Raw genomic sequence first — 57,671 nt, 5'->3', positions numbered from 1 at the left:
GCGGGCACCGACGGCAGAACGCAGAGGCTGTCGGGGCGTGTGCTCTTCGGGGGCGGCTCAGAAGAGAAAGAGGGAGCTGCAAAGGAAAGCGTGAACACGGCGCCCAGAGACATCAGCCTCTTCTTCATCAGGTACCCTCTGTAAACCCTCGTTCAGCAACACAGCTCACGCTATCATCATGACATGAGCACAGGTCGTGTCATGGGATTGGCGGCGCGTGTCGCCCTGCTGGCAGTGTGGGGCTGTGTCCTCGGCGTGTCGTGTGTGAAGCGACCCGTGGACTACGCACGGGAACAGGCGCGAACCCTCGCTCCAGCGAAGTTGGAGTCCTCGTCGCAGCCCTCGACGGGGCCGGTCCGGAAGATTCGGGTCCGGGTCTACGCGGACTCGGACTATCGGGAGCAGGTGGTGCGCTGGCGAAGCAGCGTCGTGTCCCAGTTGCAGCGCGCGAGCTCGGTGATGCAGGGGCAGCTGGGCGTTGTCTTCGAGCTTGAGTCGACGCGCGAGTGGGCGCATCGAGGTGTCGAGGGCGAGTTGGAGGGTTCACTGACCGCGCTGGAGCTGAGGGATCCGGGCGAGGACGTGGACCTGGTGGTCGGCTTCGTCTCCGCGCTCAAGCTCTTCTCCTCCGCGCAGCATGAGTTGGGCATGGCCCGGCTGTTCGGGCGCCACTGCGTGCTGCGTGAGATGGGAAACGCGGAGGAGGTCCGCGCCATCATGGAGGGGCTGATCCACCTGCCCCAGGACGAGCGGCAGACGCTCTACGAGGAGCGGAAGATGCATAAGGAGACGTCCATCTTCCTCCACGAGTGGGCGCACACGCTGGGGGCATTCCACGTGCGCAACTCGCACTGGATGATGTTCCCGAGCTACGCACCGAGTCAGTCGGCCTTCACACCGCAGACCCTGGCGTTGCTCAAAACCAGCCTTCGCCATGCCTCGGCGGGTCGTCGCGATGACGCTGCCGCACGGGCCTGGGCGACCGAGCTGGGTGCACTGCTGGCCTCGACGTCCTCGCCGGACTGGGAGGGCCCGGAGAAGGAGGCTGTCGTCGAATGGCTCGCGAAGGTCCGCGAGGGCAAGGCGCCGCTGGTCGTTCACCAGCCCCAGGCCCCCCTGCCTCCGGAGGACCGGCGCCGGCTCGACGAAATCCTCGCGCTCGAGAAGGCGGGACGCGTGGAGGTCGCCGCCCAGCAGATGGAGCCCCTCGCGCGACGCTACCCGGAGGACTTCTTCGTCCAAAGGGTGGCCTGCTACCTGGACACGCGGGTCGCCCCCAAGCTGCCGGCGACCCGGGAGAAGTGCGAGGCCGTCGCCGAGAAGTTCCCCTCCGAGCCCGCCCCCTTGTTCTTCCTTGCGTCCCTGGCCCTCCAACAGGGGCAGCACCTGGAGGCGCAAGGCCAGCTCGTGCGGGCGCGGCAACGGATGGAAGCGAACCCTGGAACACCGCCGGAAGTCTGGGGAGATCTCGCGGCCTTCTTCAAGGAGACCTCCTCGGTCACGTGGGCGGAGCAGGCCACCCAGAAGGCGGGCAATGACTCTCGGACCGAGCAACTGCGGACCTGGGCTCGGCAGGCTCGACGCTGGAAGGCGCTGCCAGTGGATGCCTCCGTGAGCGGTGTCGCGGTGGAGCGGGAGGGCGAGTTCATCCGCGCGGCGAAGGACGTCGAGGACTCCCTCGATAAGGGGACGGCGACGAAGGTGCAGGCACGACTCACCTGGCTGAGGCGGGAGTTCCCGCGCGCGGCGGTGCTGCACGTGTTGGACTGCGAAGGCCACCTGCGCGCTGGCAGGACGGGGCCTGCGAAAGCGGCGTGTCGGCAGGCCGTGGCCGCGTACGAGGATGCGGTGCAGGCGCACTTCATCCTGGGATGGTTGGCCTCCGAGTCGGGTCCCCGAGAGGAGGCGCGTACCCACCTGGAGCGTGTCGTGGCGCTGGAGCCCTTGCACAAGCAAGCGTGGCAACTCCTGGCGGAGCAGTACCGCGCCGTGGGGATGGCGGAGGCGCTGAAGACGCTCCAGGGGCGCTATCGTGAGCAGTTCGCCCAGGAACTGCGCTGAGGCGCGGCGCGCCTGGGCGTGGGGCAGCGACCGCCATCCGCAGGCCGGGGGGCTCTTCACTGTCCGCTACGCCCGTCACGGGCGTGTAGAGGCTCACCTTGGCCGCCTGCCGGAGCGCTCTCCCTGCTGATGTGGTTGAGCGCATCCGAAATTGCCGTCTTGGCCAGGCGGTATCCACGATCCTTCGCGACCAGGAGCGCGGTGACGAACTGCGCCCCAGAGGGGAGTGCGGCCTGAGCGGGCGTGTGTCCCATGAGGGCTGCACGGCTTCTCCACCGGCCTGGCGCACAGCTCGCGGCACCCGCCAGCGTCCCTCCTCGGCACCTCTGCTCCAGCCCCCACCCTCAACAGGCCTTCTCTTCGCCCGATGCGTAATTTTGCACCTGCCGACAATGGATGAATTGTGTATTGCCTGGGCAGGTTGGAAGGGAAGCTCGAAAAGATCGTCGATGCGTTTGCCCCTCGCTCCACCGCTTCACCCACTCGAGCATGGATGTCCGAGTCAAAGCCGCAGCCCTTCTCCTCCGTCACCGAACGGAGGAGGCCAAGGCCGTCTTACGTATGGCCACGAGTGGGCAGGACATGGCCTCCTTCGCTGCTACTGAAGCCCTGAAGCGCTGGGAAGAGGGGACCTGGGCTTTGGACACATGAAGCGCGTACCCTGGACGCACCTGGGCCCATGGATTGACGCCTATCCGAGCGCGGCGGGCTCCAGCCTTCGGGGGCCTACAGTCGCCAGATGGCTTTCAGGCGCTGGGAGAGGTCCGTTTGGCGGGCCTGGAAGTGGGTGGAAGTCCAACTGTCTTCCTTCAGGACCATGTTGGTCAGGGCGAAGTTCGTGACGCCTTCCGCCGTCGAGAAGTACTTGGCCTTCTTGATGGCGAAGTCGTAGTTCGACGCTTGGCTGTTCTTCCTCCGGGTGAGGAGGACCAGGTTCCCCAGCCGGTGGAGCATCTGCTGTCGGGCCTCCGAGTCCGGGAAGTGCTTTTCCCACTCACTCCCGGGCTTGACCGTCTGGGGGACCACGTGCTCGACGGAGAGCCGGTCGAGCTCGTAGGTGGCGCCACCCGCCGAGATCTCGCTGTCGAGCCGCAGCAGGATGAGGCGCCGGACGGTGGGATAGGCATTGTAGACGTCACCCTCGATGACCTGCATGGCCTCCTCCCGTTCTTCCTGCGTGAGCTGGAGGGGGCTGCCGTCCTCTCGGAGGTTCGCGTTCAGGTCGATGGCTTCCAGCACCTGGGCGTAGCGCTCCAGGCGGACATTGATCGTCGGCCGGACGAACATGAAGAACGCCGAGAGTCTCTCCAGGTCCTGGAAGAACTCCACGAGCAGCGCCGGGCTGTTGGAGTGTTTCTTCAAATAGAGGATGGCGGGCGGTAGCCAGTCCGTGTTGTCGATGTAGGAGAACCACTTGAGCGCGGCATTGACCTTCCGTGCCGCGACCTCATCCATCCCCTGGTAGTTCTCCTGGAGGATCGTTTCGAACGCCTGTCCATACGGAAAGAATGACTGATCCAGGAACGCGCCCACGTCCGTCTTGCCCTTGAGGACGAACTCACGGAACTCCGCGAGCACGGTGCCCTTGAGCTTCTTCCGGGAATGGATCATCCGGATGTGGTTGAAGAGCGTCTGGAAGCGATCCCGCCCCAGGTCGTTCTCGAGCGCTTCCCAACGGTGCTGATACTCGCCCGTGTGGCTTGAGTCGCTGGAGTGCAACCGCCCCAGGAGTTCCGCCTTGATGATGTCCGACACTGCGAGGTCGAGTCCCCGGTCGTTGAGCACGGAGAAGATGCGGAACGCCGAGTCGAGATTCGACGTGGAGACGATGACAAGGAAGCAGCGCTGGGCGATGTACGCGACGAGCCGCTGGCAGTCCTGCTCTGTGCGCTTGGACAGCGCGTCGGCAAGGTGCTGGGCATTGGCCCTGATGTTTTCCTGTGCTTCGGTCGCGGGCTTGGTCTGGAGCTTCAGCAGCTCGGCGAAACCGCCCTTGTCCTGGATGTACTTCTTGAAGAAGGGGGCGTCCTGCTGCCGGAGCTTGAGTCTGGGCCGGTCCAACGTGCTGAGCACCTCGTCGCCTTCCTGCATCAGGAAGCGAGAGATGGATGCCTGGATCTTTGGTGCGGTGATGATGTGCCGAAGCGCGGAGAGAAGGATCGTGAGGGTGGTCAGTCGCTGCTGACCATCGACGACCTCGAACTTGGCCTTCTCCTTTTCAATCAGAACGATGCTGCCCAGGAAATAAGGGGTGGCTTGTCCGATCTCCGAGGTTTCCGTGGTCCCGAGCGCTCCGATGAGGTCCAGGAGCAGTTCGTCCGCCTGCTGTTGCTTCCAGGCGTACGGTCGCTGGTACTCCGGGATTTCAAACGCGAAGTCGTCGCTGAAGACCTTGTGCAGTAGGGCTTCGGTGCCTTTGATGGTTTCAGTCGTCATAGTGTTTGTAGGGGGATCGGGTCCTGGATCTTCCACGGATGCTTGCGCAGGTCCGTGACCAGCGTCCGCAGTTCATCATAGAGCGCCGGGGGTTGCGCAGGGCGACCCCGGTTCCTTCGCCTGAGTCCAACCGGCCCAGGACCCGGTTCCCTCAAGTGAGGGCCGCACGGCTCGCGGCACCCGTCAGCGTCCCGCCTCGGCACCTCTGGACCAGCCCCCACCCTCAACAGGCCTTCTATTCGTCTGATGCGTCGCCGGACCTGACAGCGACGGGGAGACGCGGCAGGCTCCCGTTTCTCCCACGGTGGGTCGAGCCATGGCGCCGCGCAAGAAGGGCAAGCACTGGTACGGAACGGGGCTGAAGGACGCGCGGCTGGAGATGGGACGGTTCAGCCAGCTCAACGGCTACCCGGCGACCCGGTTCCACGAAGCGCGCTGCCCTTGTGGGACACCCACCTTCACTCTGGAGCAGGACGACGACGAGGGCGTCGCGAGGAGGACCTGCACGCGCTGTGGCGCGGTCCAGTGGGTAGGGGACAGCGCCGAGTACGCCGACACCGCGGACCTCCAACGCAGCGAATGCCGCTGTGGCGCGGTGGCATTCCAGGTCGTGTCGGGCGTGGCGTTGTACGAAGGGACGAAGGATGTCCGCTGGCTCTATATCGCGTGCTTCTGTACCGCCTGCGGGCTCATCGGGGTGTACTCCGATTGGAAGTGCGAAGGCGGTGACGCGGACGCCTTCCTCGCCAGGACCTGAAGTTCGCGTCAGGGCTGGAGGACGTGCGCCTCTTCAATGAAGAGGCGCAGCGGGGTGGAGCGCCGCGAGCGGCTGCTCAGCTCCGGGCGGCCGGCGGCGGCATGGGGGGCGCGGTGCGCTGCCACGCCTCCAACTGCTGCACGCGCCCCAGCCAGGCCCGGAGGTTCGCGTAGCCTTCGAGGGGCAGGCGCGCCGGGCCCGCGAGGGCGAACGACGCGGCGAGCGAGAGGTCCGCGAGCGTCAGGCGCTCCTGAGTCACCCATGTCCTGCCCGCCAGGTGCGAGTCCAGCACGGGAGCGGTCTGCGCGAAGAGGGCCTCGCCGCGCGCGACCTCGGCGGGGTCCGGCGGCCCGCGGCCGGTGCGCTGCTTCACGAAGTTCTCCTGGACGAGCACGGTGTTCGCCGGGGCCATGTGGGCCGAGCACCAGAACAGCCAGCGGTTCACGTCGGCGCGGCCCTGCGCGTCCGTCGGGAGCAGGGTCTGCCCCGGGGTCTTCTCGGCGAGGTACACCATGATGGCGCGCGACTCCCAGAGCACGAAGCCGCCGTCGTCCAGGACGGGGACGCGCCCGTTGGGGTTGATGCCCAGGTACGACGTCTCGCGCTGCTTGCCGGTGGTGAGGTCCACCACGATGCGCTCGAGGGGAATGTCGAGGTGGGCGGCCACGAGCAGCACGCGGCGCGAGTTTCCGGACAGGGGGTGGAAGTAGAGCTTCAAGACGAACCTCTGGGATGGCACGGGTGGAGGGGGAGGACCTATCCACCCGGAGTGACAAGGGTCTGTCAGGTATCCCTGGCAGGAACCGCTCCCGTCCCGAACTACAGCTCCTCGTCCTTGCAGAGGTCGTCCTGGAGCTCGCTCAGCGCCTTCCGGGCGCGCATGGGCTGGCAGGTGTTCGCCAGGAAGTACGACGAAGCGCCCACGGTCGCCGCCTTGAGCTTCGGGCCCAGCGCGGACCAGCAGCCCTCGAAGGCCACCTTCGTCGCCTGGACCGCGCGAGGGTCCTCCTTGGGAAGGCCGAGCGCCGCGATGACCGTCTCGGCGAGCGCCGCGTCCTTGCAGGCGCTGACGTCCTTGCCGCCTCCCACCGCCAACGCGAAGAGCGGCATCGCCACGTAGGCGAAGTGCCCCTGCTTCACGAGGTGCGCGGCCTGGAGCGCCGCTTCGGGCCCCAGGTCCGGCGTGAGCTCCAGGAAGGTGTCGATGCAACCGCGCCGGTCGCGTTCGAGGCATCGCTGGAGGTCCTTGCTCGCGCCCTGATCGCGGGCGGTGGCGAAGCGCGGTGCCTTGGGGAGGAAGGCATACCGCCGGCCCAGCGCGCGCGCCCGCTGTGTGGCGGCGAACGGCTCCTTGTCGCTGGGGGCGAGGGTCTCCACGTCGGCCGCTGCCGCGTCGGTGACCAGGGCCCGCCACGCGTCGGTGCGCTTGGGAGCGGGGAGGTCCTCCGCGCGCTCCAGCAGTTCCGCCCAGGCCTTCTGCGAGGCCAGGGTCTGGAGGTCCTCCAGCGTCACCGGCTCCCGGGCCACCGCGTCCGCCGCGAAGAGACAGGCGGCCACCACGAGTCGACGGATCATCGGGAGAGGTTCCTGTCCAGGACCGCGGGCCCTTCGGCCGCGCCCTTCGGGGTGGTGGTGAAGGTGAGCGTGTCTTTGCCGCGCTCCAGCCCGAGCGTCGGACCGAAGCGGCAGACCAGCGACGTGACGGTCTTCACCGAGGCGCAGTGGGCCTGGGCGCGGCTTGCGAGCGGAGCACAGGCGGCCCACACGTCCAACTCCGCCATCACCTCGTCGCTGAAGCTCTTCCATTCGAAGGTGAAGGTGGAGGAAGTGCCGCAGGCCTTGTTCAACGCGGCGACGGCTTCACCCGCGCGGGCCGTGTATTTCTTCTCCAGGTGGGGCCAGGCCTTCTTCTGGAAGGCGGCGATCCTCCCCGACTCCAGTTGCTGCTGGTGCGCGGTGAGCACCTCCGCGGTGGAGGCCTTGTCCGTCGCGTCCTGGTTGAACTTGACGGGGAACGCCTGCACTCCGGGCAGGACTGCCTCATAGCGCCCGTCGCGCTGGAGGAGGATGACGTAGTCGCCTCCCCGGTGGCGGGTCACATAGTCGGCGCCGCGCGAGTGTTTCTTCAGGGTGGCGCGCAGCGCGATGCCGTCCTCTTCGGAGTCGGTGCCGCGCACGCGGATCAAGACTTCGGATGCCGTGCGCGGCTCCAACGTGACGACCTCCACGCTCTGGCCGTCGGTGCCCCGGTAGACCTTGCCCGCCACCGCTTCCAGGGAGTGCGCCGCCGTCGTCGCGAGGATCGCCGCCAGCATGAGCGCGGGAGCAAGGGTCCGGGGCATGCTCAGTTGAACGCCTTCTCGAGCGTGGCCTTGGTGTTGTCGCCGAGGTTCGCGTGGCCCTTGGCGGACATGTGGTACGTGAACACGCCCTTGTCGAGCGACATGTTGCGCAGCGTCGCGTCGTTGGAGCCGTCCTTCTTCTCCACGGGCTTCACGCCGCCGAACAGGCACGCCACGCCGGTCACCTTCTTGGCGATGACCTTCTTGTACGCGGGGCGGTTTTCACACATGGCCCCGATCTCCTGGATGACCGCCTCACAGTACGAGCTGAAGCTCGTGCCCGACCAATCGTCGGTCTTGAAGTTCTGGAAGTCGGTCTTCACCTCGAGCTTGGTGCCGCACTTGTCGTTGGTCGCCTTCAGGTCGTCCTCGATCTCTTCCTCCAACTTGGCCTTGGCTTCTTCCTGGGCGGGCTTGAGGTCTTCTTCGGCGAAGGCGGACGTCGACAGCAGGGTCACGACCGCGAACACATGCTTCAGGGACATGGAGGACTTTCTCGTGGGATGGACGGCAATCCCGGAGTCTCCCGGTGGACAGGTCTTGAAGCAAGCAGCAGGGACGTGCCTTCCTGCGTCAATCCAGCCTTTGAAATCACCCTGGAGGTGGGACGGTTCAGCCAGCTCAACGGCTACCCGGCGACCCGGTTCCACGAAGCGCGCTGCCCCTGTGGGGCACCCACCTTCACCCTGGAGCAGGACGACGACGAGGGCGTCGCGAGGAGGACCTGCACGCGCTGTGGCGCGGTCCAGTGGGTAGGGGACAGCGCCGAGTACGCCGACACCGCGGACCGCCTACGCAGCGAGTGCCTCTGTGGCGCGGGGCCGGGCTCTGCCAGTCCGAACTTGCTGGGATGGATCTTGGGGTGGTGTAAGCGTCAGGCCGGAAACAGTTCTGACGTAGGGCGTCTGTCATTGTCTCCCGGTACGCGCTTCTGCTGCGAGGCGTGCCTGTCCTTCGCGCAGGCACATTCCCACACCCAGGAGTGCCGATGAACGCGCTGAAGAAGTCCCTTCTCGCCGTCGCCGCTGTCCTCGCCGTGGCCCCCGCGTCCGCCTTTGCCCTTCCGCTGCAGTGCTATGATACCTGCGAGGGTATTTGCGACGACCCCTGTTTCCTGGGGACCCGCCTCACCACCTGTGGCGCGGCGGGCTACTGCTTCCAGCCCGCGCAGCCTTCGCAGGAGAGCGCTTCGGTCTCCTCCGAGCAGAGCCAGCGCTCCGATGACACCGCGCCGGTCTGCGACGCCGAGCATCCGGGCACGGAGCAGGCTGAGAGCTGAGCGGTCTTGAACGTCCACGAGGCCCGGCATCGCGTCCGGGCCTCGTGGTTTCAAGGCCGGAGTGCCTCAGCCCATCTGAACTCCGCGGTCAGTCCAGACGGCCCCGGAGCGATGGCTCGAGCTGTTGCAGCATCTCTCGGGCCTGCTCTTCCTCCGTCAGGTGCCGCTCGTAGCGCAGCCGACCCGCCGCGAGTTCCCAGCAGTCGAGTATATCCTCGCACTGCGTCAGGATTGCGTACCAGCGCGCATCCTCGAGCAGCGGCGCGGCACTCTCGAGGATGCGATGCGCCAGTTCGTACTGCGCGTACACCATGTCAGCGCCGGCCGGCATGAACTCGATGTAGAGCGCAGCAGGCAGCCGCGGTGGGGCGCTGTCACTCGGGTGGAAGCGCAGCCCACGACGGCCGGCCCCCGGCTCGAACAACCCGATTGCGTTGCGCGGCGGTCCCCCTCCCATGTCCGGGTTCCGCGCCAGCGCCTCGGTCACCCATCGCCGCGCCTCCTCCTCGCGTCCTGCCCGGACGGGGAGCACGGCGGTCCATCGGGTATGGACCGGAGCGACCTGCCAGACGCGGACGGTATGCATCAGCGAGGACCCAAGCCCCTCCGGGTGCGCCGAGGTCGCCTTGCGGCCGGGCTGATTTCGCCTCGATGCGTTCAATCCCTCTCCTGTCGCCGCCCCGGATGTCCCCCGGGGCGGCGTGCGTGGATTACGGAGTGTAGACGACGGTGAGCGTGGCGTTCGCACCGTCCTTCACGAAGAGGTAGGCCGTCGCCGCGGGATTCTGGGCGAAGCGCAGGCGCAGCTGCGTCCGGCCCCGCGTGTTGACGGCGGACGTCCCCGCCCCCGCGAAGTCCGTGGAGCGGATGGTGCCCGAGGTGAACTTCGCGACGCCCGCCACGGCGCTCGCGGTCGCGGAGGCGCCCCAGTCGCCCGTCTCCGTCGCGGCCGCGTTGAAGGTGCCCGTGGCCACGTCGATGACGAGCGTGTTGCCCGCGGGGCTGGCCCAGGGGTCTCCGGAGCCGGACGAATAGGAGAGCGTCAGGAACGCCTGGGTGATGCTGGCGGTGTCCGGCAGGCCGGACGTGTCGAACGACAGCAGGGAGCGGTTGTGCTTGCCGTCCACCCCCCGTCCAAGCGCCAGGCCCGTGAGCGTCCCGAGCTCCGCCGCGCTCCCGTCCGCGTTCGCCTTCACGTAGCCATCCTCCGCCGCGACGCTGGTGAAGCTGACCGTCGTCGGCGTCGTCCCGCTGTTGCTCACCGTGACGGACGTGTCCGCGTCCAGCGCGGAGTTCCCCGCCGCATCGAACGCCCGGGCCCCCAGCACATGCGAGCCGTTGGCGACCGTCGTGGTGTTCCAGCTGAACGCATGGGGCGCCGTGCTGGCCGTGCCCACGAGGTTCCCATCCACGTAGAAGTCCACCCTCGTGACGCCGACATTGTCGGAAGCGCTCGCGGTCACCGTCACGGTGCCACTCACCGTGGCGCCGGAGACGGGCGCCGTCACGTTCACCGTGGGCGCGGTGGTGTCATCCGGCGGAGTGCTGGCTTCCGTGAGCCCGAAGAAGAGCGCCTGGTGATACACGCCGCAGAGGTTCACGTCTGACTGGTACGCGCCCGTCGCGCCACAGGCGGTGCTGCTCCCAGGAAAGCTGTACTGCGGATCCACCGGGACGGCGTGACCCATGCCGGTGAGCTCATAGGTCTCCACCAGCGCCGTGCCCGCGCTGTCCCGGTACACCTTGTGCGGGAAGCCCCCCACGGTGTCCGTCGTGTCCGGCGTCTGGTCGATGCCGTGCACCTGGGTCCACTGCTTCATGGACTCGGTGAGGTTGGCGGGCCTCACCGTGAAGTCATTCGTGCCATGCCAGATGGAGACGCGCGGCCGGGGACCCGTGTAGCCCGGGTATGCGTTGCGCACGAGGTCCGCCCACGCCGCGGGCGTCTTGCTGACGCCGGGGCTCATGCAGCTGAAGCCCTCGGTCATGGAGTTGGCGCACCGGTACGGACCGCCCGAGTTGATGGCGCCCGCCGCGAAGACGTCCGGGTAGGTGGCCAACATGGCGGGAACCATGAAGGCTCCCGCGGAGAAGCCCGTGACGAACACCCGCGCCGGGTCGATGGAGTAGGCGGCCTTCATGGCGTCCACCATCTGCTTGATGGACAGCGCCTCACCCGCGCCGCGCGCGATGTCCCCCGGCTCGAACCAGTTGAAGCAGCTGGTGGGGTTGTTGCTGCTCGGCTGCTGCGCGTAGACGACGTAGAACTTGTAGACGTTCGACGCCGCGGTCCACCCACCGGGCTCCATGCCCGCGGCGTTCTGCGTGCACCCGTGCAACACCACCACCAGCGGTGCATTGGCCGGCACACCCGCGGGCACCTGCCGGAACATCTGGAGGTTGCCAGGGTTGGACCCGAAGCCCGTCACCTGCGTCAGCCCCTGCTCCACCTGCTCGACCTGGGGGACGCCGGTGTCCGGTGCTTCGGCTCCCAGCGGGCCACAGCCCGCGGTCGCCGCGACGGCCAACGCCGCGACGCGAAACCAGGGGACGTGCGTGAACCACCCAAGACGACGAATGCCTCGACCGTGCATGGTGCCTCCCTGGCCGCCACGGGGGAGGAGGGTGGGCGGCCGAGCTCTTCTAGGGTTCGGGTGCCTCGGCCACCGGCAAGCTCTTGAGGAACGCCTCCAGCGCCGCGTTGAACGGCACCGGGCAGTCGAGCTGCACCGTGTGGCCACACCCTTCCAGTCCCACCAGCTTCGAGCCCGGGATGCGCGCGTGGCCGTATTCGAAGATGTCCCGCGGGAAGCCACCGTGCAGGAACGGGTTGGGAATCAGGCGGTCCGCTTCCCCGAAGATGATGATGCTGGGGGCGGTGATGCGGTGGAGGTTGTCGCGCACGAAGTCGTCGTTGGCGAGCCCCCGCACCGAGCGAACGTTGGCATAGGCATACGCGTCGAACTCGGGCGACTTCGCCAGCCGCACGCGCTCCTCGATGAGCCACTCCAGCTCCGGCCGCCAGTTCTGGAAGTTGGCCTGCCGCACGCTGCCCCGGATGCCGTACTCGGGTGCGGACTTGATGAACTCCGTGCTCATCACCCGCGCGAACCAGTCCTTCTCCTTCTGGGAGAACTTCTCGAAGCCCGCGGGCGACACCAGCACCACCCCCGAGGGCTCGTCCGGGTAGCGGATGGCGTACGACAGCGCCGTCTGCCCTCCCATGGAGTGGCCCACCAGGATGGGATGCTCGACGCCCAGGCTCCGCGTCAGCTCACGCACCGCGTCCGCCATGGCCTCCATGGTGTACGGAAAGGAGCCGGGCTTGTCGGACTTGCCATACCCAGGCAGGTCCACCGCGACGACGTGGTAGCCCGCACGCTGGAGCGCGTCGAGCTGCGCGCTCCAGAACTTCAGGTAGCTGCCCAGGCCATGGATGAGCACCACGGTGCGCGCGCCGGGCGCGGCGGGCAGCTCCACGTAGGCCATCTGTGGCACGCGCGCCATGCCGTAGGTGGCCGCCGTCTCCGGCAGGGCCACCCGCTTCAGCGGCCAGGGCTCCTTCGCCCCGGGCGACGCGTAGTCCAGGTCCTGGAACGCCAGCGGCGGCGCGCTGGCGTACGAGCGCACGCAGCCGGTGGAGGAACCCAGCCCCGCCACGAGCAGCAGGGCCTTGAGGGCGCGGAAAGGGCTCATGGTCAGAACGCGTACCAGGTGAAGGTGGTGAAGGCGGCGAAGGGGTTGTTCTTCACCGTCGTGGAGCCGTCATAGAAGGCGCCGCGGAACAGGTAGCCGGCGTGCAGGCCCACCGTCATGAGGTAGCGGATGGTGTAGCGCACCTCCGCGTTCACCTCGGCGCCAATGAACCGCCCCCGCCGCACGGCCGGATCCCAGCGCGGCGGGCTCGCCCCCGCGTTGGCCAGGCCCGTGGCCAGCTTGAGGTTGAGCGTGTTGGGGATGATGTCCCACGCCGCGCTCGCGATGCCGGTGCGCAGGCCGTAGCCCTGGTTGGAGATGTCCGTCACCGCGCCCGTGTAGTTGTTCACGGTGCTGGTGAAGGGGAACAGCAGCAGCATCTTGTGGTTGAACCACACCGAGCCGGGCAGGCCGTACTGGTTGAGCGTGAAGGCGCCCGTGTAGCGGTCGTCATCCAGGTTGCTGTCGCCGGTGGTGAACATGCCCTCCAGCGTGACCAGGTCCGCCGGGCCGCGGCCCCACTGGTAGAGCACCTCCAGGTTCGCGGACAGGCCGGAGATGTCCACCTTCTTGTTGAACGTGGTGTCCGCGCGGTCGCTCGTGTAGCTGCCACCGTTGTACATGACGAATCCGGAAGCGGCGAGGCGCCCCGCGCGGAAGTCGATGTTGTGGTGGAAGTTCGCGCCCAGCCAGAAGACGTTGCCCGTGGGCCGCTCGATGTTGAAGCGCGGGGTACCGACGAACGGGTAGAGGCCCGTGGACGAAGGCCCGCTCTTCACGATGCCTTCGAAGGCATACGCGTCCCCCTTCGTGTCATCGCGCAGGTACCAGGCGGACAGGCCGATGTTCGTCCCGGGCTGCACGGGGTAGGCGTAGTCCGCGGTGAGCAGGTAGACGAACTTCAGGCGCGGGTCGTCCCGCGTCGCCTTGTCCGCCTGGGCGCTGCCCAGAGGCAGGAGGCTCAGTTTGGAGAGCCCCTTGTAGTTGCTGTAGAGCGACAGGCCCGTGGCGTCGCTGCCAATGAACGCCAGCTTGTAACCCGTGCGGACGATGTCGTTGAGCGGCGAGCGCGTCGGGTCGAAGATGGAGTCGTAGACCGGCTGCGTGCCGATGAGCAGCGTGAGCCGGGCCGGGTTGCGCGTGGGGTAGACGGCGACGTTGACGTTCTTCGTCTGGATGTTGACCTGGTCCGCGTTGAAGCCGCCGCCCTCGTTCTGCTGCGAGGCATTGGCGGCGCGGCCCCAGAGGTAGTCCACCTCGAACTGGGCGCGGAAGGACGCCAGCCCGTCCGCGAAGGACGGGCTGTACTCCAGCACGGGGATCCAGCGCTGCTCCACGTAGAACGCCGAACGCCCAGGCTCCACGCGGACGGAGCTGCCGGACAGCGAGCCGATGGGCCCCAGCGACACGCCCTTGAGGCCCGCGGGGTCGCCCACGCTGTTGGTCACCGACAGCCGGGTGAAGAAGTAGTTGATGAGGACGAACTCGCGAGGCTTCGCGTCCTCCTCGCGGTCCTTCTCATCCAACCAGTCGCCGTAATAGAGGCCCGGCACCGTGGGGCTCTGCCCCGCCGCCGGCAGCGCCAGCCCCAGCACGAGCGCCACGGCGCCCAAGCGCGCCGCGCCCAACCACCCTCCCGACATATAGACACCTCACCCTGATGGATTGCCGTGAGGGCGGTTCGCGCCCACCGTCCGCCGTGCGACTAGCCGCTGATGGTGTAGACCTGCACCGCGTTGCCGGTGAAGGCCTGACCGGAGACGCTGACCGTCTTGGCGCCCACCGCGCCGTCGGCGCAGTGCCAACCCGTGGCCTTCGCCTCGAAGTAGAGCTCCATGGAGATCTTCTTCAGGTCCGACGAGATGCTCACGCGGCCTTCCTGCTTGAAGCTGCCGTAGTCCACCAGGATCTCGAAGCAGCTGCCGCCCGCGGTGATGTTGGAGAGCGTGACCGCCTTGGAGTCGAACACCAGCGCGTTCTGCGCGGCGGCGTGATCACACGTGCTGCCGGCCTGGCCGACGCCCGTGGAGTTGAGGATGGTGCCGGGGGTGCTGGTGACGTGGAAGTTGTTGCCGCCCACGCCGATGGAGACCTTCTGGAAGCACTGGCTGGCCGAACCCCAGTTGATGTCCTCGTCCAGCGACAGCGGGTGGCTGGGGATGTTGTCCCCCTCCATCACCAGCGTCTTGCCCTCCAGGAAGGCCAGGATGTTCGACTGGCTGTCCAGCTTGGGCGCGTTGTCCACGGGGTCCTGCGTCGCCTCATCCCCACAACCCGTGAGGCTCAACGCGCACAGCAGCATCGCGGACGAAAGCGTCTTCTTCATGGGGGGTGACTCCTCGTTCGGGCGCACGGGGGGAGATGAAGCCCGATTCATGTTTCAGCTACGGGTAGCACCCGCCTGACGGCCTTGTCAAAAGACAGACGATGGCCTGATGCGTCAGGACGCCTCATCCGTCGGTCAGGGCGCGAGGAACGGCAGCAGCTCTCCGGTCTTCTGCCACATGGACGCCGGATAGGCCTGGGCCGAGGTGAAGCCCTGGTTCGTGAAGAAGTACTCGTAGGTGGACTGGTACGACGCCTTCCATCCGTAGCCGGGGTGGTCGGGTTCGCTCCATTCCGATTTCGGAATGCCCATCGCCTGGAGCGCCGTGCCGAGCCACTGGTTGTAGAGCAGGCCCGACCACAGGAAGTTGCCCTCGCTGCCGGTGCTCGAGTCGCCGCTCACCTTGCGCGTGATGTTCCGGTAGTCGCAGTAGCTGCCCGTCTTGAGGGCGCCCCCCGCGCTCCCGGCGGTCACGACCGGGACGGAGAAGGAGAAGTGGGGCGTGTTGCCGTTCTCCTGCCCCCACGCGAGCAGCGAATCATCCAGCAGGGTTCCCCCCGCGCCGTTCGAGAACCGCTCGAAGCGGGAGACGAGGTCGAGGAACACTTGCGAGAAGAAGACCTGGTTGAACTGGACCACCAGGTCCTGGTTCGCCCCGGCCACGGTCGCGGGATGAACGACGTTGTTGTGCCAGTCTTCCCCCTGCGGCGCGCGGAGGGTGAACGTCAGGTTCTGGTTGTTCTCGTCGATGCTGAAGGTGGCGATGCGGCAGACCCCGCAGTTCATCGCCACGGCGAGCACCTCGTTGACGAGCCGGAAGTACTCGACGTTCTTCGCGGGGTCTCCCGCGAAGGAACCTGAGTTTCGCAGCGACAGGTTGTCGGTGGTGGGGCGGGGCGGTACCTCGCAGCCGGCGCTGGTGGTCTCCAGCCGGCGCTGCAGTTCCGCGACCGCGTCGATGTGCTGATCCAACCGCATCCTGTCCTCGGCCGAGAGCCGACCGTTGCCGTTGCGCAGCCGCCGGTAGCTTTCGAGGACCTTGTCCACCACGGGGGCCCGGGTGGTGCCGGGGCTGCTGGTTCCGGCCAGCAAGGTGTCAAAGAGGGCGAGTGAACTCTCGGTGCCGCTGATGGAGCTCGAAGCGACCCCGGAGGAGCGAACCCCGGGGGTGCTGTACCCCCAGATGCCGCTCGAGGTGCCCGACGCGGCGATGGCGACGCTTCGCTTCCGGACGGAGGCGACGCTTGGGTAGAAGGCCGGTGAGTAGGCCATCACCTGGTCGATGGTCGCTCGGGGGGAGCCAGGGCGCTGCTTGTCGAAGTCGTAGTGGCCCAGCGCGGCGCCGAAGTTGTGACCCATGTACAGGGGGAAATCGAGTCCCCGCAGGATGTTCATCTTCGAGACGAGCGTGGGCGTGAGCACGGACGACTTCGCGGTCAGCACCCGGCTGATGACCGCATCACCGCTCGCGTTGGACGTCGCGGCCAGGTCCCCCCGCCGGACGTCGTGGTCCGCGTAGCGCAGGGACTGCGTCAGCGCCGAGTCCCCCGGCCACATGTTCGCGCCAAAGATGGCGCCGTGGGGCGTACGGAAATGCACGAAGCACTTCGGGCGCTGAGCGGCCTGGGCTTTCGCTTCGCGAGGGCTCAAGAGCGAGGGGAGCAGCGGCAACGCCAGCACGGCTCCGCCCGCGCCGCGCAGGAACATGCGGCGATTCCATTGGAAGACGGGTGTGTTGCTCACGGGAAGCTCCTCTGCTTGAACTCAGGATGATTGGCGACGGTCTTCAACAGGTCGGCCATCGGCGCGCCGCTGCGCGCGACAGCCTCCAGCTCCGAGAGCAGGCAGCCATCGCGGGAGGTGGACTCCACGCGAGCGTGCGCGTAGCGGAAGTAGTGTTGCGCGACGCACGACCCGAAGAGCTGGCTTTCATCGATCATCCGCGAGAGCTCAGCGGCATTGGAGATGACTCGCTGCTCGGAGTCGTAGAGCCACACGTCCGCCAAGGTGTCCACGGGGGGCGTGGCGGTCTCGTGGCCCTGCGGGTCGTACAGCCGCTCCACGCCGCGTTCCCGGCCGAGCGCATCGAACCCTTCCAGGACGAAGCCCGGTGGATTGATGGTGTTGTTATGGCATCCCCCGCAGCTGCCTCCGGAGGTGAGCTGCGTCACCACCTGTCGCGTCGTCATGCTCGCCGTCGGCGCGGGAGGCCGGTCGCTGGCATTGGGCGGAGGGGCTCCGACTTGCTGGCAGAGCAGGGCGTTTCTCACCAGGTATCCCTTGTGGATGGGACGTGTCGACGCGGTCCCAGTGGCCAGCAACGCCGCGCGGGTCAAAAGTCCGCTGCGGTTCTGGGACGGGATGACCGGCGCCGGACTGGAGCCGTCCCAGACGGGGACACCGTAGATGGCGGCCAGGAATGGGTCCGCAGTGTAGGACCTCCGGTCGAGAAGGAAGTCGCTCACCGAGCCACCGGACACGACGGTGTTCCAGGCGGAGAGCTGGACGTCCTCGAACATCGCGGTGCGCGAGGCGTCCGTAGGCATCCGCGCTCCGACGAAGGCCTGGTAGACCGGGTCGTTCCGGAGCGCCACCAGCGACGGCAGCTCCTCGAGCCGCAGCCACTCGCTGACGAATTCGTCCAGCGAGCTTCGCAGCTGGGGGCTCTTCATGATCCGGTCGAGCTGGGCATTGAATCCGCTCTCGGTCAGGAGCGAGCCATCGGTCGCCGCGGCCCAGAGCGCGTCGTCCGGAGGCGCTTGCCAGAATTGATAGGACAGCTTCGAGGCCAGCTCGAACGCGGAGAGGGGACTCACCGGCTGGCTAGCGGTGGTGCCATGCTCGACGCGGTAGAGGAACCAGGGCGAGTTCAGGAGGGTGGTGATGACGTCCGCCACCGCGGCCCTGTCCACCGGGGTAGCTCCGGCGATGTCGACGAAGGCGGTGACCTCCGCCGCGGGCAGTGGGTAGCGCAGGACGCGAGAGCCCCATCCCCGGATGAAGGTCTCCAGGCAGGCCCGGTCGTTGGCGGTCTGGCTGTCGCTCGCGCAGCTTCCCAGGAGCGCGTTGCGGCGCGCGTCGGTGCTGGTGAGCTCCTGGGCTACGGCCTTGCCCAGGTCATACATGGCGTCGACCTGGGTCTGCTGGATGGATTGGTCCAGCCGGCTGAAGCCGCCCTTCAAGTCACCGGGCGCGGGAGTGCGCTGATCCGTGGGGTACCGGGCGAGGATGGGCGTGAGCTTCGTCCAGAGGGCGTCGGCCTCGTCCGGCAGCGCACGGGCCATGGCGAAGCGAAGCGAGTTCATCAGCTGCGTCCGGGACAGCCGGGGCAACGGCAGCTCCGAGGGGACGGCGTTCGCGTCGCAGGAGAACTTCGCTGGCGCCGGACGGACGGAGTCGGACGTGGCGGGCGGAGGGGGTTTGTCTCCGCCGGTGTGAGGGCCAGGCCCGATGGTGCCCTCACAGGCGACCGCGCCAGCGCAAAGAAGCAGAATGCTCGTGTAGCGAGGAAGCGTCATGACCCTGGCTACGCGCGTGGCCGAAAATACTTTCCTGCCCGGAGGGCCACGGGCGACGGTACTCTCGCCATCACCGCATGACCGCTCTGCTCTGCGCGCTCTCCCTCGTCGTCCTGACCCAGGCCCCAGCGGTGTCGGTGTCCTTCGACCTTCGCTCTCTTTCCGAACAGGACTATCGGCGGTGGGACGGCGTGGAGCTGGAGCGAAAGGTGGCCCTGCGGTTGATTCAGGAGGGCTTCGCGGTCGTCTCTCCACGGAGTCCGGCGCAGCTTCGCCTGCGCGCTAGCCGCACTCCCGAAGGGCTGTTGCTCGAGGCCGCCGGGCCGCGGCAACGGGTCGAACAGGGCGTTCGAGTAGGGCGGGGTTCGCTCGCGGAGCTTCATCTGGAAGTCGCACAGAAGCTCTCCGAGATGACGCGGGCGGTGCAGCCCGAGCCGGAGCCACCTCCGCCCGAGCCCGCGCTCGCGCCTCCCGTGGAGGTGGCTGCCGCCCCATGGCGCTCCGAGCTGGACCTGAGCCTGGGGCTGGGGACGCTCTGGCGTGGAACCGGGGTTGATCCGCTCCTCCTGCTCTCCGTCAGGCGTGGCTTGCAGTCATTCGGCCTGGAGGCGGAGGCGGGGCTCGGGGTGTCCCGCGAAGCGGCGCTGACCGTGTTCGAGGCGCAGGGTGGCGCCTTCTTCAGTTATCGGCGCTCCGTGGCGGAGCGCCTTCAGCTCGAACCTGGCGTAGGCGCGGGCCTCGTCCTCCACACCTTCCGGCTCAAGGACGCCTGGGTGTCGAGCCAGAGTGGTACCCAGGTGTCTCCCGCGGGCTGGGCCAGGATGAAGCTCCGGTGGCGGTTCACCGAGCGTCTCGCGGCGGAGTTGCGCGTGGCCCTGGGGCTGTTGCGGCCCGTGACGCATGTGCGCGAGGGCGAGACGCTGTGGTCTCGGGGAGGCGCGAGGCTCGAAACCGGCGTTCAGCTTTCCTGGGGGCAGTAACCTTCGAGGAAAGTTTCTCCGGCTTCATTCGTAGGTCGTCAGGTGATGGATGTCGCGTGCTCTCCACTCCAAGGCCCCGCCCGCCCTGCCTGACCGGCCTGTGTCATTCGACACGCTCTACGAGGAGCACGCCGAGGACGTCTACGTCTGGGCCCTGCGGTATGCGGCCGGTCGTTCGGGCTGGGCCGAAGACGTCACCCATGACGTCTTCCTCAAGGCATGGGAGCACCGGGCCTGGCTGCGCGAGGAGGATGTGAGGGGCTGGCTCTTTCGCGTCACGCAGAACGTGGCGTTCTCCGCCCTGCGGCGCGAAAGGACGTTTCGACAGCGCATCGCAGACATCTTGTCTCCGGTGCAACCCGCGCAGACGGAGTTCACGCCGGAGACGGCCCTCGTGCGGCGAGAGGCGGTGCGCAGCGCCACGGCGACGCTGGACCGCTTGCCGGGGCAGGAGCGGGTGGTGATGGCATTGAAGATCCTGGACGACCTGAGCCAGCGCGAGATTGCCCAGCTCCTCTCCCTGTCAGAGGGCTACGTGTCGAAGTTGATCAGCCGCGCCCAGGGCCGTCTGTCGGCCTGGGGATGGAAGGTGGACGATGGCTCCCCGTGACTTCCGCGAAGAGCTCCGGCGTGAAGACCCGCTCCGCCGCGAGCAAGGGATGCCACCTGCCGTCCGGGCCCGGCTGTGGTCACGGTTGCGGGACGCACGCGAGCCGAAGCCCGCATGGCACCAACGCCCCGCGTTCTGGGGACTCGCCGCGTCGGCCGTGGCGCTGGCCCTCGTGGTGTTCTGGATGCGCGCCCCCTCCGCACGCTCCCTGGGGGGACTCGAGCTCGCGCGGGCCAGTGCCGACCTGAAGGTGCGGGAAGACGCCGCGGGTGTGGAGATTCAAGAGGGCGAGGCCGCCCTGATGGACGTGGCCCGAGGCATCACCCTCCGGAACCAGGGGCCGCTCGTCGTTCGCCGTGAGCCGTCCGGGGTGCGACTCGTCCGTGGGCGCGCGGAGTTCGCGGTGGATCACCGCCAGCCAGGTGCGCCTCCTGCCGTCGTGCTCGTGTCAGGCGGTGCCATCGAGGTCATGGGCACGCGCTTCACGGTGGAGGAGCGAGGGGCGGGAGGCGCGGTCACCCTGCACGAAGGCGCCATTGCCTTCCGTCGGCGCAGCGGAAGCGTAGTTCCCGTGAGGGTGGGGCAGACGTTGGAGTGGCCGGTGGCCGAACCCGCCGAGCCAGCCCTTCGCGAGCCAGTGCCTCCCGAGCCGGAACGGCCCCAGCCACTGGCGACGCCCAGCACGAAGGCTGCTTCCTCCCGCGCTCCCTCCACGCCGGTTCGTGCTCCGAGCGCGGAGGACGTCTTGCGAGAGCTGGAGGTCCTTCGCGGTCGGCACGAGTTCGAGCAAGCGGCGAGGTACCTCGAGGAGTCGATGCGCAAGCAGCCCGTGGCGACGCGGGAGCGCCTCAGCTTCGAGCTGGGCTCGTTGCTGACGTACCAGCTCAAGGACGCGCAGCGCGCCTGCGCCCACTGGGCCCGGCACGAACAGCAGTTCCGGCGTGGGCACTACGCGGAGGCGGTCCAGCGTGCCCGTGGGACGCTGTCCTGTGAGGGCGAGCGATGAAACCGGGGCGCTGGAGCAAGCTGTTGCTGGCAGCGGTGCTGACCGCCTGCGAGCCCGCCATCATCGACCATTCCCCGACCTCCAATCTGCTCGATGCCGAGACGGCCTCCCTGGAGACGGGGCTCGGAGCCTGGAGTGCGTGGTTCTCGGTCACTGTTGTGAGAGCGCCCACCGCCGCGAGAGAGGGCGAAGCGGGCATGCGCGTGGAGGTGACCGAGCCATACGGCTGGGGCGTCCACCTGGACAACTGGCCGGGGTTCGCGGCATCGCCAGGGGCTCACCGCGCTTCTTTCTGGGCACGTGGGACGCCGGGGCGCTCACTGGTCGCCGAGATGCGGATCAGCTGGCGCGACTCGGGCGGCCGGGAACTGCAGGCGGAGACACTCTCCAGCCCTGTGCTCTCTGGAGAATGGGTTCGGACCGCTCGCGAGCTGACGGCGCCGGCCGGAACGGAGCGGGTCTCCGTGGAAGTGACCGGCGCCGAAGGTGCCCCAGGCGATGTCATCGAACTGGATGTCCTGGTCGTCCAGGCCTTGGGCGCACCTTGATCAGAAGATGCCCTGTCCCGGCGTGAGGACGCGGTCCGGGTCGTAGAACCGCTTCGCGTGCTCGAACCGCTCCCAGTAGGGATGGAAGTGGCGGCGCCAGTCGGCGGGGCTCAAGGGCACGGCATCCACGGGATAGATCTTCCCGCCGATGGCCGTGAGCCGGTCGAAGATGGCGCGGTTCTTCTGCAGGAGGGATGCGACGTTCTCCGGCGTCGGTGGAATGGCGGTGCGCAGCAGCGAGAAGAGGAAGACGTGTCTGTCGTTGGGAGTGCGCAGGAAGGGCGTGGTCAGCTCCGAGGCGCGGAATGGGTAGAGGAGGATGGGCCCCTGTCCCATGTCGGCCTCGGTGGTCTGCGAGAGGACCTCCTGGACGAAGGACTCGGCGGACCGGGCGGGGACGAACATATCCAGCCACGGATGGGGGAAGCCCCAGACGCCGAGTTGCTTGAGCAGCTCGACCAGCGGCGCGAGCCGGTTGGCGAAGTCGAAGTAGCTGCCGTCGCTCACCTGGAGTGTTCCTGGCTGGAAGCCCAGGCCCGCGAGCAGTCTCGCATCGTGCGGCTCCGAGCCCGGGGTGAAGTACTTCACCACCTCGAGCTGGTACGCCCGACCTCCGTTGGAGGCGACGGCGGAGCCCTCTACGTAGTCGAAGCGACCGTCCTCGATGAGCCGCTGCTGGTCCTCCATGAAGCGGTGGAGGTCGTTGTACAGCGCGATGTATGTCCGAGCGCGGGGCTGCACTTCGACGAGCCGTACCCTTGCTCGCACGATGATGCCGAACTGGCCCAGGCCCGAGCGTACGGCGTCGAACAGGGGCCGCTCACGCCAGCGCGAGCACCGCACGAGCTCACCCCGACCCGTGACGACGTCCATTTCCAGGACGTTGTCCACCTGGAGGCCCCAGCGAAACGCCTGTCCGCCGATGCCCCCCGCCGACAGCGTTCCACCGATGCTCAGCTCGATGTAGTCGGTCAGCACCGGCGGGCTCTTGCCGCGGGGGAGCGAGGCCTGGAGCAGTTCGTGCCACCGGACGCCCGCATCCACCCAGGCGCTGTCCTCGTCAACCTCGTGGATGGTCGACAGCGTGGACATGTCGATGACGATGCCCGCCGTCACCTGGGACTGGCCGAAGGTGCTGTGGCTCTCACCGAGGCCCCGAGCGGCGGCGATCTTAATGCCCTGGCGCCGCGCGAAGCGGACCATGGCCACAATGTCCTTCACCGAGCCGGGAACGAGCACCGCCCACGGCGTGCGGTGGAGGATGTGACCGAAGTCCTCCGCGGCGGCGGTCCGCGACGCTGTGTCCATCAGCAACTCGCCATCGAGTGGCGGCAGGGGGACTGCGCCAGCCTCCAGCGTGGAGGCCCAACTCTGGCTCATGGGATTGAATGCCACTGCCACCAACGCACCTTGGAGCAACGTCCTCCGGGAGACGGTTCGACTCGACATTCACTCCTCCTTCCATGTCAGAGACTTCTATCCCGAGGCCACCCCCTCAACAATTGCCCTCTCTGGACGTCCAGCCCCGACCTCGTCCACGTGCATCACTCGGTCCTCCCGCGCCTGGAGAAACTCCGGCGAGGGGCCGTCCAGGAGTGGGGTGGGCGAGGTCACTGAAGCTGAAATGCCCGGTGCCGTGGATGCTTGCCGCGTAGCCATGGGCGCGCAGCTTTCGGAAGAAGGTGGCCTGGCGCACAACCCGGAGGCACCCGTCAGCGTCCCTCCTCCGCATCTCGAGCACGCATCGGCTCAGTCGGTTGAGGTCGAGACGAACTCGATGCACGAGGCGGGCAGCCCGGAGTCGGGCCGGGGGGCGACCAGCCTTGTAGGGAGCTGTTCGGTCGCACAGCAGCGTTCGAGATAGGCGACCACGCGTCTGCCTTCGTCGCTGTCCGCGGACACGTGCATCGGCTCGTTGGCCGGATTGATGACTGCGGGCAGGAAGCCGGCGGAGATGCGCCCGGACGGCGCGATGTGGATCACCGCCGCGCCGGTCAGCCTGGAGTCCGGGTGAAACGGCAGCAGTGGGTAGCCCTCCCGCGGGCGAATCATGAACTCGCCGAACTTGCGGGCCCATGCCGCCATCTCTTCCGGCCGTCCCACACCCAGGTAACCGTCTTTCGCGAGGCGCGCCGCGAGGTTCGGCAGGTCGAACACATAGTGTCCCAGCCCGTAGAAGATGGGTTTTCCGGAATGAAACTCGACACCGCGGAGCATGTGATGATGGTGGCCCACGACGACGTCGGCCCCGTGGTCGATGGCGAGCCTGGCCGTCCGTCGTTCGTGGTCGGTCAGAGAGAATGGCTGGGTGGAGTCACCCCAGTGGAAGCTGACGACGACGATGTCTGCCTTCGCGCGTGCTTCGGTGATGCTGTGGATGAACGCCTTCTGATCCTCGACCAGCGGCTCGGTGCTCACCACGGGGGCCATGCCTGGATTCCATGCGTTCAGGTCCACGGGAGTGTATCGGGTGTGTGCACGGAAGGGTGCCAGGCCGGGGACACCCGGGCGCGCCTCATAGCCGTAGGGAAACACGGAGCTGAAAGCCAGAAAGGCCAGCCGTGTTCCATTGCGCTCGAGATACGCGGGCGCGGTGGCCTCCGCGAGATTCGCGCCCGCGCCCGCCGTGGCGATGCCCAGGTCGGCCAGTGTCCGGCGCATGGACAGCAGCGCGGCATGTCCCCCGTCGAGACTGTGATTGTTGGCCAATGACATGATGTTGAAGCCCGCCTTGGCCAAGGGTGCGGCGTTCGCCGCGGGCGCCGTGACCGTCGAGCCGGCGCTGGGGGCACGCTGGATGTCGTCGCTGAAGACGCCCTCGCAGTTGCCGAAGACGACGTCACCGGAGCGCAGGACGTCGCCGGCGGAGTGGAAGGCCGTCGCCGGGTCGTCGCGGTCCACGAAGACATCGCCCACCGCGAGGATTGACAGTCCGGATCCACCGGGATGAGCGATGTTCTTCGAGGCCACGGTTCACTCCTGAATCCTGCGCGGATGCGTTCCTCGTGCCTTCTACCAAATGAGGGTGCCGCGGATGCTCATTCCAGGAAGGCTCAGCGGACTCCGACGAAGTCGATGCCCGCCGAGGAGATCTGGTCATTCCAGGGGCCTCCCGCGACGGAGTTGATGTCGCCCACGCTCTGGGTGGTGCTGAGGCACCTGCCCGTCCGCGAGGGGTGTTCGCAGAGGGTCGCGCGATAGGGGCCGAGGATCCTGACGGAGGACAGGATGTCATCGAAGCCCAGGTCGCCCAGGAAGCCGACGCCGGAGGTGAGATGCAGGATGTTGCCTTCGAACTGGCCGTGCTCGTAGAGGTACACCCCATCCGCGGCCGAGTAGGCCTGGATGGCATACGTGTAATCCCCCTGCGTGGCCTTGTAGCCCGTCCCATAGTCAGAGTACGCCCAGTTGCTGAGTCCCCCGGGTGCCTTCTTCACCACCACGCTCCAGAGCTGGAAGGGGAAGCGTGAGCTCACCCGACCATGCAGTTGGAGGGCGCGGTCGCTCGTGCCACCCGAGAGAGCCCCGAGCTGTGAGTTCACGAAGCTGCCCAGGAATCCGTTGCTCACCGCGCTCGTCACCGTCCGAGAGGTGAAGGCGAGGTGCGTGTAGTCATCCATGGTGTCGGATTGGACGTAGCTTCCATCCGTGTGCATCCAACCCGCCCAGCTTCCCTTCAACGCCAGGGCATGCCAGATGCGCCCCGGGGCGGCATTCTGGAGAAACGCATGGATGCCATACCAGCGGGCCTGTGCGTCGCCGCCCAGGGTGTAGGAGATGTTTCGGAAGGCGGTGCCGAAATCGCCTGGCAGGAGGCCGGCGGAGGGGAGCAGCCGGTAGTTGAGGGCCAGGATGGCGTCAATCAGCCCCGCTCCCGGGAAGTCCATCATCACGACGCCCGCGCGCTGGACGTTGCCGCCCACCAGGTGGTCGATGGCGTAGTCATTGACGCCCCGGATGGCCATCCCATCACCTCCGGCCACCACGTTGGGGAAGGCCGCCACGGAGGAGCCACTGAGGAAGTTCACATACAGCGTGGGAGGGGCCCCTGTGTTCGTTCGCCCCAGGTGGTCCCGGACCTTGTCCCACTTGTTGTCGATGTCGAAGATCGTGGACACGGTCCAGTCATCCTGGAGGGCCAGCGAACCCCAGTTCACGCCGTAGGCTCCACCGCCGAAGTTGTCCAGGATGACAATCTTGCCACGCACCTCCCCGAGCGTGGGCACATGGGTGCCTCGCCAGACATAGGGGCTGTAGGCGGGCTGGCTGCGATACCACTCGAAGGTCTGTTGGAAGCTCCGGCTATTGCCGTCCGGGGTGTGTTCCTCCTTCACCCGCATGAGAATGGTTTCGCCGGGATGGTCGCGCAGGAACTGGGTGGTGGTTGTCAACACGTCGTCGAAGTTGGCGTTCAGGTAGACGACGCCATGGTGGATGGCGAACCGGTCGCCAATGTGGCGACACCGGATGTCCAAGGCACGAAGCCCCGCGTCCAGCTGAGCCCTCAGGCTCAGGGATTGGGTCTGGGTGAGGGCACCGCCCGTCGAGGTGAACGCCATGGAGTCATGGGTGCCCGGCAGCGACAGGGAAGCGAGGCTCGCCGAGCCGGGCATCCAGCTCAACCAGTCGGGATGACTCGTTTCGATACTGCCGGAGTGGTTGTAGTAGCGCCCACGGGCGGCGGCGGGGGAGGTCGCGAGAAGCGCGAGGAAGAGCATCGCCGCCGCGTTGCGCAGTCGGGGGGCAGGAAACGTCCGGTGGGACATGGGGCCTCGGGGGAGGAGGGGGATGCGTGGGGTGAAGGCAGCCACACGCGAAGTGTGCGCTGTTACCTGGGACCTAAGCAGGAATGGACGCGGGCCCCCAAGAGGCTTTGTACTTCAAGGAAAAAGCCCGGCAAACCCTGGCGCCTCGGCACCTCTGCTCCAGCCCCCACCCTCAACAGGCCTTCTCTTCGCCCGATGCGTTCGAAGCCGCCGGGCGCCTCGCAGTTCGCGCGGGGCCGTGTGGAGTCCGCGTCCATGCAGGGCACGGGGACGCGGATGGGGAAGGGCATGCGACCTCGAAGTGCAGCTCACTCCTCCTGGAGGATGAGCAGGCCCCGGTTCGTGTCCACCACGTAGATGAACCCGTCCCCGGGCACGCGGATGCCAATGGCGTTCGAGAAGAACTCGGAGCCCGTCCGGGGCGGCGGGGTGTTCTGGGACGTGTTGAAGTACGCCACCTCGCGCGGTCGGGGCGGCACGGACACGTCCAGCACGCGCACGCCCTCCTGGTAGTACGCGATGTAGAGCTTCGTGCCCGCCAGCACCATGTTGAAGCTTCGGCGGGCCCAGGGCCGTCTCCACGCACCCGCCGCAGCCGCAGAACTCCGGCGTTTACTTCCTGCGCTCTCGTCTCGGCATCGTCGTGGACATCCTTCGGTCACCTCATCTCGGGTGTCCACAAAACCCGGGAAGGCTCACCCCACCGGGTGCCCTTACGTACGCCAGTTCCCGTCTACGGCCTCCCCGGTTGGGACAGGCGAAGACATCCAGCGCGGAAGTCCGGTGCGGCACTCAAGATCAGACTGGTGTCAGGATTGCGCGTCTTGCTCGCGGCCGTCACGTTGCGGCTGCTCCAGGCATGGTGCGCCGTGCGGTCACGTGCGCAGACAGCTGCGAAATGACGACTCCCTGGGCTGGGATTGAAGTCAAGGTTCTCCAGAAAGGAAGTCATGGCCACCACCTACCGGATTCACCCCGCGATCGGCATCGCGCGCGTCGGCAACAGCCCCGAGTTCTTCATCGGTCCGGAACGCCTCCGCGAGCGGCCGGAACCGGTCGGTGGCTTCAAGGACGCCCAGTGCCGCGTCAAGCGCCAGGCAGCGCGATTCCGCGTCTTCGCGCACCACGACGACGGTAGCGTCGAGGAGATCACCGACGCCCAGGCCGAAATCACCTGGACCGTGCACCTGGTCAACAAGAAGGCCACCTATCCGGGTCGCGGCAACAGTGAGCCGACTGCTGACCTCACCATCGATCCAGGGGCGCGAACCACCACCGGTCCCAATCAGCAGAGGCTGTTCGACAACGGCGTGATCCGCTTCTCGGGGGATCCGGTCACGACCGTGCCGCTGGGCGAGATGCGCAGCGACGACGAGAACCATCTGCTGGTGCTGGGCGGCGCGGGCATGTCGGCCTCTCCGGGCGGCAATGCCATCATCGGCTTCTGGGGCAATGCCGGTTGGTACGACGACATCTCCGACGGCCCGGTCTCCGCCGCGATCACCCTCCGCGCAAACAACGCCACTCCGGCCGTCGTGGGCGCGTGGGTCATCTGTGCGCCGCCCAAGTTCGCGCCGCACCAGGACAGCGCGACCACCCTGTACGACCGCGTGCTGCAGGCCATGGTGGACGCAGGCTTGGCCACCGCGCCCAGTAGCAGCACCTACACCCAGGACATCTATCCCATCCTGCAGCGTGCGCGCGACATCAAGTGGGTCTACGACACCTACGCCCACAACTGGAGCGACCCGGTGACGCTGCCGACGATGCGCACCGCTATCTTCAACAGACTGCGCCCGGGCGGCAACATGCCGCAGCTCATCAACGACGACTCAGCGCTCACGAATATCCAGTACGCGCACATGGAGCGATGGAAGGACGACAGCAATTTCACCAACGACTGGGCCGGCGTGCCGGCTCCCGAGGCCACGGTGTCTCCTGCCGGCATGGATCGCGCCGCGCTCGAAGCCTGTGTCGGCGGCGCCTTCTTTCCCGGCATCGAAGCCGGCGGCCTGAGTGAGGGCAACCGCCCCATCGTCGAGGCGGCGTTCTACAGCGAGGCGTTTCGCATCAATCACGCCACGGTCACGCCGGGCAGCATCAGCGCCTCCATGGCCTTGCCCTGGCAGGCCGACTTTTTCGCCTGCGGCCTCAACTGGTGGCCAGTGCCGCGCCCCAACGAGGTGATTCCCCAGGGCACCAGCAACTACGAGAGCTGGGTCCGCGGCATCGGCGGCTACGAAGACATGATCGCCAGGTGGCACACGCTCGGCTTCGTGGTGCAGCAGGGAGGGCAGCATCTGGAGGTGGGGCGCTGCGACACCGCGTCGATCACGCTGTTGACGCAACAGCTCGACTTCATCGACATCCCGCAGGGCCCGATGGGCATGGTCCGCGAACAGCCGCTGGCAATCACCTTCGAGGTGATTTCGCCAAGCTCGACCATCACGCTCGAATACGCGCCGGGCGGCGCACCCATGCATGCCCAGCTCGTCGCGAACAACATCGCGGTCACCGTGGGGCCGACCACCGGCAGCAGCGTCGCCCCCGCACGGCTGTGGATCATCTACCGCACGGGCATGGCGCCCTCTGCGATACCGACGCAGACCGTGACCGTCCGCGAGCCGGTGAGCGGCCAGACCTGGAGCATCACCATCGACGCCAACACCATCGCGCGCAAGACGGCAGCCGTGGCCCTGGTGCTCGACCGCTCGGGCAGCATGGCCGAGGATCGCGGCGACGGCCAGAGCAAGCACGTGTCGCTGCAGCAGGCCGCCGAGACCTTCGTCGACGTGATGCTCGAAGGCGATGGCGTGGGCCTGGTCCGCTACGACCACGACGCGCAGGTCGTGCAGCAGGTGCTGCAGGTGGGCACGGGCGGCATCTCGGACCTCAATCGCAACAACACCCTCGACCTGATCCGCGGCAACAGCTTCGACCCGGCTGGCAACACGTCCATCGGCGACGGGATCTTCGAGGGCCGGCAGATCCTCGACAACGCGACCGGCAACTACGACGTGAAGGCGCTCGCCGTACTGACCGACGGCATGGAGAACAGCCCGCGCTACATCTCCGACGTGGCCGCCTCGATCAACGCGCAGACCTATGCCATCGGCTTCGGCACGCCGCAGAACACCAGTGCCGCGGCGTTGCAGACGATCTCTGGCAACAACGGCGGCTTCCTGCTCGTCACCGGCGCCATTGGCACCGACAACCGCTTCCTGCTGCAGAAATACTTCCTCCAGATCCTGGCTGGCGTGAGCAACGCCCAGGTGGTGCTCGATCCCGATGGCCAGTTGGAGGAGGGCGACGTGCATCGCATCCCGTTCCAGCTCACCGAGGGCGATACGGGTGTGGACGTGATCCTTCTCAGCCCCTTCGTGAGGACGGTGGACTTTCGCCTGCAGACGCCCAGCGGCCTGCTCCTCGAGCCGTGGCGGGCGCTCCGCGAGCCGGCCATGCGCTACGTGCTCGGCAACGGTGTCAGCTACTACCGGCTGGTGCTGCCGGTGCAGCTCATCCCCAATCGCTTCGACCAGGGCGGCACCTGGCATGCGCTGCTCAAAGTCAGCCGCCCGCGCCTCGAGCCCAGCAGCGACAACGAACAAGGCATCGACCGCACCATCGCGCGCCGCCTGCACGCCAGCCGCGCGCAGCGGCGGCGCGCCCAGCCATCGCTCGTGACAAACGAGCTGCGGCGCCGCTTCGCCGTTGCGCAAGGCGCCGCCGCGGGCGCGGAGGCCTTCAGCCATGCGCTGGCGGGTCCAACGACACGCGAGCCGACCCGCGAGGAACGCGGCAAGCTGCCGTACAGCCTCATCGTTCAGAGCTATTCGAACGTGTCGCTGCGTGCCGAACTGCGCCAGAGCGGCTACGAGCCCGGCGCGGGCATCCAGGTGCAGGCCACGCTCACCCAATCGGGCATTCCCCTGGAGGGCACCGGCCTGGTGTGGGGCGAACTCACGCGGCCCGACGGCTCGCAGAGCACCTTGTCCTTCCAGCCGGAGGACGATGGCCGCCACTCCGCCAGGTTCGTGGCCGACAGCTCGGGGGTGCACAAGCTGCGCGTGCGCGCTCGCGGACGCACACGCAAGGGCATGCCATTCATGCGCGAGCAGACCTTCACCGCGGTCACGTGGCGCGGTGGCGACCGCGACGCGGAGACCGGTGCCGGCGGTGGCGAGCGCTTCATGGATGCGCCCACCGAACGCGACGATCGCCTGTGCAAGCTGCTCGAATGCGTGCTGCGGCGCGGTGGCGCCATCGGGCCCGAGCTCGAGAAGCGCCTGCGCGAGGAAGGCCTGGACCTCGAACACATCCGCCAATGCCTCGAAAGCCTTTACGCAAGCGGCGGCAATCGCCGCACGCCACGGGAGGGTTGAGTCATGACGACCGAGCCGAGCGGCGCCCTCTTCGACGTGGCGGTGGTCGGCGCCGGACCGGCCGGCTCGGCCACGGCGCGCTGGCTGGCAATGCAGGGCTGGCGGGTCGTCCTGGTGGAACGCACGCGCTTCGAGGCACCGCGCATCGGTGAGTCGCTGGCGCCCAACGTGCAAGAACCGCTGCGCGCGCTCGGCCTGTGGGACGAATTCATGGCGCTGCGGCCCTTGCCCTCATGGGGCACGCGCAGTCTGTGGGGCGACGCGACCGAGCAGTCGCACTCGCATCTGCTCAGCCCCTACGGCTGCGGTTGGCACCTTGACCGCAGGGCCTTCGATCGCATGCTTGCGCACGGCGCGGAGGCCGCGGGCGCCTGCCTGCTGGAAGGCGTCGCCGTGCAACGCAGCGTGCACCAGGAAGGTTGCTGGTGGCTGCGGACGACCCCTGACACCGGGCGAGGGACGGCGTCGCAACAGACCTTGCGCGCCCGGGTGTTGATCGACGCCACCGGACGGCGTGCCCACGTGGGACGCGGTCTGGGCGCGCGGCGCATGCTGTTCGATCGGCTGGTCGGAGTGGCCGTGCGCTGGGCTGATGTCGCCCCCGCCGAACGCGGTCACCTGCTGGTGGAGGCCGTGCCCGAAGGCTGGTGGTATTCAGCGCCCCTGCCCGGTGCCGCACAGCACGAAGACGGCGCGATGATCGCGATGTTGATGACCGACACCGACCTGTGCGCCCGGTCGCGGCTCTCCGGGGCCGAGTCCTGGCAGGGGATCCTGGGTTCGGCCGGTGCCACGAAGCAACGCATCGCGGTGGCGCGTCGTGTGTCGACGCCGCAGGTGAATTGCGCCCACAGCCAGCGCCTGCTCCGCGAATGCGCGAGCGACGCCAGCCCATGGCTGGCGGTGGGCGATGCCGCGCTGGCGGTCGATCCGATTTCGGGCAGCGGCGTGCTGCGTGCGCTGCGCACCGCGCGCGCAGCGGCCGACACCGTCGGCGAATTGCTGGCCCGCTCCCATGCTGTGCGGGGCGCGCTGGCCGCGTATGAAGCCGAGCGTGACAAGGAATGCACGACCTATCTGCTCGAACGCGCTCGGTACTACGGCGCCGAGCAGCGCTTCGACACGCCGTTCTGGCAGCGCCGGCAGGTGCTGCGGCGCGTCCCAGGCGATGCCGGCAACCCGACGTTGTCAGCCATTGCGGCGGCGTCCTGAGTCCGTCCTTGGCCAGATCAACGTCAACCGCTGTCACAACGCGAGGCCCCTGCTCCAGCGCTACGCCCAGGGGGACGTCCTGCGCTTTGGGACTGTCTGGATGAAGACATGCGTTCCTCCTCCTGGCCCGACTGCTGACACGGAGGGCGGCCAGCACCGTTCCTCGTTTCCGAGGGAGGTCTGCTTGAAGCCTGCTCTAACGAGACCCGTCCATGTCATCGCCACACTCACGCTCGCCGCCGTGGCCAGGGAGGCGGTGCTGCGTGGTGCGGACATGTTCGACTGCATCATCCCGACGAAGATGGCGCAGCAGGGGTCTCGTACACGTTCAAGGGGCTGGTGCGCATGATCCGCACCTGCGTACCGGCTGTCCGAAGAGCCGCTGGACGCGACGTGCGACTGTTACGTGTGCACGAAGTACACGCGCGGGTACCGGCAGCACCTGCTGCGCGGCAAGCACCATCTGGGCTCGCGGATGCTGTCCGTGCACAACGTGCGGCACTACCCGCTGCTCATGGCGAAGCTGCGCGAGGGCATCCTGCGGGGCAGCTACGAGCAGGTGCACCGCGAGCCGAAGGCGTCCATCGCCACGCCCAAGGAGCTGACGGAAGAGGCGGCCGCGGGCGAGGTGACGTTGAAGGAAGCCGGTTGGGGCAGGCGGCCACGCCCAGGCCGCTCCCGCTTCTGGCGCAAAGCCGACACCGGCCCTGCAGGGCAGGAGGCTCGTCGCGAGGCGGTGACCATGCTCCCGCGCGCCCTCCATCCAGGAGCTGGCCCGCGGGAGATCCTCGCGGTTTGTAGGCGGGGGTGACCATGGCTAGAAAGCTTCTCACGGCGGCCGAGTGTCGGCTGTGTGTCGATCGCGTCGTACCCATCGAACTGAAGCGGGAGGCCGCGGCGCGCTCCATCGAGGTGAACCCGGAGAACGATCCGGCGCCCGTACTGGCCCGGGTGAAGCGCGCGGGCTCCTCGTGGCATCCGCTCAAGCTGGCGCTCGAGACGGGCAAGCGCTGGAAGCCTGGGCAGACGCTGCGCATCCGGTTCCTCGACGGCAGCCCGACGCAGCGCCAGCGCGTCATGGAGATGGCGAACCAGTGGATGCAGTTCGCGAACATCCGGTTCGACTGGAAGGGCGGTCCGGGGTCGGAGATCCGCATCTCGTTCTCGGCCGATGCGGGCTCGTGGTCTGCCGTGGGCACGGACTGCCTCATCACGCGGTACTTCCCGAAGAACGAGCCGACCATGAACTTCGGCTGGCTCGAGGACGACACGGACGACGTCGAGTACCGCCGCGTCGTCGTGCACGAGCTCGGTCACGCGCTCGGCTGCATCCATGAGCACCAGAACCCGAAGGGCGGCATCCAGTGGAACGTGCCCGCGGTCATCGCGGCCTTCAGCGGCCCGCCCAACAACTGGTCCGAGGAGGAGATCCGCTTCAACGTCATCGACAAGTACTCGCTCGATCAGCTCAACGCGACGCGGTTCGACCAGAACTCCATCATGCTCTACGGCTTCCCGAAGGAGCTCATCAAGGGGCCGCCGTCGCTGCTGCGCAGCGGAACGCCGAGCAACACGCGGTTGTCGGCCCGGGACAAGTCCTTCATCCGGAAGATGTACCGGCCCACGAACGGCAAGGCACACCGGGCCGCCGGGCGGTGGACCGCCGTGTCCCAGCACGGCCCGATGATGTAGCGGGTCCGGTGGCTCCGGCGCAGGCCGCCCGGAAACACGGGCGGTCCGCTGCCGCGCATCAGCGCCGGCACAGGAAGATGTCGTCGAAGGCGCCGTCTCCGAGGGGCCGCTTCAGGGGCTCGACGCGGAAGCCGGCCTGGGTGAGCACGCGATCCCAGGTGTCCCGGGTGAAGAGCCCCTCGACGTGCCGGTCGTGGACGGCCTGGACGGTGTCCCCGTCGCGCAGCAGGAACGCGAAGTCGACCTGGTAGGTGCTGTCCTCGGGGTGGGGATCCCACGTCCACATGAGGCCGCGCATCGAGCGGCCTCCGCGGTCCTCCTCCAGCGTCTCCGTGGTGTCCTGGAAGGTCTCCCGCAGGGTGTCCGGCGCGAAGATGGCGCCGCCGCCGGGCCGCGTGTGCTCGAACGCCGTCCGGGCCGCAGCGAGCAGGTCCTCCTCCGTCAGCATGTAGCAGATGGCGTCGTGGACCAGCACCGCGTCGAACGTCCGGCCCAGGCGCAGGGTGCGCATGTCTCCGTGGACGTGCTCGCAGTCCGGGTTCTGCTCGCGGCTGAGCTGCTGCATGCCCGGGGAGAGGTCCGTGAGTGTGCAGGTGAAGCGGCGCTTCAGGTGCAGCGCGGTGTTTCCGGCGCCTGCTCCGAGCTCCAGCAACGTTTGCGGCCGCGGGGAGATGATGTGCTCGAACGCCGACTGGAAGCAGACGGCCTCGTCTTCATGGTCCTCGGGAGGGTCGACCAGGGAGTACCAGGGCACCAGCTCGCTGTAGAGGAGAGGTTGCATGGGACGGGGTTCTAGCACCCACCCGTTCCGTCCCGCCGGGAGCCGGCCGCCGTGGAATGAACCTTCATTCCGCCGCCGCGTCAGGGAACGCGCGGTGGGCCGTCACGCGCTCCTGTTCGGGCGACGGACACCCGGCGAAGGAGCGCATGCGGATGGCGAGGTCCCGGAAGCGGCTCCTCAAGGGGGATGCGGTAGGGCTGGCGAAGCTCGAATGCGCCTTGAGGGGCGAAGACCCCGACATGGTCCCCCACGTGGCCGCCGATAAACTCGCCAGTTACCGTGAGGGGCTGAGACTGCTGACCCGAGTCCTCTCATCGCCGGGAGACCCCACGCTTCGCGAGGCCGCTGTCTACGGATTCGTGTTCGCACACCTTGCTCCAGAGCACCTCGTGCTCCTGCGGCGCATCTACGCGAATCCGCACGAGGCACCGGGCGTCCGCTCACAGGCCGCGGAGGCGCTGGGCTCTCACTACTCGAACTACCGGCACATCTGGCAGCGCCGCTACCGCCGTGTCATCGATTTGCTGGTACGCGGGCTCGATGACCCAGAGCCCGCGATCCGGTTCTGGTCCATCTACGCGCTGGCCGGACACAAGGACCCGAGGATCCGTCCCAAGCTTCAGGCCATCGCGGAGAACGACACCGCGACCGTTCCCGGGATGTGGTCACTCCGGCAGGAGGCGCTCTGGGCCCTCGACTGGGGGACGGACCTCGTCCTTCGCGATCCCCAGTCATTCTGAGCAGGGGCCCGCCCATCTCCCTTCACGCCCAGGGAGACGGGCTGGCCCGGCCCTCCAGGGCGTGATGCCGAGCATCCGGTTCCCAAGGAGGGCCGTCCCCGGATGGGGGGCGGGTTTCCCTCGGCCGAGGAGGCTCGCCGCGTCCGGCGGATGATTCCGTGCTGGGGCACGGAGTCATCCGCCTGGATGCAACCGGGTGTCTCAAGAGTCCGGCGCGGTACAGGCGATCGCCCGTTCAGGCCACGACTCCGTGCTTGGGGCGCGGAGTCGTCCACTCTGGACTCAACAATGAGCGAGTGGGGCGGCGCCTACTCGCAATTGTATTGGATATACACTTTGGGGGAGGGGACCGCGTTGCAACTCGAGCCGAGCGTCGAGCATGGCTGACCCTCCGGGTTGGCGGAGGCGCACCTTTGAGGCGGGCAGGAGCCGTTGCAATACAAAACCCCGCAGAGTTCGTCGCAGAACCCCTCGTTGCCGTTTGTATCCCTGCGCCATGTTCCACCGACGGTGACGCATGCTCCATTGCTGCACGTCTGTCCTGAGGAACAGGTCTGGACCAGGGTGTCGGTGGATCCACACGTGCCGCCGCTGACGCAACCGGTGCCGGTGGTCCTCCGGACGGTATTGCCGCTGCAGTAGGTCGTGCTCGCGGTGGAGCATGTCTGGACAAATGAATCCGAGGAACCACAAGCCCCACCACTGCAGCCGGTGCCCGTGCTCCTGCGGATATCGTTGCCGCTGCAGTAGGTGCTGCTCGCGGTGGAGCACGTCTGGACAAGTTGCTGGGCGGACACGCAGGAGCCACTGAGGCAGCCGCTGTTGACCGTTCTGTAGACGGTATTGCCGCTGCAGTAGGAGCTGCCGACACCCGTCTGACACGTCTCGACAAGTTGCTGGGCGGACACGCAGGAGCCACTGAGGCAGCCGCTGTTGACCGTTCTGTAGACGGTATTGCCGCTGCAGTAGGAACTGCCGACACCCGTCTGACACGTCTGGACGAAGTTGTCGCTGGAGTCACAGGAGCCACCGCTGCAGCCGGTGCCCGTGCTCCTGCGGACATCGTTGCCACTGCAATAGGTGCTGCTCGAGGTGGAGCACGTCTGGATGAGGGTGTCGCTGGAGCCACAGGAGCCGCCGCTGCAGCCGGTGCCCGTGCTCCTGCGGACGGTGTTGCCACTGCAATAGGTGCTGCTCGAGGTGGAGCACGATTCGATGAGTTGCTGGGTGGACCTGCAGGCGCCGTTGACGCAGCCCTGGTAGACGGTCTCATAGGCGCCGTTGCCGCTGCAGTAGGCCCCGCTGGTTCCCGTCTGACAGGTCTGGACGGCGGTGTCGGTGGAGGTACAGGCGCCGCCGCTGCACGTTCCGGTGCCGGTGGTTCTGCGGACGACGTCACCGCTGCAGTAGGTGGTGCTCGCGGTGGAGCAGCTCAGGGGCGCGCCACCGCATGAACCGGCGCCATTGCAGACGTCGCCCGTGGTGCAGCTGTCGCTATCATTGCAGCTCGTCCCCGAGGCCTTCGGCACGTAGCTGCACGTCCCGTTGGAGCAGGTGCCCGCCGCCTGGTAGCACTGGCTGGGCGGGCTGTTGCAGCTCAGCGCCGCGCCGCCGCACGTACCGGCTCCGTTGCAGACGTCGCCCGTGGTGCACGCGTTGCCGTCATTGCAGCTCGTCCCCGAGGACTTCGGTGCGTAGCTGCACGTCCCGTTGGAGCAGGTGCCCGCCGCCTGGTGGCACTGGCTGGGCGGGCTGTTGCAGCTCAGCGCCGCGCCGCCGCACGTGCCCGCGCCGTTGCACACGTCGCCCGTGGTGCAGCTGTTGCCATCGTCGCAGCTCGCCCCCGAAGCCTTCGGGACATAGCTGCACGTCCCGTTAGAGCAGGTGCCCGCCGCCTGGTAGCACTGGCTGGGCGGGCTGTTGCAGCTCAGCGCCGCGCCACCGCACGTGCCCGCGCCGTTGCAGACGTCGCCCGTGGTGCAGCTGTTGCCATCATCGCAGCTCGCCCCCGAAGCCTTCGGGACGTAGCTGCACGTCCCGTTGGAGCAGGTGCCCGCCGCCTGGTGGCACTGACTGGGCGGGCTGTTGCAGCTCAGCGCTGCGCCACCGCACGTACCGGCGCCGTTGCACACGTCGCCCGTGGTGCAGGCGTTGCCGTCATCGCAGAGGGTCCCCGCGCTCTTGGGCGGGTAGGTGCACGCGCCGTTGCTATACGTGCCCGGGGAGTCATGGCAGGCGTCCGGAGGCGTCGTGCAGGCCGGCACTCCCGCGCAGACTCCCGCCCCGCTGCACACGTCGTTGAGGGTTCCTCCGTTGCCATCGTCACACGCGGTGCCCGCGGCCTTCGGTGCATAGGTGCACGCACCCTCGCTGCACGTGCCCGCCGCCGCGTAGCACTGCCCGGGCGGGCTGTTGCAACTCACCGGCGTCCCCGCGCACCCTCCGGCCCCGTTGCACGTCTCCTCCACCGTGCACGCGTCTCCGTCATCACAGCTGGCGCCCGAAGCCTTGTACGCGTAGGCGCACGCTCCATCGCCGCCGCACGTCCCGTCCGCCACGTAGCACTGCCCGGGCGGACTGCTGCAACTGGTGGCGCTCCCCGCGCAAACGCCCGCGCCATTGCACGCGTCCTGCCCGGTGCACGCATCCCCGTCATCGCAACTGGTGCCCGAGGCCTTCGGCGCGTAGCTGCAAACCCCGTTGCCGCACGTCCCGGCCGCCTCGTAGCAAGGCCCTGGGGCGCTGTCGCAGCTCACCCCCGCGCACGCGTCATACGCATACGTCTCCGCCGTCTTCAGGCTCGCGCCGCTGACGCTGATTCCGCCCGCCACCAGCACCTTCCCCCGCCCCTCCAGCGGCACTGCCACGTGCACGTACCGCGCGCCTCCCATCACGGTCGTCACGCTCCACAAACGGGTGTCCGGGGCGTACACCTCCGCGCTGCCCAGCGCGTTCGTCGCCGCGCTGCCGTACATGCCTCCGGCCACCAGCACCTGTCCCGTGCTCAGCGGCACCGCCGTGTGCAACTCGCGCGCGGTGCCCAGCGCACCCGCCGCGCTCCACAGCCCCGTGCTCGGGTCGTATTCCTCCGCCGTCGCCACCAGCCCGGTGCTGCTATTGCGCCCGCCCACCACCAGCACCTTGCCGGAAGGCAGCAGCGTCGCCGTGTGGTTGTGGCGCGCGGTCGACAGGCTTCCCGTCGCAATCCAGGTGTTGCTGGAGGGCGTATACAGCTCCGCGCTCGTCAGGCTGGTGCTCGCTCTTCCGCCCACCACCAGCACCTGGCCCGAGGGCAGCAGCGTCGCCGTATGGTTGCGTCGCGGCATCGCCAGATTCGCCCCCGCGCTCCACGTGCCAGAGGCCGGGTCATACACATCCACCTTGCCTTGCGGTCCCGAACCGTTCCCGCCGCCCACCACCAGCACCCGGCCCGAGGGCAGCAGCGTCGCCGTCAGGGAGTCTCGTGCCACCCCGGTGGCGAAGCTGCCAGCAGAAGTCCAGGCATTGGAGGCGGGGTCATAAAGGGCCGTGGAAGCCAGACGGCCAGTCGCGTTCTCGCCACCCGCCACCAGCACCTTGCCAGAGGGCAGCAGCGTCGCGGTGAGTACCTGCCGGGGCTCCGGCATCGGGGCCGCGGCCGTCCAGGTGCCCGTGCCCGGATCATAAAGGGTCGCGGAGGACAGATACCCGCTGGTGTTGTACCCGCCCGCCACCAGCACCTTGCTTGAGTTCAGCGCCACCGCTGCGTGGTACTTGCGCGCCTCCGCCATGTCCGCCGTGGCATTCCACCCCTCTACGAGAGGGGACGCGTTGCGAGTCAGCGTCTGCTCTTCGGGCGACTTGCTACAGCCGATGACAACGCAGAACAGCCCCAACAGCAGAGCCCGGCCGGCTCTCATTGCTTGCATGACATCCCCATGAATGGAGGCTGTCTCCACGCCCCCCGTTGACTGACCTTCGAAGGCCAGGGTGCCTCACTTATCGTGAAAAAAACAATCGCACTGCTGATCATCTGGACGAATGAGCTCATACGCCAATCCCACCCGCAGACAGGGGTTTGGGGTGACTCATCCGAGTCGGGATTCAGTCATCCAGGTTGATGATTCGCGTCAAGCTGTTGCGTCACGGCGAGCCCAGCGCCAGGTGCAGAAAGAGTGGTGCTTCTGGCAGCAGCTTCTCCAACGCCAGCTTTGGTTTGAACACAAAGTAGAGAAGCATGCTGAGCAAGCCCAGGATGAAGATGGCCCGGGTGAACTGCATACAGAAGCCCAGCGGGCCGTTGACCGGCGTGAAGGGCATGGCCTGGCAGGCGGTGCAGAACTTCAATGTGGCGCTCGGTCTGCTCGCCGAACCTTTACGAAGCGCCGTACGTCTCCTGATGTCGCGCACGTCCCGCTGTATGCGTGAGATTGGAACGGACAATGGTGCTCAAGACGCGCGGGAACTGGCAGGACATGCCAAGCTACCCACGGAGGATTCATTCACGAAAGCCGGACCTGCCCGTAGCCATTGCCGCCCTGCTGGGCGGCCTCTGGAGGCAGCCCGCGTCAGCCCAGCCCCCGATTTGTGAACGATTCGTGACCGGGTACGGCGGAGCCGCAAGGGTGAAACTTCAATCCTGACTCTTGATGGGGGCTGGAGGTTTTTCGGTTTTCCAGTTAGTTCCCGGTGGAGATGAACATCGCCAGTCATTCTCCCCGTGAGCGGCAGGAGCCGCCCGCGTCGGTCCATCCGACGGAGACCGGATCCGTCGACGCGATCCTCCGACGTGACCCGTTGGGCGCATACGCAGACATGGACGAGGGCACCCGTGCCCGCTACCAGGCCGCCTGTCAGGAGTTGGCTTCCGGGTCGAGACAGACACCTGCGTCCGTCGCACGCGCCGCCGTAGCGTGGAGCGCGGAGAGGGGTGGCAACGATTCGCGTGACCGTCACGTTGGAGATGCGTTGCTCTCTCGTGGCAGGCCGGAGTTCGAGGTCCACCTGGGGTGTGCGGTGCCCGCGCGTACCCGCCTGTCCAGGGTCCTGGTTCGTCACGCGGCACCTCTCTATGTCGGGGTTGTGTGTCTTTTGACCCTGCTGACGCTGCTGGGGCTGGAGCGCGCGCTGGCCGCGTCCGGGCTCGACGCCGCGGACCGATGGCCCCTGGTCGTCCTGCTCCTGCTGCCGTGCCTGGAGCTCTTGCAGGGGGGCGTCGACGCTGTCTTCACGCGGTGTTTCAAGGATCCGCCACCGATGCCCAGGATGGACCCGGAGCGGGTCTTGTCCAGGGAGACACGGACGCTGGTCGTCACGCCCCTGCTGGTGGCGAGCCTGGACGACATCGAAACCCAGCTCCGGAGGCTGGAGCGCAACTTCCAGGGCAATGTCTCCCCGGAACTCTTCTTCGCGTTGCTGACAGACTTCCCTGACGCCAGTCAGAAGGAACTCCCCGAGGAGGCGGGAATGCTGCTCCGCCTGGAGGACGGCATCCGGCTGCTCAACGCGCGGCACTGCCCCCAGGAAGCGCCGCGCTTCTTCCTGCTGCATCGTGAACGGCGGTGGAATCCCGTGGCGCGCCGTTGGATGGGGTGGGAGCGCAAGCGGGGCAAGCTGGAGGAGCTCAACCGGCTGGTGCTCGGGGCGGACGACACGAGCTACGTGGGGCCCGTGCCGGGCGTCGTGCGGACCTTCCGGTATGTCATTACCCTGGATGCCGACACGCACCTGCTCCCTGGCTCCGCGGCGCGGTTGGTCGCCGTCCTCCACCACCCCCTGAACCAGGCCCGGTTCGACGGCGACAGCCAGCGCGTGGTGTCCGGGTATTCGATGCTCCAGCCCGGGCTGCGAGGAGAGCTCACGCGACCGGCATGGCTTGCGATGCGAGGCGTGAAGACGTCCCTCTTCCGGCGCAAGACACGCGAACGCACCAGCTTGAGTCAACGCGCTTTTGGCATCGACGAGTTCGTCGGCAAGGGCATCTACGACGTGGCGGCCTTCGCCCGGAGCCTGGAAGGGCGCATCCCCGAGAATGCCGTCCTGAGTCACGACAAGCTGGAGGGCATGTTCTCGCGGGTCGCGCACGTTCCCGAGATCCAGATGTTCGAGGGACGCGTCACGGACATCGCCGGGACCGCGCGCATCTGGCACCGCTGGACCCGAGGAGACTGGCAGTTGTTGCCCTGGCTGCTGCCAGGGGTGCCCACGCGAGGCGGCCGGTGGGTCGTCAATCCGTTGAGCGTGATCGACCGGTGGCGGATCTTCACGGACATGCGCCGCAGCCTGAGCGCTCCATGGGCACTGCTCGTGGTGACCTACGGATGGTTGTGGACGCCGGGGAGCACTGATGCGTGGGCCTGGACGCTGGGCGTGGCGGGGTGGTTCTGTCGCCGTCCCGTCCTCGGTTCGCTCATGTTCGTCGCGTGGACCGTCTGGCGGCTTCCCCCACCGCGTCACGTTCCGCGGTTCCTGCTCTCCACTGCCTACGGCACGCTGCTGGATGCCTTGATGGAGCTGGCGGTCCTGCTCCCACTGGCGGGAGTGATGATGGACGCCATCGCTCGCGCGCTCTATCGGATGGGGGTGGATCGCACCCGCATCCTGGATTGGACGACGCATTCCCAGGCGAACCAGAAGCTCCGCGCCATCTCGTCCCTGATGCTTCCGGAGTTCTGGCGCGCGGCACTGCTGGCGCTGGTCATCGCGGGGGCGCTCGCCACCATGAACCCGGGGTCGCTGCCCTGGGCGTCGCCCATGCTCGTCGCCTGGGTTCCCCTGCTCGTCTTCGCGCGGAAGGACCGGGCGGCCCCGCCTCTGGAGGAAGGGCAGGGGGCTCCCGCGGAGTTGGCGCGGCGCTGCTGGACGCTCTACGCGCGGGCGTGCGACAGCCGCGATGCGGACGCGAAGCCCACCGCCGTGGATGCGGCACTGGGGCTCGTGGCTCCCTTGTGCGCGCACCACCTGGGCTGTCTGGAGTCAGCGGCCCTGGTGTCGAGGCTCGACGAGGCGCTTGGCGCGGTCGAGCGGCTCGAACGGTTCAGGGGACATCCCCTCACCGGAGGCGGGCTCCGAGGACTGTCCACCTCGGAGAGCGGCATGCTGGCCTCCGCGCTCATCGTCCTCGAGAGCGCCCTGGAGGGCATGCGTCGCGCGGGCGTGGCCTCCGCTTCCATCGAGGCCTGTGAGGCCCGCGCGCGGGCGCTGCGTGAGGGCATGGACTTCGCATTCCTTCACGACGCGTCGAGCGGCCTTCTCCACGAGGGCCATGACGTGGGGGCGGGGACGCCAGCCCCGCGGCTCCATGCGGCCTTCGACGACGCGGGACTCCTGGCGAGCTTCGTCGCCATCGCGGAAGGGCAGTTGCCCCTCCGCCATTGGCAACGGCTGCTGGAGTCGCACCTGGAGACGCGGGGGGCTGGGACGCCGGATGCCCATGCGGCGGTCGAGCAGCTGGCCCCGTCCGTGTTCCTCTGGTTTCCTCCCGCCACGCTGCTGGAGGACGCGGCGCGCCCCGCGGTGGAGACCGCGTCCCGGCCCGAGGCCTCCCTGCACCTCCAGGCACTCGCGCTCCGGTTCAAGCCGGGCAGTCCCGTCGACGGTCTCCAGGCGCTGCTGGAGGCGGAGCCCCTTGCATCCCCCCGGTCGCTGGGACTGACTTTGCTGGCTCTGACCAATCTGGCGTGTGACGACATCCTGATCCAACACTTCCACCGGCACTGGCGGATCGCGTGGATCGACGTCCTTGTCTATGAGACGAAGGAAGCACCATGACAGTCATTGGCACGGCACGGACGCAACCGAACGACAACGTCCAGGAGGGGCGGTTGGCTTCGCTCCGGAACATCCTGCCGGTGCTCCGCATGGTGTGGGAGTCGGGTCCGAGGACGGTGGTCGCCCACCTCGTGCTCCGGACGCTGGCGGCGTTGATCCCCCTGGCGGTCCTCGTCGTCGCGCGGTGGATCGTCGATGGCGTCGTGGCCAACGCCAGCGCGGGGCTCGGGATGACGAGCCGGCTCTGGGGATTCGTCGCGCTGGAGTTCGGGCTGGCGGTCCTGGGCGCCGTCCTCTTCAGGGGGATCGACTACGTGGGCGTGGTGCTGCGCGAGAACTACGTGCGGCAAGTGAGCTTGCGGTTGATGGCGCAGGCTTCGCGGCTGGACCTCGCGACCTACGAGGACCCGGCGTTCCATGACCGCCTGGAGCGGGCTCGGGCCCAGGCCACGGACCGGCTGGTGATGGTTGCCGCGATAGCCCGCTTCCTGCAACTGGGGCTGACGACCGTGAGCCTGTGCGTGGGCATCATGGTCTTCTCCCCGTGGATCCTGCTGAACATCGTGGTCTGCCTCGTGCCCGCGGCACTGGGCGAGGCGTACTTCGGGGCGCGAGTGTATGCGCTGAACTTCCGGCACACGCCCAAGCGGCGTGAGCTCGACTACCTGCGACAGCTTGGCGCGAGCAGGGAGAGCGCGAAGGAGCTCAAGATCTTCGGCTTGAGCTCGTTCCTGATGGGCCGCTACGAGAGCGTGTCGGGAGAGCTCCGGGACGAGGTCGTGAAGCTGTCGCGACGCGCGCTCGCGGGCCTGTCCCTGCTCTCGGTGGTCAGCTCCCTGGGCTACTACGGCGCCTATGCCTTCGTCGTCTACCAGGCCGCACGCGGGTCCCTGAGCGTGGGGGAGCTCACGTTCCTCGCGGGGGCCATCGCGGGAGCAAACCGGACGCTCCAGGAGTTCTCCGTGACGGGTGCGGGCATCGCGGACCAGGCGCTCTACATCCGCGACATGCTGGCGTTCTTCGCGCTCCAGCCGTCCATCCGCTCGTCGACGAACGCGGTCCCGGTCCCCAGGCCCATCCGCAAGGGATTGGAGTTCCGCGATGTGACCTTCACGTATCCCGGCAGACCCGAGCCTGTCCTCCGGGGCGTGAGCTTCCACATGGCTCCGGGGGAGCGCATCGCGCTCATCGGGGAGAATGGGCAGGGGAAGACGACCATCGTGAAGCTGATGATGCGGCTCTACGATCCGAGCTCGGGGCAGATCCTGCTCGATGGCGTCGACCTGCGGGACTACCGGCTGGAGGACCTGTGGCACGAGGTCGGTGTCATCTTCCAGGACTTCGCGCGCTACGAGATGACGGCGCACCACAACATCGCGGTGGGCCGTATCGAGCAGCACGAGGATCCGGCGCGCATCCTGGAGGCCGCGCGCAAGAGCCAGGCCGACGCGGTGATCGACCGGTTGCCGGGCCGGTACGCGCAGATGCTGGGACGCCGCTTCGACGGCGGACTCGACCTGTCCGGAGGCGAGTGGCAGCGGATCGCGCTCGCCCGGGCGTACCTGCGCGACGCGCAGATCCTCGTCCTGGACGAACCGACCGCGGCGCTCGACGCCCGTGCGGAGCTGGACGTCTTCAACCGGTTCGGTGAGCTGTCGAGCGGGAAGATGGCGCTGCTCATCTCGCACCGGTTCTCGACGGTCAAGATGGCGGACCGCATCCTCGTCCTGGAGAACGGGAAGGTCGTCGAGGAGGGCCCCCACGAGCAGTTGGTCGCCGTCGGGGGGCGCTACGCGACGATGTACGAGCTACAGGCCTCCCGGTACCGCTGAGCGCCTTCGCCGCGGATGGCACGGCAACACGGCGGCGTGACATCGGGGACAACTCGGCGTGACGGAGGCGTCATCGCGCACGGAGATTCTGGAGTGAAGTTGAAAACATCCAGCAGCCCGATGCAGAAGGCGCGCGGCGGCCCGAAAAGCGCGCTTCCCGTGCCAGGGCCGCCGCTAACCGGGAGAGGGTATGTTTCGCACGTTGTTGACCGTCACATTGGCGCTGGCCCTGGGCTGCGCCACGCAGGAGGAGCCCACGCCGGCTCCCACCGCGCCCCCGACCACTGCAAGGGCCGAGTCCGCGCCGTTGAAGGAGAAGGTGTCGCGGCTCAACGACCGGCTGCGCCGGGGCGAGAAGGCGGGACTGACGCCGCTGTTGCGCGAGCGCGCCGATGCGCTGGGCTCGCTGATGGACGTGGATGCGGGCGCCGCGCTGGCACTGTCGCTTCCCGAGTCCGTGCGCGTGAGCCTCGCCCGGAAGCAGCCGGACGCGATGCCGCTGCTGGAGGCGCGCGGGGACTTCGAGGGGGAGTTGGAAGTGCTCGTCGCGGACAACCCGGCGCGGACGGAGGCGCGCACGGAGCACTTCCTGCGCGTGAAGGGCGAGCGGCTCCAGGTGCGCTTCGCGAATGCGCCGTCCGGGGATTTGCGCAGCGGCCTGCGCGTGCGAGTGCGGGGCCTGAAGCTGGCCGCGCGGCTGGCGGCGGAGGACACGCAGGTGGTGCGCCAGGCGTTCTCCGCCACATCCGCGTGCCGCACCACGGGGGACCAGCGCTCGCTGGTCATCCTCGCCACCTTCCCGGGGCAGCCGCAGACGCTCACCGCGGAGCAGGTGCGCGAGGTGTTCTTCTCCACCACGCAGCGCTCGCTGACGCGCTACTGGCAGGAAGCGTCCCAGGGCCGCACCAGCGCCAGCGGCGACGTGGTGGGCTGGTACACGCTGAACCGGGGCTACTCGTGCGCCGAGTCGGACGCCATGCGCGTGGCCGCCATCGCCGCGGCCGACGCGGACGTGGACTTCCGGCAGTATGACCGCATCTTCATCGTCCACCCGGAGGCGACGGGCACCAATTGCTCCTACGGCGGCCTGGGCACGCTGGCGTGCTACACGCAGCAGACGCAGGACGGCCCCATCACCGCCTCCACTGCGTGGCTGCTCGCCGACTACATGAGCCCCAATGACCTGGGCGTGGAGTTGGTGACGCACGAGGGTGGCCACAACCTCACCCTGCACCACGGCAGCGCGCGCGACTTCGGGGCGGAGGCCCTGGGCCCCGTGGGCGCGCGGGGCACGCTCACCGAGTACGGCGACAAGTTCACCTCCATGGGCGACTGGAACCTGGGCCACTACGCGGCGCCGCACAAGGTGCGCGCCGGTTGGCTGGAGCCGAGCGCGGTGGCCACGGTGGACGGCACGGACGGCACCTTCACGTTGTCCCCGCTGTCCGCGCCCATGGGCAGTGGCCTGCAGGCGCTGAAGGTGCGCCGCGGCTTCTACGGCGACGGCTGGCTGTGGCTGGAGGCCCGCCGGCAGGTGGGCGACTACGACGTCAGCTTCTTCCCCTCGCAGGTCTACGGCGGCGCGTTGGTGCACTACGAGGACGCGTACACGGGCAGCTACACGCACCTGCTGGACTTCACGCCGCAGACGTCCGAGTGGTGGGATCCGGCCTTCCTGCCCGGCACGTGGACGGACCCGTACACCAACCTGCGCCTGTCGGTGGACGCCGCCACGCCCGCGGGTATCACGGTAAGCGTCCACTACGAGCCCGTGCCGTGCGTGCGCGCGCCGCCGACGGTGACGTTCGACACCTGGTACGACTACGCCGCGCCGGGCTGGCAGGTGGACAGCGGTCTCTCCATCACCAACAACGACACGGTGGGCTGCCCCACCTCCACCTTCGCGCTCTCCACGTCGATGCCCGCGGGCTGGCCGACCACGAACCTCCCCGCCAGCATCACCCTGGAGCCCGGCAATCAGCGCTCCCTTTACTTCACCAAGGAGGTGCCGCAGGGCACGCCGTACGCCACGTACACGGTGGACGTCACCGTCGCGCGTGACGGCGCGAGCATCACCGCGGAGGACACGCTGGATGTGATTGCGCCGTGCCAGCAGGCGCCCATCGAGGTGCGCTTCGACCGGGCCTCGCAGACGGTGAGCGCCGGGGACACGGCCGCCTTCGGCGTCACCCTCGTCAATCACGACTCGCGCGCGTGCGGGTGGTGGTACTTCGAGCCCGCGTCCATGCTGCCCGCGGGCTGGGCCACGGACTATGATCAGTTCGGCTTCGACATCGAGCCCGGCGGCTCGTTCGAGCTCACGATGTACAAGACGGTGCCCACGGACGCGCAGGGAACCTATGCCGTGGACCTCCAGATTCTGCGGGACGGCTATGTTGTGGAGACCACCGCCACGGCCTCCGTCACGGTGAATCCCTGCGTGCGCTCGGCGCCGACGCTCAGCGCGCTGCCGTCGACGGTGGACGTGGTGCCGGGAGGGACGGGGAGCTACACGCTGTCCGTCACCAACCACGACGCGGCGACGTGTGGAGGCTCCACATTCACGCTGGCGCTGGATTCGGACCCGTGGGGCTCGGTGTTCTCCGCGTCGTCGCTCACGGTGGCTCCCGGGGCCACGGCCACCGCGACGCTGACGGTCACCGCGCCTTCGAACGCGGGCGCGGGCAGCCGCTCCTTCGAACTGGGCGTGCTGCGTGACGGGGTGTCCGTCGGTGGCGTGCAGTTGGAGGCGCGCGTGGTGTGCGTGCCCCGTGTGCCGTCGGTGGGCTTCACGCCGGCTTCGGCTACCGTGGAGGCGGGAAAGCCGCTCACCATGACGATGACGGTGACGAACAACGACAGCACGGCGTGCGCCGCGAGCAGCTTCTCGCTGGGCGCCTCGGCACCGTCGGGCTGGACGTCGGGCCTGTCACAGACGGCGCTCTCGCTGGCTCGTGGCGCGAGCGGACAGGTGCCGCTCACCGTGACTCCTCCGCAGACGGCGTCAGGTCGCTTCACGGTGAGCGGGACTGCTTCGCACACGGGCGCGAGCGCGGCGCTGGGCAGCTTCACGGTGGATGTCACCCCGCTGCCGCTGAAGGCCACGCTGTCGGTGCCGGCGCTCAGCTACAGGCGCAACGGTCTGGTGCTCGTCACGACCCTCGTGACGCGAGGAACAGGCTCCGCGCAGGCAAGCGTGCGATTCAGTCTGCTCCGTCCGGATGGCCTCACGGACGTGCTCACCGTGTCCACGGATGCCAAGGGCAAGGCAGGGTGGAGCTACGTGGCGCGCGTGCCCGGTGCGCACTCCGTCACCGCCACCGCCACGGCGGGCACGGAGACGGTCACCAGCAACACGGTGGGCTTCACCGTGCAGTGACGCGTCGGGTGTCCGTGCGGCGGGCCGCTGCACGGTCCCGAGTTGAGCGTGAAGCAGGAGGCCGGGCTCCTGGGTCTGGAGCCCGGCCGATGGCTCGAGGAGAACGTGATGGCGGCGCCCTTCTCGACAGTGGGCACCAACTCTCGACGCCCGTCCTGGCGCTCCTGGCGGACGCGGAGCTGTGCCGTGAGGCGAAGCCCCGGCTCAGCCCGGCAGCACTCGCCACAGTCGCGGAATCATCCCCAGTGACCAGCTCTCCGCTTCGAAGGGGATGCCGGGCACGCGCGTGAGGCGTCGCGCCTCACAAGAAACCGCATCTGTTCGTCCGATGCTTCTTCGTCAGCCCCTGCGCATGTCGAGGTGCGGGATGCCGTCCTCGTCGTAGATGTCGCTCACGGCCACAAAGCCGAAGCCCTCGTAGAAGCGCTGCAGGTAGGCCTGCGCCCCGATGCGCACGGGAGCGCCCGGAAAGCGCTCGGAGAGGAAGAGCAGGCCGCGCTCGACCAGGTCGCGGCCCTGCCGCTGTCCGCGCAGCGCCGGCGGGGTGACGACGCGGCCGAGGCTCGCCTCGGGGAACTTGAGGCCGGGCGGCAGTGCGCGCAGGTAGGCGCCCAACTGCCCCGTGCCCGGGACGCCCCCGAGCAGGTGGAAGCACTCGGCGTCCAGGCCGTCCGCATCGAGATAGAGGCTCTTCTGCTCCACCACGAAGACTTCGGAGCGCAGCGCGAGCAGCCGGTACAGCTCCTCGAGCGTGAGTTCGCTGAAGCGCTTCCACTGCCAGTCGAGAGAAGAGGGGACCATGGTGTCCTGTCACTTTATCCTCAACTGGGGGCAATCCCCCTTCAGGGGGAGAGGCACCCGCCCAATGGCGCGCTACAAGACGCGGGCACGCAGCACTTCGTCGAACGCACCTTCAGAACCGACTGCGAAGAACGCTCGAAATGCTGAGGGCCGTTCAGGGTTCTTGGTCAGACAGGCATGTTGAGGCGAGCCGCCTGGTAGAGAAGGTCCAAGCGGCCGTCGACGCGCAGCGTGGCGAAGATGCTTTTCACGTGGCTCTTCACCGTGTTGCGGGAGATCCCCAGCTCCTCGGCGATTCGCTGGTCGTTCCAGTTGCTGAGCACGCCCATGGCGACAGTGACCTCGGAGGGGGTGAGCTCGCACTTCATCTGCTCAGGGAGCGGGATGGAGTTGGGGAGCTCGTTCATCATGAGGGCCCATTTCCGGGGCCCCTCGGGGGCACGCAGTTCGATGAACCGGACCACGCGGGAGCAATTCCCGTGCATGCGGACCCAGGTGTCCTTGCCGAGCCGGGCATCCGGCGTCATGCGCACCAGGGCGTCCAACTGCTCCTTGAGGGGGATGGGAATGCCAGACGAGTGGAGGTCGGAAGGGGCGAACCATTGCTCCAAAAGGACGGCGGCGTTCGGGGAGCGCAGCACCTCGCGGTGGGGTGGCTCCACGACGAGGATGGCGCCATTGGGGCGGCGGTAGAGCTCCTCGAGGATGTTGGCGTAGGTGGCGAGGCCCTGGGTGACACCGCATTTGCGGATGGCTCGGCTCAGGTGCCGGGTGATGCTCGCGAGAGCGTCGGCGTTCTGGGCGGAGAAAGGGCGTGGCAGGTGTCTGTAGAGCGCGAGGGCGGCGACGACGCCGGGGCGGATGGTGAGGAGGACAGCCATGATGTGCTCCATGGGCGGCCCCAGCTCGATGCTGCGTTGGCGGATGAAGCTCCCCTCGAACTTCCTGCGGGACATGAGCTGCGAATCGCGGACGACCCAGTTGGGCCGGGCGAAGATAGGTCCCCGGAAGAAGTCATGTTCAATCACCTCGTCGTACCGCTCGAGGATGGGAAGGCGATGGCCCGGAACGTGCCATTCGTACCCTGGCGAACGCCCACCCTCCATGAGGCACAGCGCCATGGCGTCGGCCTGCGCGAGTTGGAGGAGGTGGGGCCGGAGTGCCTGGAGGGCTTCAGGAAGGCTCAGCGGGTCATGGAGGGCGAGGAGTGCCTCATCCCTGAGCGAGTACTCGGCGGCAGTGAGATTCGATAGACGGACCATTCACCCTCCTGGAGTAGGCCACCCCGCGAATTGTACGAGGTGACCTCTCATCCATAGCCACCGACTGAAAACCTGTCCCCCACTCTCCAGAGGGATTGACTGAGCCTGGCCAGGCTCAAGCGCGAGCGCCAATCTGAACGGTTGGAGCAATGGTGCATGACCTCCCGAATGGGAAGGCTACCATCGCAAATGCTCGCGCAGTGGGTCTCTTTCCTACAGCCGGAGTGACGCACCGGGTCCCTGAATCGGGTCAAGGCGCTGCGCGTCCGCCGATCTCGGGGAACCGCTCGTAGGTCCGCTTGAGCGTGTCCAGGTGGGCGGGGTTGTCCAGGTCGAGCGGCGCGTCAGTGAGCTGCACGACCCAGCCGCCCGATGCCGTGCGCCGCGCCCGTGAAAGCAGTTCGGCGTCGCGGGTCGGGTCCGGAAAGCCGAGGGCCTGAGCGGCGGCAGCGGACCAGTAGTTCAGCCACCCGAGGTAATGCGGAATTTCAGGCGAGCGGATGTAGTCCGGAAACCTAAGCGCTGGGAGCCCGCGTGGTGGGACACCCGGCTTACGCACCGGATCAATCGTCTGCTGCGAAATCTCGACGGCCGCGTTGGACGGCGTCGCGCGTCCCCAGAAAGCGCGAGCGCCTTCCCCTATGGCTGCCAGCACATCCGCTCCCGCCGCGATACCGGCTGCGTCCAGGTGCAGCGAACCGTGAACCTCCAAGTGCGGCGGGCTCCCTGCCGCAAGCCCGTTCGGATTCTCCCATCCGGTAATCGTTACCGGGCGGTTCTCGTCATCGTTGCAAAGGAACGGAAACCCGTTGTCCGCCCTATCTGAAACGACCCATTCGTCGCGGCGAGGCAACGCAAGAAGAACTTCCTTTTCAGAGAGCGTCCACTCTAGCCGCAGACCAGGAAGCGCGCCTTCCATCCCGTGAACGATAGCGAGAGGTCGCCTGTCGTCATCCACGAGCGCAGGCGCATAGACAATGATGCCAAGTTCATTAGGAAGGACCGCCATGTTAGCACCAATCCATGACAACAACCGCGAGGGTGTTGTCCAGCTTCTCAATAGCGGCTTTGTGCGCAGCGCTTCGCACGCCAACAACAAACTTGTATCCACATGCCTCTGCAAGTCTTCTTTCGCGTTGCAGCTCCGGTAGCTTCACTCGTGCAAAAAACTGCTGGGAGCGCAGGTTGTGCTTGTCGAATTCATCAGTCTTGACGTCCCATAGAGTCCGCGTAACGAGCACCAGCGCGTCAAACTGCTTGCCATTAACAAGCACGTCCCAGCCGGGGAAGCTGTTCTGCGGAAGGAGGTCGGCGCAGTCGTTGTGCGGGTCATTGCCGCCACGATGCGGCACTGGGACGGGCCTGCACTCAGGACTGCGCTCGCGCTCCGGTGATCCGGGCGGCACCGGGGGGAGCCAGTCCTGACCCGCTGGCTCGGGCTTCAGCTTGGGCTTGCGTTGCACTTCAGCTTCCCGGGATGCCACCTGCGTTCCTCGTGAGGCCCCAGCTTCCTCGGGGTAGGCGTGCCGCAGCTCATACGCGTCCAGCGCCTCTTTGATGGCGACGCCGACCACCACCACGCCAAGTACGATCACGGCTCCCACGGCAATCTCAGGAGCCGCCAGTACGCAGAACCCGATTCCCACGGCAGCGGCGTCAGCGGAGGCGACCGTGCATCTTCCCGTGGTGTCGTGGAACTCGATCCGGTCATGGTCGAGGGTCCGATAGCACTTCTCTATCAGTACGGGCCAAGGCTGGGACGCTTCGCGGACAACGCACCGCCCGTCGTCAGCCCAGGGCAGTTTCGCCGCTCGAAGGAGGTTGGCAATCCTCGGGTTCTGGGGCACACGCTCTCTTGGGGACGGTGCCGACGTAGCGCACGCGGAGAGGATGAGCAGAATTGCGGCGCAGGCGCGGAATCGCATGGTCACGTTTCTTCAATCGAGCCAGCGAGCCATGGGAGCAGGGCTGGCCGCTTGTGGGATACTCCAGGACGAGACGCGGACATTGATGGGGCCTCTAGATTTCGGCGCTTGCAGTCGACGCCCCTTATTTTGCTGGCGCAAGAAATGTGACGATCCAGGCGGAGAATGACCCCCAATTGACTCCACGGAGCGCAATGAATGCGAGTTGATTTTTCGAGATTTCGCCCTGATCGATATCATCTGGAACGAGTGCAGTGTAGGTTTGTTGTGGTGCTTTCGAGTTGTCAGCAATTGTGATTTGCCAGAAGCGCATCGCTCCAGTTCCTCCGCCCCAGGGTTGCTGGTAGACGAACTGGCTGCTGACAAAGACGCTCGCCACGTTGCCGGCGTGCACCTCGATCTTGAGCCGAATGGTGAGGGGCCTGGGCGTCCATTTCGTGACGTAGAATGAGTCGAAGTAGCTCACCCACGTGTTCAGGGGCCCGTCAGCGGGCGACCAGTCGCCGCATGTACTTCCCAAAGCGCACGGGATCGTATGCTGATAAATCTTTACGCATTATCTCTCGGCGATACTGAAGGCGAAAGGCTTCGGCGCGAGCTGCCTGTAGCTTGCTCTCAATTTGGCTGATGGCCTTGTGTGCAATTGAGGAGGCTGCGTCCAACTCCTTCTGGGCCTGAACGAATTCGGGCGCGAATCGATCCCGTACTGCCAAGTCGGCGGCTTTCAAGCTCCCGTCGGCTTGGCGTTCGAGCACAGCAAGGCGCTCTCGCTCGCGCGCTACCTGAACTCGGACAGAATTGATCTCATCAGCGTTCTTTTGCCACATGCGGTCAAGCTCAAGCTCCAAATCAGCATGGAGCTTGGCGTACTTGCCGCGGATGTTCTGGGTGGCGCTCCCATCTAGCTTCGTGGGCATCATGGAGCGAGCCTGGCGCTCGACTGCTTGGCGCCAAATCCAGAGCGCATGCGCTCTGGCAGGACCGATGCCGTGCACGTGTTGCACCGCGTGCGGCGACGAAATGCTCGCGGCCGTGTAGAACCCCGCCATGTCCAATTTGTATTTTAGTGCAGCCTTGACGCCCGGGATGTCTGCATTACCTAGCGTTGCTCGATGCAGCGCGGTGGAGATGAACTGCTTTTGCAAGGCCTGCAGCGCATCGTTCATTTCCGATTGTTCGCTGAGCGTTACTTCTGCGATCCGCTGCTGCAGGCCAGAGATTCGTGCGCCTGAATCCCTTTGGATGATCCCGAGTCGGTCACTCTCAAAGAGGTCCACGGCTCGCTGTTCCTGCGTAATCTGCGCCCGCTCTGACTGGTGCTTTGTGTTATGTCGCTCCAGTTCCTTGGCTTTCCTCTTCTGGATTGTCTCTTCGGCCTTGCGATGTTGCTCGCTCACTACTGTGAGCTCACTCTTCACGTGCCTTAATTCATTCGCGAGCGACGCAACGAGTGATTCACCCTTATGCGCGTCTTTTTTTGCTTCATGAAGATTGTGGCGTGCCTGTGAACGAGCTTGGGCGGCTGGCTCTCGATGATGCTGAAAGAGAAGAAAAAGCACAATAAAGAGCGCGACGAATGGAACAGAGAAGAGCGCTAGTGCAGGTAGCGCCCCACCCAAGACTCCGATTCCGACCACGAGCGCGAAAATGACACTATAGGCCGTTATTACCTGTTCACTGGCCTTGCTCCCAACGAATTGAGCTGACGCTTTCGTGGGGGGCTCAACGAAGTCGAGGACCCAAGAAGCAGGAGCGTCGGCTGGGGTCTGCGATGAGGGAGCAGTTGGCAACCTTGGTGCATGGGCGGACTTATGATCACCCACCCAACTTGGAATGGCACTCGACTGAGATGTTGGCGGTGCGGTCTGAAGCAGATTGCCGTCAAGTGGGGGAACCTGACCGGCAGGAAGAGAGAGCAAAGTCTTGAAGAGCGCGGTGAGCGATCGAACACTTTGCTCTCGGGAGTTCAGGAGCGCGAGCAGTACCTTCGATTTCTCAGGCTCGGAGAAGTCGCGCTTACGAAAGAGCAGGCAGTCGTCGCCGCCTTTGAATTGGTCCCAGAGCTGCGGCTGGCTTGCGAGCGCCAAGATGGAAATGAGAACCACCCATGCGGAGAAGTTGTCGAGGTCCGGGCCAAAGAGGTCACCTCGCTTAGGGTGTTGGTAGTTGTCGTGTCCGCGCTCGTAACTCGTGGAGCCTGCCAACGAAGGCACGAACATTCCGTCATAGTCGATAAGACGCAGTTCACCGCCGACGATGAGGACGTTCCCGTGTTGAAGGTCTCCGTGGGCGATTCCGGACTGGCGCAGTGCCCGAGTCATTTCGACCCACTTGGTCGCCAGTGCAAGCAACGCCTTCGGGGAGCGCAGGTTTCGTTCAATGTGCGACCCAAGAGACTCGCCGTTAAGCCACTCCATCTTCAGGATGGGCAACCACTGGCCCCGTACCTGAATGCCCTTTTCGATGAGTGTGAAGCCCACCGCGTAGCGCAGCTTGGTTCCTTCGAGGTGCCTGCTTATTTCCGCGTAACGCCGCTTCTGGTCGGGGTGGATCGAACGTGTGAAGCAACGTACTGCCCATGACTGCGTGCCGCAGTTCAGCCGGTATACGGTCGCAAAGTTCCCGGACCTTGCTTTAGGGAATGGAAGTGCCGGACTGGTGAGTTCGGGCTGCCCGGATTTCAAATCCGGGTCGCTGAATACTTGGCTTGGATTCTGAACAGCCTCTTGGTACTCGCTATCGGTAGGAAGGGACATTGACGCTCCGTTAGAAAACGTCAATCCGCATCAAGGTCGAGTCGTCGTTCTTGAGCGTGCCTTCCCTGCGCAGTCGCGCAATCATTGCGTCGAAGGCCTCGGCTTGGTCCTTCGTGTTCAGGTCTCGGAGGACACGCCAAGGAGCGCGTCCTGCTTCGTCCTCTGCCATGAACCAACAAGCAAGGGCGTCGGTCATCAGGTACAGCGTATCGCTTGGCTCGCAGGTGCCTTCTGCGATGCGAAGGTGCTCTTCGATAGCTACCGAGTCGCCCAGGTTGCTCGGAAGCAAGAAGGGTGATGAGCCGAACTCAGATGAATGCTCCAGTGGGAAGCGAAACACGACGCGTTCAGCTCGCACTTGCACGAGACAAGAGTCTCCGACTGCTTGGGCGCGCCATGTCGAGTGCTCTTGCCCATCGCGACCAGTCCGAAGGTGCAGGCTTAGGAACGACGCGAACGCCCCATCCTGGGCCTTGACTGCCGCGTACCATGGAAGCTCTTTCCTCCCGACCTCGGCGGCCCATCGAGGGCGTGCGCTAGCCAATAGGCTTGGCACATCCATGGTGTCGTTGGACTCGAAGAACAACGACACGAGCAGTCGTGCCCACACGCCTGAAAACGAACTCTCAGTGGCTCCGTCAGAGATTGCGAAGCGAAAGGAATCGCCGGTTTTGCGCGCCGGTCCCTTCGAAGAAAACGAGTCCTCGTACTCGGCGACCGAACTTCCGGCCTTCTGCACCCAAAAGACTTCTTCGTTGATCTCCACTTCCATGCGTCACCTACCGCAGGTTGCTGGGCCGCGTGCCGATGTTCAGGAACTTGATGACGGCCACCATGTCCGCGTTGAAGACGAAGCCGCGAGTACCATCGGAGGTCTTGATACCCTCCTGCTCGGCGGTGGTGCGCATTCCCGGCGTGAGTTGGCTCGACATTTGAAAGAGCAGCTTGGCGAACTGGTCAGGGAGCACCACCTCGGTGTCCGGGAATTCGATCGGCGTGCTCCTCCTTGAGGAGAGATGCACGTTAAGGAAGAGAACCTCTCCGTCGCTGCTTCGGAGCTTTCGAAGAGCTTCGGCGACGGCGGTGGGGTCGCCGTCGGTTGCTTCCCCGTCGGTGATATTCACGACGATGGGAGGAAATGCATCGGGGTGTTGGCGCAGCCATCCTTCCAGAACTTCCTTGGCGCGCGTGATTGCCTGACACATCGGCGTACCGCCATTCGCGACTGGCTCGAACCAGATCGGGAACCTGATCTTCTCCTTCAGAATGCCGCCCGCGCCATCATCGCGCTCGCGGGTACGCTCGTCGATCCGAGCGGGCGAGTTTCCGACCTCGCTGATAAGCACCGTGTCACGACCCGCGAGCGAACCGCTGAACGCGGAACCGACGCTGGCTCCGTAACCGAGGACGCCGACGTGAAAATAGTCGCGGATGCCCTCCTCCTTTGCGCACTTGATGACCAGGTTCTGAAGGAGTCGGTTTGTTGCATCTGCAACGCCATCAGCCTTCTTCTTTTGCGATTCACCGCTGCCACCGAACGGGTCAGCCATTGATCCCGACTGGTCTACCAAGAACAGCAAGCACGTCGGGTTGCTTCTGCTGATTTCTGCCGAGTAAGCCACGACGACCCCCATGAAGGTTTCCCGCCGAGACGGCTGCGGTCTGGTGAACTTCCCATCAATCAATGGAGCTCTCAAGAGCCGAATGGACGACGTCCGGTACCCGCTTGAGCTACGACTACAGCGAGTCCTCCGCGTCGTTTCCAACAGGAGGCGAAGACGGAATAGCTGGATCGCCAGTCTTCAGGGTGTGCCGGGCACGAGGGGGGGCGAACTCGTAGCCTCTACATTCGGGAGACCTGCCTCGGTCCATGTTCACCCAGGGGGCTGTGGGGTAGATGCCGGGCAGGCTGCCTCGGAATGAAGTGATGAATGGGTTCAATCTGCCCGGAGCAGTCTCCATTCCGGTGGAGCGCTTGGGGGTTGGCTCGTCACGCCTCATCATAGGCAGCACTCTTCTATAGGGGCGTAGTGCGCATGCGGGTTGAGATACCCGTTCCGCTGGATGCCAGCCCGGTCGAGTGTGTACGTGCACCTGCTTCTCCCCCAGACGAAGTCCAGTGCGAACTCCGGCGAGATGATCCGCTTCACGATCTCCGCTGGACATGACGAGGGGCGTCACTGCTCGTTGTGCTTTACTCAAGGCGCTGATGGCCGGGCGCTCCCCGGCCCGGTGACGCCGACGCGGCGTCTGCTTATTCCAAAGGACCGACCATGAAGAAGCTGCTCGTAGGAATGATGCTGGCTGTGATTCCGCTCGTGGGCTGTGGAGCGGAGGTCGACGGTCTGTCGGAGCAGGGCCAGATTGTCACCACGGAGGATGGCGCCGAAATGGTCATCGAGCATCGCTCGGAGCTGGATGAGGCTCAGTCCGAGGACGTGTCCGCCATGGGCGCGTCCTGTTGGGTCGTGCTGGAGTACTGCAAGGACCCGAAAACGGGCCGGCCGAACTGCGCGCAGACCCACTGCAACATGGACGAAGCCGTCAAAGCCTGTAAGGCCCTCATCAAGAAGCATTGCTGAGCTGCGCTCCAGCCCCAGGGGCGAGGGCGGGCAACTCCGCGTTGTCTGGCAATTGGGATGACGTCAAATGCTGCTCGGACCTGGCGCGGCCAACCAGGGCGAAGAGGGCAATCTGGACCAGGCCCTGAAGTGGACGGCTCCGCCGTACCCTGTGCGCATGGCTCCAGACACCGACGAAAGCAACCCCTGACGGCGGCGGTACCAGGGCACCACCATTCAGCACCCTCTGCGTCACTGCACACCGGGCGCACAG

At 66.8% G+C, this 57,671-nt stretch carries 46 protein-coding genes (1 of these 46 only partly in view); 18 read left to right on the top strand and 28 right to left on the bottom strand.

The genetic code is table 11. The features are described 5' to 3' along the window. Positions 1 to 128, bottom strand: the 5' end (the start) of a protein-coding gene (locus D7Y04_RS44130) for a hypothetical protein (protein ID WP_147477203.1). 436 nt of this gene lie to the left of the window's left edge; only the first 128 of its 564 coding nucleotides appear in the window; its start codon is at positions 126 to 128; its stop codon lies beyond the left edge, outside the window. A gap of 148 nt (positions 129 to 276) precedes the next feature. Here D7Y04_RS44130 and D7Y04_RS27955 point away from each other — a divergent pair, with 148 nt between their 5' ends. After that, on the top strand, positions 277 to 2,061 hold the full coding sequence (locus tag D7Y04_RS27955; RefSeq protein WP_121761243.1) for a lipopolysaccharide assembly protein LapB: 1,785 nt from the start codon (positions 277 to 279) through the stop codon (positions 2,059 to 2,061). Between the two features lie 726 nt (positions 2,062 to 2,787). Here D7Y04_RS27955 and D7Y04_RS27950 read toward each other — a convergent pair. Next, positions 2,788 to 4,497 carry a DUF262 domain-containing protein gene (locus D7Y04_RS27950; protein WP_121761242.1) on the bottom strand — a complete coding sequence of 570 codons (1,710 nt, stop codon included), beginning with the start codon at positions 4,495 to 4,497 and terminating at the stop codon, positions 2,788 to 2,790. 316 nt (positions 4,498 to 4,813) lie between these two features. Between D7Y04_RS27950 and D7Y04_RS27945 the strand changes: the two genes are divergently transcribed. Then, positions 4,814 to 5,254, top strand: coding sequence for a hypothetical protein (locus D7Y04_RS27945; RefSeq protein WP_121761241.1), 441 nt, complete (start codon positions 4,814 to 4,816; stop codon positions 5,252 to 5,254). 76 nt (positions 5,255 to 5,330) lie between these two features. Here the strand turns inward: D7Y04_RS27945 and D7Y04_RS27940 are convergent, their stop codons facing one another. The 4 genes from D7Y04_RS27940 to D7Y04_RS27925 form a co-directional block, all read right to left on the bottom strand. Continuing rightward, entirely contained in the window at positions 5,331 to 5,972 is a 642-nt protein-coding gene (locus tag D7Y04_RS27940; protein ID WP_121761240.1) for a glutathione S-transferase family protein, read from the bottom strand. A gap of 101 nt (positions 5,973 to 6,073) precedes the next feature. Further along, complete coding sequence (locus D7Y04_RS27935; protein WP_171806142.1) at positions 6,074 to 6,829, bottom strand: hypothetical protein; 756 nt, start codon at positions 6,827 to 6,829, stop codon at positions 6,074 to 6,076. Further along, positions 6,826 to 7,596 carry a hypothetical protein gene (locus D7Y04_RS27930; protein ID WP_171806141.1) on the bottom strand — a complete coding sequence of 257 codons (771 nt, stop codon included), beginning with the start codon at positions 7,594 to 7,596 and terminating at the stop codon, positions 6,826 to 6,828. The genes D7Y04_RS27935 and D7Y04_RS27930 overlap by 4 nt, the downstream gene beginning before the upstream one ends. Before the next feature lie 2 nt (positions 7,597 to 7,598). Further along, a complete protein-coding gene (locus tag D7Y04_RS27925; protein ID WP_121761239.1) occupies positions 7,599 to 8,081 on the bottom strand; it encodes a hypothetical protein in 483 nt (160 codons plus the stop codon). A 503-nt stretch (positions 8,082 to 8,584) separates the two neighbouring features. Here D7Y04_RS27925 and D7Y04_RS27915 point away from each other — a divergent pair. Next, on the top strand, positions 8,585 to 8,875 hold the full coding sequence (locus D7Y04_RS27915) for a hypothetical protein (protein WP_121761238.1): 291 nt from the start codon (positions 8,585 to 8,587) through the stop codon (positions 8,873 to 8,875). 88 nt (positions 8,876 to 8,963) lie between these two features. Here the strand turns inward: D7Y04_RS27915 and D7Y04_RS27910 are convergent, their stop codons facing one another. The 7 genes from D7Y04_RS27910 to D7Y04_RS27880 form a co-directional block, all read right to left on the bottom strand. After that, complete coding sequence (locus D7Y04_RS27910) at positions 8,964 to 9,362, bottom strand: hypothetical protein (protein ID WP_147477202.1); 399 nt, start codon at positions 9,360 to 9,362, stop codon at positions 8,964 to 8,966. 223 nt (positions 9,363 to 9,585) lie between these two features. Next, positions 9,586 to 11,469 carry a PHB depolymerase family esterase gene (locus D7Y04_RS27905; RefSeq protein WP_121761236.1) on the bottom strand — a complete coding sequence of 628 codons (1,884 nt, stop codon included), beginning with the start codon at positions 11,467 to 11,469 and terminating at the stop codon, positions 9,586 to 9,588. Positions 11,470 to 11,518: 49 nt separating this feature from the next. Then, on the bottom strand, positions 11,519 to 12,571 hold the full coding sequence (locus D7Y04_RS27900; protein ID WP_121761235.1) for an alpha/beta fold hydrolase: 1,053 nt from the start codon (positions 12,569 to 12,571) through the stop codon (positions 11,519 to 11,521). A 2-nt stretch (positions 12,572 to 12,573) separates the two neighbouring features. Continuing rightward, the gene (locus D7Y04_RS27895) at positions 12,574 to 14,214 is read right to left on the bottom strand and encodes a hypothetical protein (RefSeq protein WP_120594566.1); all 1,641 of its coding nucleotides are present in this window, start codon (positions 14,212 to 14,214) and stop codon (positions 12,574 to 12,576) included. A gap of 62 nt (positions 14,215 to 14,276) precedes the next feature. Further along, on the bottom strand, positions 14,277 to 14,897 hold the full coding sequence (locus D7Y04_RS27890; protein ID WP_120594565.1) for a hypothetical protein: 621 nt from the start codon (positions 14,895 to 14,897) through the stop codon (positions 14,277 to 14,279). A 135-nt stretch (positions 14,898 to 15,032) separates the two neighbouring features. Then, a complete protein-coding gene (locus D7Y04_RS27885) occupies positions 15,033 to 16,640 on the bottom strand; it encodes a DUF1552 domain-containing protein (protein WP_121761234.1) in 1,608 nt (535 codons plus the stop codon). Continuing rightward, entirely contained in the window at positions 16,637 to 18,202 is a 1,566-nt protein-coding gene (locus D7Y04_RS27880) for a DUF1592 domain-containing protein (RefSeq protein WP_233601608.1), read from the bottom strand. The genes D7Y04_RS27885 and D7Y04_RS27880 overlap by 4 nt, the downstream gene beginning before the upstream one ends. Here D7Y04_RS27880 and D7Y04_RS45215 point away from each other — a divergent pair. The 5 genes from D7Y04_RS45215 to D7Y04_RS27860 all read left to right on the top strand — a co-directional run bounded on the left by D7Y04_RS45215 (position 18,180) and on the right by D7Y04_RS27860 (position 21,559). Further along, positions 18,180 to 18,335 (top strand): hypothetical protein, encoded by a 156-nt coding sequence (locus D7Y04_RS45215; RefSeq protein ID WP_171806098.1) that lies wholly within the window; start codon positions 18,180 to 18,182, stop codon positions 18,333 to 18,335. The two genes, D7Y04_RS27880 and D7Y04_RS45215, sit on opposite strands and share 23 nt — an antisense overlap. 157 nt (positions 18,336 to 18,492) lie before the next feature. After that, on the top strand, positions 18,493 to 19,395 hold the full coding sequence (locus D7Y04_RS27875; protein WP_121761233.1) for a hypothetical protein: 903 nt from the start codon (positions 18,493 to 18,495) through the stop codon (positions 19,393 to 19,395). 49 nt (positions 19,396 to 19,444) lie between these two features. Next, positions 19,445 to 20,005 (top strand): RNA polymerase sigma factor, encoded by a 561-nt coding sequence (locus D7Y04_RS27870; protein WP_121761232.1) that lies wholly within the window; start codon positions 19,445 to 19,447, stop codon positions 20,003 to 20,005. After that, positions 19,992 to 21,011, top strand: coding sequence for a FecR domain-containing protein (locus tag D7Y04_RS27865; RefSeq protein ID WP_233601607.1), 1,020 nt, complete (start codon positions 19,992 to 19,994; stop codon positions 21,009 to 21,011). Before D7Y04_RS27870 ends, D7Y04_RS27865 begins: the two co-directional genes overlap by 14 nt. Then, entirely contained in the window at positions 21,008 to 21,559 is a 552-nt protein-coding gene (locus D7Y04_RS27860; protein ID WP_121761231.1) for a hypothetical protein, read from the top strand. The genes D7Y04_RS27865 and D7Y04_RS27860 overlap by 4 nt, the downstream gene beginning before the upstream one ends. On the opposite strand, the gene D7Y04_RS27855 is transcribed toward D7Y04_RS27860, so the two are convergent. From D7Y04_RS27855 to D7Y04_RS27840, 4 genes are all read right to left on the bottom strand, one after another. Further along, positions 21,560 to 22,939 (bottom strand): FAD-binding protein, encoded by a 1,380-nt coding sequence (locus tag D7Y04_RS27855; protein WP_233601606.1) that lies wholly within the window; start codon positions 22,937 to 22,939, stop codon positions 21,560 to 21,562. A 369-nt stretch (positions 22,940 to 23,308) separates the two neighbouring features. Next, positions 23,309 to 24,529 (bottom strand): CapA family protein, encoded by a 1,221-nt coding sequence (locus D7Y04_RS27850; protein WP_199749740.1) that lies wholly within the window; start codon positions 24,527 to 24,529, stop codon positions 23,309 to 23,311. A gap of 83 nt (positions 24,530 to 24,612) precedes the next feature. Continuing rightward, a complete protein-coding gene (locus tag D7Y04_RS27845) occupies positions 24,613 to 26,325 on the bottom strand; it encodes a phosphatidylinositol-specific phospholipase C domain-containing protein (RefSeq protein ID WP_121761229.1) in 1,713 nt (570 codons plus the stop codon). Between the two features lie 308 nt (positions 26,326 to 26,633). After that, positions 26,634 to 26,873, bottom strand: a complete 240-nt coding sequence (locus D7Y04_RS27840) for an LVIVD repeat-containing protein (RefSeq protein ID WP_121761228.1) — start codon at positions 26,871 to 26,873, stop codon at positions 26,634 to 26,636. A 402-nt stretch (positions 26,874 to 27,275) separates the two neighbouring features. Here D7Y04_RS27840 and D7Y04_RS27835 point away from each other — a divergent pair, with 402 nt between their 5' ends. The 4 genes from D7Y04_RS27835 (at position 27,276) to D7Y04_RS27820 (ending at position 33,611) form a co-directional block, all read left to right on the top strand. Further along, on the top strand, positions 27,276 to 30,707 hold the full coding sequence (locus tag D7Y04_RS27835; RefSeq protein WP_121761227.1) for a LodA/GoxA family CTQ-dependent oxidase: 3,432 nt from the start codon (positions 27,276 to 27,278) through the stop codon (positions 30,705 to 30,707). Positions 30,708 to 30,710: 3 nt separating this feature from the next. Continuing rightward, complete coding sequence (locus tag D7Y04_RS27830) at positions 30,711 to 31,919, top strand: NAD(P)/FAD-dependent oxidoreductase (protein WP_121761226.1); 1,209 nt, start codon at positions 30,711 to 30,713, stop codon at positions 31,917 to 31,919. 367 nt (positions 31,920 to 32,286) lie between these two features. Continuing rightward, the gene (locus tag D7Y04_RS45210) at positions 32,287 to 32,730 is read left to right on the top strand and encodes a tRNA-guanine transglycosylase (protein ID WP_255428725.1); all 444 of its coding nucleotides are present in this window, start codon (positions 32,287 to 32,289) and stop codon (positions 32,728 to 32,730) included. A 2-nt stretch (positions 32,731 to 32,732) separates the two neighbouring features. Further along, positions 32,733 to 33,611 carry a M12 family metallopeptidase gene (locus D7Y04_RS27820; RefSeq protein WP_121761225.1) on the top strand — a complete coding sequence of 293 codons (879 nt, stop codon included), beginning with the start codon at positions 32,733 to 32,735 and terminating at the stop codon, positions 33,609 to 33,611. Positions 33,612 to 33,669: 58 nt separating this feature from the next. On the opposite strand, the gene D7Y04_RS27815 is transcribed toward D7Y04_RS27820, so the two are convergent. Continuing rightward, positions 33,670 to 34,392: a class I SAM-dependent methyltransferase gene (locus D7Y04_RS27815; protein ID WP_121761224.1), complete on the bottom strand. Its 723-nt coding sequence runs from the start codon at positions 34,390 to 34,392 to the stop codon at positions 33,670 to 33,672. Positions 34,393 to 34,544: 152 nt separating this feature from the next. Here D7Y04_RS27815 and D7Y04_RS27810 point away from each other — a divergent pair, with 152 nt between their 5' ends. Then, positions 34,545 to 35,132 (top strand): HEAT repeat domain-containing protein, encoded by a 588-nt coding sequence (locus tag D7Y04_RS27810; protein ID WP_158627594.1) that lies wholly within the window; start codon positions 34,545 to 34,547, stop codon positions 35,130 to 35,132. A 308-nt stretch (positions 35,133 to 35,440) separates the two neighbouring features. On the opposite strand, the gene D7Y04_RS27805 is transcribed toward D7Y04_RS27810, so the two are convergent. Then, positions 35,441 to 39,040 (bottom strand): kelch repeat-containing protein, encoded by a 3,600-nt coding sequence (locus D7Y04_RS27805; protein WP_121761222.1) that lies wholly within the window; start codon positions 39,038 to 39,040, stop codon positions 35,441 to 35,443. Positions 39,041 to 39,254: 214 nt separating this feature from the next. Continuing rightward, positions 39,255 to 39,521, bottom strand: coding sequence for a hypothetical protein (locus tag D7Y04_RS44125; RefSeq protein ID WP_147477201.1), 267 nt, complete (start codon positions 39,519 to 39,521; stop codon positions 39,255 to 39,257). Between the two features lie 681 nt (positions 39,522 to 40,202). On the opposite strand from D7Y04_RS44125, the gene D7Y04_RS27800 reads away from it, so the two are divergent. The 3 genes from D7Y04_RS27800 to D7Y04_RS27790 all read left to right on the top strand — a co-directional run bounded on the left by D7Y04_RS27800 (position 40,203) and on the right by D7Y04_RS27790 (position 48,092). Beyond that, positions 40,203 to 42,881: a hypothetical protein gene (locus D7Y04_RS27800; protein ID WP_121761221.1), complete on the top strand. Its 2,679-nt coding sequence runs from the start codon at positions 40,203 to 40,205 to the stop codon at positions 42,879 to 42,881. Then, on the top strand, positions 42,878 to 44,713 hold the full coding sequence (locus D7Y04_RS27795; protein ID WP_121761220.1) for an ABC transporter ATP-binding protein: 1,836 nt from the start codon (positions 42,878 to 42,880) through the stop codon (positions 44,711 to 44,713). Before D7Y04_RS27800 ends, D7Y04_RS27795 begins: the two co-directional genes overlap by 4 nt. Positions 44,714 to 44,903: 190 nt before the next feature. Beyond that, positions 44,904 to 48,092 carry an NEW3 domain-containing protein gene (locus D7Y04_RS27790; protein ID WP_121761219.1) on the top strand — a complete coding sequence of 1,063 codons (3,189 nt, stop codon included), beginning with the start codon at positions 44,904 to 44,906 and terminating at the stop codon, positions 48,090 to 48,092. 339 nt (positions 48,093 to 48,431) lie between these two features. Here the strand turns inward: D7Y04_RS27790 and D7Y04_RS27785 are convergent, their stop codons facing one another. From D7Y04_RS27785 to D7Y04_RS27755, 8 genes are all read right to left on the bottom strand, one after another. After that, positions 48,432 to 48,893 carry a GNAT family N-acetyltransferase gene (locus D7Y04_RS27785; protein ID WP_121761218.1) on the bottom strand — a complete coding sequence of 154 codons (462 nt, stop codon included), beginning with the start codon at positions 48,891 to 48,893 and terminating at the stop codon, positions 48,432 to 48,434. Positions 48,894 to 49,060: 167 nt separating this feature from the next. Beyond that, positions 49,061 to 50,155, bottom strand: coding sequence for a LuxR C-terminal-related transcriptional regulator (locus tag D7Y04_RS27780; protein WP_121761217.1), 1,095 nt, complete (start codon positions 50,153 to 50,155; stop codon positions 49,061 to 49,063). Between the two features lie 250 nt (positions 50,156 to 50,405). Continuing rightward, positions 50,406 to 51,164, bottom strand: a complete 759-nt coding sequence (locus D7Y04_RS27775; protein ID WP_121761216.1) for a DUF5953 family protein — start codon at positions 51,162 to 51,164, stop codon at positions 50,406 to 50,408. A gap of 1 nt (position 51,165) precedes the next feature. Further along, complete coding sequence (locus tag D7Y04_RS46835; RefSeq protein WP_366928211.1) at positions 51,166 to 51,759, bottom strand: DUF6310 domain-containing protein; 594 nt, start codon at positions 51,757 to 51,759, stop codon at positions 51,166 to 51,168. Between the two features lie 445 nt (positions 51,760 to 52,204). Continuing rightward, a complete protein-coding gene (locus D7Y04_RS44120; protein ID WP_147476206.1) occupies positions 52,205 to 52,546 on the bottom strand; it encodes a hypothetical protein in 342 nt (113 codons plus the stop codon). Between the two features lie 19 nt (positions 52,547 to 52,565). Continuing rightward, complete coding sequence (locus D7Y04_RS44115; protein WP_147477200.1) at positions 52,566 to 54,836, bottom strand: hypothetical protein; 2,271 nt, start codon at positions 54,834 to 54,836, stop codon at positions 52,566 to 52,568. Positions 54,837 to 54,846: 10 nt separating this feature from the next. Next, complete coding sequence (locus tag D7Y04_RS27760) at positions 54,847 to 55,608, bottom strand: protein phosphatase 2C domain-containing protein (protein ID WP_121761213.1); 762 nt, start codon at positions 55,606 to 55,608, stop codon at positions 54,847 to 54,849. Positions 55,609 to 55,615: 7 nt separating this feature from the next. Then, positions 55,616 to 56,470 (bottom strand): vWA domain-containing protein, encoded by an 855-nt coding sequence (locus D7Y04_RS27755; protein ID WP_199749739.1) that lies wholly within the window; start codon positions 56,468 to 56,470, stop codon positions 55,616 to 55,618. A 639-nt stretch (positions 56,471 to 57,109) separates the two neighbouring features. On the opposite strand from D7Y04_RS27755, the gene D7Y04_RS27750 reads away from it, so the two are divergent. Both D7Y04_RS27750 and D7Y04_RS46415 read left to right on the top strand, forming a co-directional pair. Then, on the top strand, positions 57,110 to 57,418 hold the full coding sequence (locus tag D7Y04_RS27750; protein ID WP_147477199.1) for a hypothetical protein: 309 nt from the start codon (positions 57,110 to 57,112) through the stop codon (positions 57,416 to 57,418). Positions 57,419 to 57,485: 67 nt separating this feature from the next. Next, positions 57,486 to 57,608, top strand: coding sequence for a hypothetical protein (locus D7Y04_RS46415; RefSeq protein ID WP_255428670.1), 123 nt, complete (start codon positions 57,486 to 57,488; stop codon positions 57,606 to 57,608). Positions 57,609 to 57,671 lie beyond the last annotated feature (63 nt).

This window comes from Corallococcus sp. AB038B, from assembly GCF_003668955.1.
Classification (GTDB): domain Bacteria; phylum Myxococcota; class Myxococcia; order Myxococcales; family Myxococcaceae; genus Corallococcus; species Corallococcus exiguus.
Note: the sequence above shows the minus strand (reverse complement) of the source record. Positions and strands in the feature narration are given on the sequence as shown.

Coding starts and splice junctions, on each gene's coding strand:
- D7Y04_RS27795 (WP_121761220.1), top strand. CDS start 42,878: ATGACAGTCATTGGCACGGCACGGACGCAACCGAACGACAACGTCCAG.
- D7Y04_RS27865 (WP_233601607.1), top strand. CDS start 19,992: ATGGCTCCCCGTGACTTCCGCGAAGAGCTCCGGCGTGAAGACCCGCTC.
- D7Y04_RS27935 (WP_171806142.1), bottom strand. CDS start 6,829: ATGATCCGTCGACTCGTGGTGGCCGCCTGTCTCTTCGCGGCGGACGCG.
- D7Y04_RS27900 (WP_121761235.1), bottom strand. CDS start 12,571: ATGAGCCCTTTCCGCGCCCTCAAGGCCCTGCTGCTCGTGGCGGGGCTG.
- D7Y04_RS27945 (WP_121761241.1), top strand. CDS start 4,814: ATGGCGCCGCGCAAGAAGGGCAAGCACTGGTACGGAACGGGGCTGAAG.
- D7Y04_RS46415 (WP_255428670.1), top strand. CDS start 57,486: ATGCTGCTCGGACCTGGCGCGGCCAACCAGGGCGAAGAGGGCAATCTG.
- D7Y04_RS27835 (WP_121761227.1), top strand. CDS start 27,276: ATGGCCACCACCTACCGGATTCACCCCGCGATCGGCATCGCGCGCGTC.
- D7Y04_RS27760 (WP_121761213.1), bottom strand. CDS start 55,608: ATGGAAGTGGAGATCAACGAAGAAGTCTTTTGGGTGCAGAAGGCCGGA.
- D7Y04_RS27830 (WP_121761226.1), top strand. CDS start 30,711: ATGACGACCGAGCCGAGCGGCGCCCTCTTCGACGTGGCGGTGGTCGGC.
- D7Y04_RS27840 (WP_121761228.1), bottom strand. CDS start 26,873: ATGGTGCTGGCGGGCACGAAGCTCTACATCGCGTACTACCAGGAGGGC.
- D7Y04_RS27815 (WP_121761224.1), bottom strand. CDS start 34,392: ATGCAACCTCTCCTCTACAGCGAGCTGGTGCCCTGGTACTCCCTGGTC.
- D7Y04_RS27905 (WP_121761236.1), bottom strand. CDS start 11,469: ATGCACGGTCGAGGCATTCGTCGTCTTGGGTGGTTCACGCACGTCCCC.
- D7Y04_RS44115 (WP_147477200.1), bottom strand. CDS start 54,836: ATGTCCCTTCCTACCGATAGCGAGTACCAAGAGGCTGTTCAGAATCCA.
- D7Y04_RS27915 (WP_121761238.1), top strand. CDS start 8,585: ATGAACGCGCTGAAGAAGTCCCTTCTCGCCGTCGCCGCTGTCCTCGCC.
- D7Y04_RS27880 (WP_233601608.1), bottom strand. CDS start 18,202: ATGAACTCGCTTCGCTTCGCCATGGCCCGTGCGCTGCCGGACGAGGCC.
- D7Y04_RS27855 (WP_233601606.1), bottom strand. CDS start 22,939: ATGAGCCAGAGTTGGGCCTCCACGCTGGAGGCTGGCGCAGTCCCCCTG.
- D7Y04_RS27895 (WP_120594566.1), bottom strand. CDS start 14,214: ATGTCGGGAGGGTGGTTGGGCGCGGCGCGCTTGGGCGCCGTGGCGCTC.
- D7Y04_RS27930 (WP_171806141.1), bottom strand. CDS start 7,596: ATGCCCCGGACCCTTGCTCCCGCGCTCATGCTGGCGGCGATCCTCGCG.
- D7Y04_RS27870 (WP_121761232.1), top strand. CDS start 19,445: ATGTCGCGTGCTCTCCACTCCAAGGCCCCGCCCGCCCTGCCTGACCGG.
- D7Y04_RS27950 (WP_121761242.1), bottom strand. CDS start 4,497: ATGACGACTGAAACCATCAAAGGCACCGAAGCCCTACTGCACAAGGTC.
- D7Y04_RS27790 (WP_121761219.1), top strand. CDS start 44,904: ATGTTTCGCACGTTGTTGACCGTCACATTGGCGCTGGCCCTGGGCTGC.
- D7Y04_RS45215 (WP_171806098.1), top strand. CDS start 18,180: ATGGCGAAGCGAAGCGAGTTCATCAGCTGCGTCCGGGACAGCCGGGGC.
- D7Y04_RS27845 (WP_121761229.1), bottom strand. CDS start 26,325: ATGTCCCACCGGACGTTTCCTGCCCCCCGACTGCGCAACGCGGCGGCG.
- D7Y04_RS27925 (WP_121761239.1), bottom strand. CDS start 8,081: ATGTCCCTGAAGCATGTGTTCGCGGTCGTGACCCTGCTGTCGACGTCC.
- D7Y04_RS27785 (WP_121761218.1), bottom strand. CDS start 48,893: ATGGTCCCCTCTTCTCTCGACTGGCAGTGGAAGCGCTTCAGCGAACTC.
- D7Y04_RS27890 (WP_120594565.1), bottom strand. CDS start 14,897: ATGAAGAAGACGCTTTCGTCCGCGATGCTGCTGTGCGCGTTGAGCCTC.
- D7Y04_RS27755 (WP_199749739.1), bottom strand. CDS start 56,470: ATGGGGGTCGTCGTGGCTTACTCGGCAGAAATCAGCAGAAGCAACCCG.
- D7Y04_RS27860 (WP_121761231.1), top strand. CDS start 21,008: ATGAAACCGGGGCGCTGGAGCAAGCTGTTGCTGGCAGCGGTGCTGACC.
- D7Y04_RS27875 (WP_121761233.1), top strand. CDS start 18,493: ATGACCGCTCTGCTCTGCGCGCTCTCCCTCGTCGTCCTGACCCAGGCC.
- D7Y04_RS27810 (WP_158627594.1), top strand. CDS start 34,545: ATGGCGAGGTCCCGGAAGCGGCTCCTCAAGGGGGATGCGGTAGGGCTG.
- D7Y04_RS27805 (WP_121761222.1), bottom strand. CDS start 39,040: ATGCAAGCAATGAGAGCCGGCCGGGCTCTGCTGTTGGGGCTGTTCTGC.
- D7Y04_RS27750 (WP_147477199.1), top strand. CDS start 57,110: ATGAAGAAGCTGCTCGTAGGAATGATGCTGGCTGTGATTCCGCTCGTG.
- D7Y04_RS27775 (WP_121761216.1), bottom strand. CDS start 51,164: ATGGCGGTCCTTCCTAATGAACTTGGCATCATTGTCTATGCGCCTGCG.
- D7Y04_RS27820 (WP_121761225.1), top strand. CDS start 32,733: ATGGCTAGAAAGCTTCTCACGGCGGCCGAGTGTCGGCTGTGTGTCGAT.
- D7Y04_RS27780 (WP_121761217.1), bottom strand. CDS start 50,155: ATGGTCCGTCTATCGAATCTCACTGCCGCCGAGTACTCGCTCAGGGAT.